The sequence below is a fragment of the Brevundimonas sp. genome, from assembly GCF_051858995.1.
Classification (GTDB): domain Bacteria; phylum Pseudomonadota; class Alphaproteobacteria; order Caulobacterales; family Caulobacteraceae; genus Brevundimonas.
Window position 1 is genome coordinate 271,806 of sequence record NZ_JBHYGN010000001.1, and the last position, 55,331, is coordinate 327,136.

Annotated in this window: 55 protein-coding genes (2 of these 55 cut by a window edge); 22 read left to right on the forward strand and 33 right to left on the reverse strand. The window is 68.2% G+C overall.

Annotated features, from left to right (window positions below; genetic code table 11):
• Window positions 1-946, forward strand: the 3' portion of a protein-coding gene (locus ACTIEF_RS01445; protein WP_439470403.1) for a methyl-accepting chemotaxis protein. Its footprint begins 536 nt before the window's first position; the window shows 946 of its 1,482 coding nt (coding positions 537-1,482); its start codon lies beyond the left edge, outside the window; the stop codon is at window positions 944-946.
• Window positions 947-1,017: 71 nt separating this feature from the next.
• On the opposite strand, the gene ahcY is transcribed toward ACTIEF_RS01445, so the two are convergent.
• Window positions 1,018-2,409, reverse strand: a complete 1,392-nt coding sequence (gene ahcY / locus ACTIEF_RS01450; protein WP_439470404.1) for an adenosylhomocysteinase — start codon at window positions 2,407-2,409, stop codon at window positions 1,018-1,020.
• A 173-nt stretch (window positions 2,410-2,582) separates the two neighbouring features.
• Here ahcY and ACTIEF_RS01455 point away from each other — a divergent pair, with 173 nt between their 5' ends.
• Together ACTIEF_RS01455 and bioB are read left to right on the forward strand one after the other, a co-directional pair.
• Window positions 2,583-3,494: an aspartyl protease family protein gene (locus ACTIEF_RS01455; protein WP_439470405.1), complete on the forward strand. Its 912-nt coding sequence runs from the start codon at window positions 2,583-2,585 to the stop codon at window positions 3,492-3,494.
• 39 nt (window positions 3,495-3,533) lie between these two features.
• Window positions 3,534-4,529 carry a biotin synthase BioB gene (gene bioB / locus ACTIEF_RS01460; RefSeq protein ID WP_439470406.1) on the forward strand — a complete coding sequence of 332 codons (996 nt, stop codon included), beginning with the start codon at window positions 3,534-3,536 and terminating at the stop codon, window positions 4,527-4,529.
• Window positions 4,530-4,588: 59 nt separating this feature from the next.
• On the opposite strand, the gene ACTIEF_RS01465 is transcribed toward bioB, so the two are convergent.
• Window positions 4,589-4,987 carry a hypothetical protein gene (locus ACTIEF_RS01465; RefSeq protein ID WP_439470407.1) on the reverse strand — a complete coding sequence of 133 codons (399 nt, stop codon included), beginning with the start codon at window positions 4,985-4,987 and terminating at the stop codon, window positions 4,589-4,591.
• Window positions 4,988-5,258: 271 nt separating this feature from the next.
• On the opposite strand from ACTIEF_RS01465, the gene dnaK reads away from it, so the two are divergent.
• The 3 genes from dnaK to dapB all read left to right on the forward strand — a co-directional run bounded on the left by dnaK (window position 5,259) and on the right by dapB (window position 9,304).
• Window positions 5,259-7,166: a molecular chaperone DnaK gene (gene dnaK, locus ACTIEF_RS01470; protein WP_439470408.1), complete on the forward strand. Its 1,908-nt coding sequence runs from the start codon at window positions 5,259-5,261 to the stop codon at window positions 7,164-7,166.
• A gap of 170 nt (window positions 7,167-7,336) precedes the next feature.
• Entirely contained in the window at window positions 7,337-8,524 is a 1,188-nt protein-coding gene (gene dnaJ / locus ACTIEF_RS01475; RefSeq protein ID WP_439470409.1) for a molecular chaperone DnaJ, read from the forward strand.
• A 30-nt stretch (window positions 8,525-8,554) separates the two neighbouring features.
• Window positions 8,555-9,304 carry a 4-hydroxy-tetrahydrodipicolinate reductase gene (dapB, locus tag ACTIEF_RS01480; protein WP_439470410.1) on the forward strand — a complete coding sequence of 250 codons (750 nt, stop codon included), beginning with the start codon at window positions 8,555-8,557 and terminating at the stop codon, window positions 9,302-9,304.
• Window positions 9,305-9,484: 180 nt separating this feature from the next.
• Here dapB and ACTIEF_RS01485 read toward each other — a convergent pair whose 3' ends face one another.
• The 3 genes from ACTIEF_RS01485 to coaBC form a co-directional block, all read right to left on the reverse strand.
• Entirely contained in the window at window positions 9,485-9,847 is a 363-nt protein-coding gene (locus ACTIEF_RS01485) for a hypothetical protein (RefSeq protein ID WP_439470411.1), read from the reverse strand.
• 82 nt (window positions 9,848-9,929) lie between these two features.
• A complete protein-coding gene (dut, locus tag ACTIEF_RS01490) occupies window positions 9,930-10,379 on the reverse strand; it encodes a dUTP diphosphatase (RefSeq protein ID WP_439470412.1) in 450 nt (149 codons plus the stop codon).
• Between the two features lie 19 nt (window positions 10,380-10,398).
• Complete coding sequence (gene coaBC / locus ACTIEF_RS01495; protein ID WP_439470413.1) at window positions 10,399-11,625, reverse strand: bifunctional phosphopantothenoylcysteine decarboxylase/phosphopantothenate--cysteine ligase CoaBC; 1,227 nt, start codon at window positions 11,623-11,625, stop codon at window positions 10,399-10,401.
• Window positions 11,626-11,747: 122 nt separating this feature from the next.
• Here coaBC and ACTIEF_RS01500 point away from each other — a divergent pair, with 122 nt between their 5' ends.
• Window positions 11,748-12,269: an S-type pyocin family protein gene (locus ACTIEF_RS01500; protein ID WP_439470414.1), complete on the forward strand. Its 522-nt coding sequence runs from the start codon at window positions 11,748-11,750 to the stop codon at window positions 12,267-12,269.
• A 15-nt stretch (window positions 12,270-12,284) separates the two neighbouring features.
• Here ACTIEF_RS01500 and ACTIEF_RS01505 read toward each other — a convergent pair whose 3' ends face one another.
• The 15 genes from ACTIEF_RS01505 to ACTIEF_RS01575 all read right to left on the reverse strand — a co-directional run bounded on the left by ACTIEF_RS01505 (window position 12,285) and on the right by ACTIEF_RS01575 (window position 28,701).
• Window positions 12,285-12,701, reverse strand: coding sequence for a helix-turn-helix domain-containing protein (locus ACTIEF_RS01505; RefSeq protein WP_439470415.1), 417 nt, complete (start codon window positions 12,699-12,701; stop codon window positions 12,285-12,287).
• Window positions 12,702-12,880: 179 nt separating this feature from the next.
• A complete protein-coding gene (gene lnt / locus ACTIEF_RS01510) occupies window positions 12,881-14,491 on the reverse strand; it encodes an apolipoprotein N-acyltransferase (protein ID WP_439470416.1) in 1,611 nt (536 codons plus the stop codon).
• The gene (gene ybeY / locus ACTIEF_RS01515; protein WP_439470417.1) at window positions 14,469-14,927 is read right to left on the reverse strand and encodes an rRNA maturation RNase YbeY; all 459 of its coding nucleotides are present in this window, start codon (window positions 14,925-14,927) and stop codon (window positions 14,469-14,471) included. Before ybeY ends, lnt begins: the two co-directional genes overlap by 23 nt.
• Window positions 14,924-15,913, reverse strand: coding sequence for a PhoH family protein (locus ACTIEF_RS01520; RefSeq protein ID WP_439470418.1), 990 nt, complete (start codon window positions 15,911-15,913; stop codon window positions 14,924-14,926). The genes ybeY and ACTIEF_RS01520 overlap by 4 nt, the downstream gene beginning before the upstream one ends.
• Entirely contained in the window at window positions 15,913-17,394 is a 1,482-nt protein-coding gene (gene miaB / locus ACTIEF_RS01525; RefSeq protein WP_439470419.1) for a tRNA (N6-isopentenyl adenosine(37)-C2)-methylthiotransferase MiaB, read from the reverse strand. Before miaB ends, ACTIEF_RS01520 begins: the two co-directional genes overlap by 1 nt.
• Window positions 17,395-17,436: 42 nt before the next feature.
• Window positions 17,437-17,916 carry a Fur family transcriptional regulator gene (locus tag ACTIEF_RS01530; RefSeq protein ID WP_439470420.1) on the reverse strand — a complete coding sequence of 160 codons (480 nt, stop codon included), beginning with the start codon at window positions 17,914-17,916 and terminating at the stop codon, window positions 17,437-17,439.
• Window positions 17,917-17,945: 29 nt separating this feature from the next.
• A complete protein-coding gene (locus ACTIEF_RS01535; RefSeq protein WP_439470421.1) occupies window positions 17,946-18,371 on the reverse strand; it encodes a GNAT family N-acetyltransferase in 426 nt (141 codons plus the stop codon).
• Window positions 18,368-19,042 (reverse strand): tRNA (adenosine(37)-N6)-threonylcarbamoyltransferase complex dimerization subunit type 1 TsaB, encoded by a 675-nt coding sequence (tsaB, locus tag ACTIEF_RS01540; protein WP_439470422.1) that lies wholly within the window; start codon window positions 19,040-19,042, stop codon window positions 18,368-18,370. Before tsaB ends, ACTIEF_RS01535 begins: the two co-directional genes overlap by 4 nt.
• 16 nt (window positions 19,043-19,058) lie before the next feature.
• Window positions 19,059-19,439, reverse strand: coding sequence for a helix-turn-helix domain-containing protein (locus tag ACTIEF_RS01545; protein ID WP_439470423.1), 381 nt, complete (start codon window positions 19,437-19,439; stop codon window positions 19,059-19,061).
• A 66-nt stretch (window positions 19,440-19,505) separates the two neighbouring features.
• The gene (locus tag ACTIEF_RS01550) at window positions 19,506-20,087 is read right to left on the reverse strand and encodes a helix-turn-helix transcriptional regulator (protein WP_439470424.1); all 582 of its coding nucleotides are present in this window, start codon (window positions 20,085-20,087) and stop codon (window positions 19,506-19,508) included.
• Between the two features lie 90 nt (window positions 20,088-20,177).
• Complete coding sequence (locus tag ACTIEF_RS01555; RefSeq protein WP_439470425.1) at window positions 20,178-20,735, reverse strand: NifU family protein; 558 nt, start codon at window positions 20,733-20,735, stop codon at window positions 20,178-20,180.
• Window positions 20,736-20,781: 46 nt separating this feature from the next.
• Window positions 20,782-21,252: a universal stress protein gene (locus ACTIEF_RS01560; RefSeq protein ID WP_439470426.1), complete on the reverse strand. Its 471-nt coding sequence runs from the start codon at window positions 21,250-21,252 to the stop codon at window positions 20,782-20,784.
• A 98-nt stretch (window positions 21,253-21,350) separates the two neighbouring features.
• Window positions 21,351-26,216, reverse strand: coding sequence for an NAD-glutamate dehydrogenase (locus ACTIEF_RS01565; RefSeq protein WP_439470427.1), 4,866 nt, complete (start codon window positions 26,214-26,216; stop codon window positions 21,351-21,353).
• Window positions 26,217-26,410: 194 nt separating this feature from the next.
• The gene (locus ACTIEF_RS01570) at window positions 26,411-27,256 is read right to left on the reverse strand and encodes an outer membrane protein (protein WP_439470428.1); all 846 of its coding nucleotides are present in this window, start codon (window positions 27,254-27,256) and stop codon (window positions 26,411-26,413) included.
• Window positions 27,257-27,558: 302 nt separating this feature from the next.
• On the reverse strand, window positions 27,559-28,701 hold the full coding sequence (locus ACTIEF_RS01575) for an AI-2E family transporter (RefSeq protein ID WP_439470429.1): 1,143 nt from the start codon (window positions 28,699-28,701) through the stop codon (window positions 27,559-27,561).
• 113 nt (window positions 28,702-28,814) lie between these two features.
• Between ACTIEF_RS01575 and ACTIEF_RS01580 the strand changes: the two genes are divergently transcribed.
• Window positions 28,815-30,389: a helicase HerA-like domain-containing protein gene (locus ACTIEF_RS01580; protein ID WP_439470430.1), complete on the forward strand. Its 1,575-nt coding sequence runs from the start codon at window positions 28,815-28,817 to the stop codon at window positions 30,387-30,389.
• A gap of 199 nt (window positions 30,390-30,588) precedes the next feature.
• Here ACTIEF_RS01580 and ACTIEF_RS01585 read toward each other — a convergent pair whose 3' ends face one another.
• Window positions 30,589-31,731 carry an MltA domain-containing protein gene (locus tag ACTIEF_RS01585; protein ID WP_439470431.1) on the reverse strand — a complete coding sequence of 381 codons (1,143 nt, stop codon included), beginning with the start codon at window positions 31,729-31,731 and terminating at the stop codon, window positions 30,589-30,591.
• A 2-nt stretch (window positions 31,732-31,733) separates the two neighbouring features.
• Window positions 31,734-32,369: a TIM44-related membrane protein TimA gene (gene timA / locus ACTIEF_RS01590; RefSeq protein WP_439470432.1), complete on the reverse strand. Its 636-nt coding sequence runs from the start codon at window positions 32,367-32,369 to the stop codon at window positions 31,734-31,736.
• Between the two features lie 186 nt (window positions 32,370-32,555).
• Here timA and secB point away from each other — a divergent pair, with 186 nt between their 5' ends.
• Entirely contained in the window at window positions 32,556-33,062 is a 507-nt protein-coding gene (secB, locus tag ACTIEF_RS01595) for a protein-export chaperone SecB (RefSeq protein ID WP_439470433.1), read from the forward strand.
• A gap of 67 nt (window positions 33,063-33,129) precedes the next feature.
• Here the strand turns inward: secB and dnaQ are convergent, their stop codons facing one another.
• The 5 genes from dnaQ to ACTIEF_RS01620 are packed head-to-tail and all read right to left on the reverse strand — an operon-like array spanning window position 33,130 to window position 36,789.
• Window positions 33,130-33,849, reverse strand: a complete 720-nt coding sequence (dnaQ, locus tag ACTIEF_RS01600; protein ID WP_439470434.1) for a DNA polymerase III subunit epsilon — start codon at window positions 33,847-33,849, stop codon at window positions 33,130-33,132.
• A 6-nt stretch (window positions 33,850-33,855) separates the two neighbouring features.
• Entirely contained in the window at window positions 33,856-34,497 is a 642-nt protein-coding gene (gene coaE / locus ACTIEF_RS01605; protein WP_439470435.1) for a dephospho-CoA kinase, read from the reverse strand.
• On the reverse strand, window positions 34,494-35,291 hold the full coding sequence (locus tag ACTIEF_RS01610; protein ID WP_439470436.1) for a shikimate dehydrogenase family protein: 798 nt from the start codon (window positions 35,289-35,291) through the stop codon (window positions 34,494-34,496). Before ACTIEF_RS01610 ends, coaE begins: the two co-directional genes overlap by 4 nt.
• Window positions 35,288-35,920: a Maf family protein gene (locus ACTIEF_RS01615; RefSeq protein WP_439470437.1), complete on the reverse strand. Its 633-nt coding sequence runs from the start codon at window positions 35,918-35,920 to the stop codon at window positions 35,288-35,290. Before ACTIEF_RS01615 ends, ACTIEF_RS01610 begins: the two co-directional genes overlap by 4 nt.
• Window positions 35,920-36,789 carry a pyruvate, water dikinase regulatory protein gene (locus ACTIEF_RS01620; RefSeq protein ID WP_439470438.1) on the reverse strand — a complete coding sequence of 290 codons (870 nt, stop codon included), beginning with the start codon at window positions 36,787-36,789 and terminating at the stop codon, window positions 35,920-35,922. The genes ACTIEF_RS01615 and ACTIEF_RS01620 overlap by 1 nt, the downstream gene beginning before the upstream one ends.
• Before the next feature lie 507 nt (window positions 36,790-37,296).
• On the opposite strand from ACTIEF_RS01620, the gene hemE reads away from it, so the two are divergent.
• The 4 genes from hemE (at window position 37,297) to rho (ending at window position 41,643) form a co-directional block, all read left to right on the forward strand.
• Window positions 37,297-38,343 (forward strand): uroporphyrinogen decarboxylase, encoded by a 1,047-nt coding sequence (gene hemE / locus ACTIEF_RS01625; protein ID WP_439470439.1) that lies wholly within the window; start codon window positions 37,297-37,299, stop codon window positions 38,341-38,343.
• An 8-nt stretch (window positions 38,344-38,351) separates the two neighbouring features.
• A complete protein-coding gene (gene hemH, locus ACTIEF_RS01630) occupies window positions 38,352-39,401 on the forward strand; it encodes a ferrochelatase (protein WP_439470440.1) in 1,050 nt (349 codons plus the stop codon).
• A complete protein-coding gene (locus ACTIEF_RS01635; RefSeq protein WP_439470441.1) occupies window positions 39,398-39,868 on the forward strand; it encodes a CopD family protein in 471 nt (156 codons plus the stop codon). The genes hemH and ACTIEF_RS01635 overlap by 4 nt, the downstream gene beginning before the upstream one ends.
• A 368-nt stretch (window positions 39,869-40,236) precedes the next feature.
• Window positions 40,237-41,643, forward strand: a complete 1,407-nt coding sequence (gene rho / locus ACTIEF_RS01640; RefSeq protein ID WP_439470442.1) for a transcription termination factor Rho — start codon at window positions 40,237-40,239, stop codon at window positions 41,641-41,643.
• A 59-nt stretch (window positions 41,644-41,702) separates the two neighbouring features.
• Here the strand turns inward: rho and ACTIEF_RS01645 are convergent, their stop codons facing one another.
• Complete coding sequence (locus ACTIEF_RS01645; RefSeq protein ID WP_439470443.1) at window positions 41,703-42,692, reverse strand: quinone oxidoreductase family protein; 990 nt, start codon at window positions 42,690-42,692, stop codon at window positions 41,703-41,705.
• 64 nt (window positions 42,693-42,756) lie between these two features.
• On the opposite strand from ACTIEF_RS01645, the gene ACTIEF_RS01650 reads away from it, so the two are divergent.
• From ACTIEF_RS01650 to ACTIEF_RS01685, 8 genes are all read left to right on the forward strand, one after another.
• On the forward strand, window positions 42,757-42,990 hold the full coding sequence (locus tag ACTIEF_RS01650; protein ID WP_439470444.1) for a DUF6489 family protein: 234 nt from the start codon (window positions 42,757-42,759) through the stop codon (window positions 42,988-42,990).
• A complete protein-coding gene (gene mnmE / locus ACTIEF_RS01655) occupies window positions 42,987-44,291 on the forward strand; it encodes a tRNA uridine-5-carboxymethylaminomethyl(34) synthesis GTPase MnmE (protein ID WP_439470445.1) in 1,305 nt (434 codons plus the stop codon). The genes ACTIEF_RS01650 and mnmE overlap by 4 nt, the downstream gene beginning before the upstream one ends.
• Before the next feature lie 158 nt (window positions 44,292-44,449).
• A complete protein-coding gene (gene mnmG, locus ACTIEF_RS01660; protein ID WP_439470658.1) occupies window positions 44,450-46,306 on the forward strand; it encodes a tRNA uridine-5-carboxymethylaminomethyl(34) synthesis enzyme MnmG in 1,857 nt (618 codons plus the stop codon).
• Window positions 46,307-46,359: 53 nt separating this feature from the next.
• The gene (gene rsmG / locus ACTIEF_RS01665; RefSeq protein WP_439470446.1) at window positions 46,360-46,932 is read left to right on the forward strand and encodes a 16S rRNA (guanine(527)-N(7))-methyltransferase RsmG; all 573 of its coding nucleotides are present in this window, start codon (window positions 46,360-46,362) and stop codon (window positions 46,930-46,932) included.
• Window positions 46,916-47,728 (forward strand): ParA family protein, encoded by an 813-nt coding sequence (locus tag ACTIEF_RS01670; protein ID WP_439470447.1) that lies wholly within the window; start codon window positions 46,916-46,918, stop codon window positions 47,726-47,728. Before rsmG ends, ACTIEF_RS01670 begins: the two co-directional genes overlap by 17 nt.
• Before the next feature lie 30 nt (window positions 47,729-47,758).
• Window positions 47,759-48,646 (forward strand): ParB/RepB/Spo0J family partition protein, encoded by an 888-nt coding sequence (locus ACTIEF_RS01675; RefSeq protein WP_439470448.1) that lies wholly within the window; start codon window positions 47,759-47,761, stop codon window positions 48,644-48,646.
• 6 nt (window positions 48,647-48,652) lie between these two features.
• The gene (locus tag ACTIEF_RS01680; protein ID WP_439470449.1) at window positions 48,653-49,276 is read left to right on the forward strand and encodes a class I SAM-dependent DNA methyltransferase; all 624 of its coding nucleotides are present in this window, start codon (window positions 48,653-48,655) and stop codon (window positions 49,274-49,276) included.
• Entirely contained in the window at window positions 49,273-49,458 is a 186-nt protein-coding gene (locus ACTIEF_RS01685) for a hypothetical protein (protein WP_439470450.1), read from the forward strand. Before ACTIEF_RS01680 ends, ACTIEF_RS01685 begins: the two co-directional genes overlap by 4 nt.
• 34 nt (window positions 49,459-49,492) lie before the next feature.
• On the opposite strand, the gene holA is transcribed toward ACTIEF_RS01685, so the two are convergent.
• The 4 genes from holA to ACTIEF_RS01705 form a co-directional block, all read right to left on the reverse strand.
• Window positions 49,493-50,545, reverse strand: coding sequence for a DNA polymerase III subunit delta (gene holA, locus ACTIEF_RS01690; RefSeq protein ID WP_439470451.1), 1,053 nt, complete (start codon window positions 50,543-50,545; stop codon window positions 49,493-49,495).
• The gene (gene lptE, locus ACTIEF_RS01695; RefSeq protein WP_439470452.1) at window positions 50,542-51,033 is read right to left on the reverse strand and encodes an LPS assembly lipoprotein LptE; all 492 of its coding nucleotides are present in this window, start codon (window positions 51,031-51,033) and stop codon (window positions 50,542-50,544) included. Before lptE ends, holA begins: the two co-directional genes overlap by 4 nt.
• Window positions 51,030-53,618: a leucine--tRNA ligase gene (gene leuS / locus ACTIEF_RS01700; protein WP_439470453.1), complete on the reverse strand. Its 2,589-nt coding sequence runs from the start codon at window positions 53,616-53,618 to the stop codon at window positions 51,030-51,032. Before leuS ends, lptE begins: the two co-directional genes overlap by 4 nt.
• 64 nt (window positions 53,619-53,682) lie before the next feature.
• Complete coding sequence (locus ACTIEF_RS01705; RefSeq protein WP_439470454.1) at window positions 53,683-54,135, reverse strand: DUF3576 domain-containing protein; 453 nt, start codon at window positions 54,133-54,135, stop codon at window positions 53,683-53,685.
• Window positions 54,136-54,470: 335 nt separating this feature from the next.
• Between ACTIEF_RS01705 and ACTIEF_RS01710 the strand changes: the two genes are divergently transcribed.
• Complete coding sequence (locus tag ACTIEF_RS01710; protein WP_439470455.1) at window positions 54,471-54,866, forward strand: NtrZ family periplasmic regulatory protein; 396 nt, start codon at window positions 54,471-54,473, stop codon at window positions 54,864-54,866.
• Between the two features lie 2 nt (window positions 54,867-54,868).
• Here ACTIEF_RS01710 and ACTIEF_RS01715 read toward each other — a convergent pair whose 3' ends face one another.
• Window positions 54,869-55,331 carry the 3' portion of a thiamine phosphate synthase gene (locus ACTIEF_RS01715; RefSeq protein ID WP_439470456.1) on the reverse strand. It continues 188 nt past the right edge of the window, so the window shows 463 of its 651 coding nt (coding positions 189-651); its start codon lies off the right edge, out of view; the stop codon is at window positions 54,869-54,871.

The following is a 55,331-nucleotide window of genomic DNA, read 5'->3' on the forward strand; positions in this document are numbered from 1 at the left end:
CCGTCAGTCGATGGTGGTCCAGCGTCTGGGCGACGCCCTGCACGCCTTGGCCGACAACGACCTGTCGGTCTCGCTGAACGGAGCCTTCCCGGAAGAATATCGCTCGCTGCAGGCCGATTTCCAGGCCGCCACCGGCGCCCTGCGCACCGCCATAGGGGCCATGGCCGACAGCGTCGGCAGCCTCGACGCCGGCGCGGGCGAACTGTCCATCGCGGCGGACGATCTGGCCGTGCGCACCGAGCGTCAGGCCGCCAGTCTGGAGCGGACCGTGGCCGACGCCGACGCCATCGCCCTGGCCGTCGCCAACACCGCCGACGGCGCCCGCCAGACCGCTCAGGCTCTGGTCTCGGCGCGGGCGGACGTTGAGGAAGGCGGCGAGATCGCCAACCAGACGGTCGCCGCCATCCATGCCATCGCGGAATCCTCGGGCGAGATCAGCCGCTTCACCAGCCTGATCGATGAAATCGCCTTCCAGACCAATTTGCTGGCGCTGAACGCCGGGGTCGAGGCGGCCCGGGCGGGCGAGGCCGGCCGCGGCTTCGCCGTCGTGGCCACCGAGGTGCGGGCCCTGGCCCAGCGCTCCTCGGACGCCTCGGGCGAAATCCGTCAGCTGATCGCCACCTCGTCGGCCCAGGTGTCGCGCGGGGTCGAGCTGATCACCCGCACCGGCGAGGCGCTGGACCGCATCCGCACCCGCGTCCTGTCCATCGACGCCCTGGCCGGCGGCATCGCCGAAGCGGCCCGCGAACAGGCCGATGGTCTGGATCGCGTGCGCCGGACCATGGGCGAGATGGACGACATCACACAGCAAAACGCCGCCATGACCGAAGAGGCCACAGCGGCGGCGCGCCAGCTGGCGCAGGAGGCCCAGAGCCTGAGCCGTCAGGTCGCCGCCTTCACGCTGACCCGCGAGACGACGGCGCCCCAGTACCGAATGGCCAGCTGATCAGAGCCGACCTCTCGCGACGCGGCCCGCGCTCAAGCAGCGAGCGACCGCGTCGCGAGCGTTAGCGCCCCTTAATAGCGGTAGTGTTCCGGCTTGAACGGGCCTTCGGTCGGGACCGAGATATAGTCGGCCTGTTCCTTGGACAGGGTCGTCAGCTTGGCGCCCAGCTTGGCCAGGTGGAGGAAGGCGACCTTCTCATCCAGGTGCTTGGGCAGGGTGTAGACCGAGTTCTCGTACTTGGCGGCGTTGGTCCACAGTTCGATCTGGGCCAGCGTCTGATTGGTGAAGGACGCCGACATCACGAACGAGGGGTGGCCCGTGGCGTTGCCCAGGTTCACCAGACGGCCTTCCGACAGCAGGATGATCTTCTTGCCGTCCGGGAATTCCACGTGGTGGACCTGCGGCTTGATCTCGTCCCACTTGAAGTTCTTCAGGCCCGCGACCTGAATCTCGCTGTCAAAGTGGCCGATGTTGCAGACGATGGCGTTGTTCTTCATCGCCCGCATGTTCTCAACGGTGATGACGTCCTTGTTGCCGGTGGCGGTGACGAAGATGTCGGCATCGGGCGCCGCGTCTTCCAGCGTCACCACCTCATAACCTTCCATCGCGGCCTGCAGGGCGCAGATCGGATCGACCTCGGTCACCTTCACCCGGGCGCCGCCCTGGCGCAGCGAGGCGGCCGAGCCCTTGCCCACGTCGCCGTAGCCGCAGACCACCGCGACCTTGCCCGACAGCATGACGTCGGTGCCGCGACGGATCGCATCGACCAGCGACTCCCGGCAGCCGTACAGGTTGTCGAACTTCGACTTGGTGACACTGTCGTTGACGTTGATGGCGGGGAACGGCAGTTCGCCGCGCTCGGCCATCTGGTACAGGCGGTGGACGCCCGTGGTGGTTTCTTCCGACACGCCGCCGATGGCGTCACGGATGGCCGAGTAGAAGCCGGGCTTCTCGGCGATGTAGCGCTTCATCACCGCGAACAGGGCTTCTTCTTCCTCGTTCTGCGGGTTCGACAGGACCGAGATGTCCTTCTCGGCCTTCGGACCGAGGACGCACAGCAGGGTGGCGTCGCCGCCGTCGTCGAGGATCAGGTTCGGATAGCCGCCGTCAGCCCATTCGAAGATCTTGTGGGCGTAGTCCCAGTACTCCAGCAGGGTCTCGCCCTTGGTGGCGAAGACCGGGGTGCCGTTGGCGGCGATGGCGGCCGCGGCGTGGTCCTGGGTCGAGAAGATGTTGCACGACGCCCAGCGGACCTCAGCGCCCAGAGCTTCCAGCGTCTGGATCAGCACGGCGGTCTGGATGGTCATGTGCAGGCTGCCGGCGATGCGGGCGCCCTTCAGCGGCTGCGAGGCGCCGTATTCGGCGCGCAGCGCCATCAGACCGGGCATTTCGGTCTCGGCGATGGCGATTTCCTTGTTGCCGTAATCGGCAAGCGAGATGTCGCGCACGATGTAGTCGGTCATGGATTCGGCTCCTTGGCCGCAAGCGAAGTTCTGTGGCGGACCCTATAGCCCCCCGAACAGCGACTAGACAACAAAGATATAAGGATATCCTTATATGCGGCGTCGGAGAGCGAACGGTGGTTGCAAGCCGCGCGAACACGGGTCTTCATCCGGGTCAGATCATCGGGACCCGAATGCTCGAGCGCCGTACGTTCATCACCGCCCTGGCGGCGACCGCCCTGACCGCTCCTCCCGCCGTCGCCCGGCAGGACAGTTTCGGCAGTGAAGACCTGCACCGGGGCCGCGCCACGGTGGCGGTCTTCATCAATGACCAGGGTCCGTTCCAGTTCATCATCGATACCGCCGCCAACAGTTCGGTGATCGCCGACGATCTGGTCGCGCCCCTGGGCCTGTCGCCCATCGGCCATATCGGCATGCACACCCTGGTCGGGCGCGAGGTGGTGCCGGCGGTGCGGGGGCGACGAGTGCGCAGCGGCGCGCTGGACGCCCGTGACGTCCGCTTCGCCGTCGGCAGCCGCGCGGCCATCGCCGGCCTGGACGGCCTGCTGGGCTGCGACCTGCTGGTCGACACCAAGGTGGTGCTGAACTTCCAGGGCGGCGTCCAGCGCACCCGCATCGTTCGCTCCAGCGCCCCGGCCCGGGGCATCCTGGACCGCCGGGATTCCGAAACCCCCTTCGTGGCGCGGGGCGAGCGGCAGTTCGGCAATCTGCTGGTCATCCCCGCCCGCATCGGCACGACACAGGCGCAGGCCATCATCGACTCCGGCGCCGAGGGCACCATCCTGAACCGGGCCGCGGCCGTGGCCGGTCGCGCGGTCCCTCTCAGATTAGCCGACGGCCAGACCCGCTGGCGCATCCAGAGCCCCACCGGCGAGGCGACGGCGGGCGAGCTGATGGTGCTGCCCATGCTGGATATCGCGGGAATGACCATCTCCGAGCTGCCGGTCGTGGTGGGTGATTTCCACACCTTCCGCATCGCCGGGCTCGGAGACCGGCCGGCCATGCTGGTGGGTCTGGATGTGTTCCGCCTGTTCGACGCGGTGCATATCGATCTGAAGCGGAGCGAATTCAGCGTACGCTCCTGAGGCTTTGCCCCCGCCGGGTGCGGGGTCTAGACACGCGTCATGACCCGTGACCTCGCCGCCCCCCGCCACGACTGGACGCTTGAAGAGGTGGAGGCCCTGTTCGCCCGCCCCTTCATGGAGCTGGTCTTCGACGCCGCCGCCGTGCACCGGACCTGGTTCGATCCGTCCGAGGTACAGAAGAGCCAGCTGCTGTCGATCAAGACCGGCGGCTGCGCCGAGAACTGCGGCTACTGCTCTCAGTCGGCCAGCTTCAAGACCGGGCTGAAGGCCGAGAAGCTGATGGAGACCTCCGCCGTCCTGGCCGAGGCCATGGCCGCCAAGGCGGGCGGCGCCTCGCGCTTCTGCATGGGCGCGGCCTGGCGCGAGCTGAAGGACCGTGACACGCCGAAGCTGGCGGCGATGATCTCGGGCGTGAAGGCGCTGGGTCTGGAGACCTGCGCGACGCTCGGCATGCTGACCGCCGATCAGGCGAAGCAGCTGAAGGCCGCGGGGCTGGATTATTATAATCACAACCTCGACACCGGCCCGGACTACTACGCCGAGGTGGTCACCACCCGCAGCTATCAGGACCGGCTGGAGACGCTGGAGCATGTCCGTGACGCAGGCATGAGCACCTGCTGCGGCGGCATCGTCGGCATGGGCGAGGCGCGGCGGGATCGCGCGGGCCTGCTGCACGCCCTGGCCACCCTGCCGATCCATCCCGACAGCCTGCCGGTCAATGCGCTGGTGCCGGTGACCGGCACCCCGCTGGGCGACCGGGTCAAGAAGGCGGGCGAGATCGATCCGATCGAGTTCGTCCGCACCGTCGCCGTGGCCCGTCTGGTCTGCCCCAAGGCCATGGTGCGCCTGTCCGCGGGCCGCGAGACCATGAGCCCGGAGATGCAGGCCCTGTGCTTCCTGGCCGGCGCCAACTCCATCTTCGTGGGCGGCAAGCTGCTGACCACTCCCAATCCCGAGCAGGACGAGGACGCCCGCCTGTTCGCCCTGCTGGACCTCAAGCCCATGCCGCTGGCGAGCGCTGAAGCCGCCGCCTGAAACGCGAACCGCCTCCCCGCGCGAGCCGGGAGGCGGTCGTTCGCTAACTGATTGAAAAATCAGCGCGTGTAGTAGTAGTCCGCGATCTGGCAGACGTTGATGCGCATGCGGGTCAGTTCCTGACCATTGGTGAAGCGCGCCTTGAAGTCATAGAGGCAGCCGCCGTTGCCGTCGTCGATGTTCATCGTGATGCTGGAGCCGTTAGCCAGGACGCTGGAGCCCAGCATGTCTTCCTGCCAGTCATCGACGCGCGAGTCCGAGGCGTAGAAATGGGTCATGGTCCAGCCGGTCTGGTTGTGGATGCGGACCCGGCGGTTCTGGCCGTCGCGCGACTGGACCACGATGGTGGCGACCGGTTCAGCGGCGATGCGCGGCTCGGCGGCGGTGGTCGCCGACGCGGTTCCGAAGGCGGCGACCAGAAGGGCCGCGCCGGCGATGATATTGATGGCCTTCTTCATATCCTGTCTCCCCGAGCCAGCCCCGGCTCCGATAACAATGTAATGCACCCAAAAGTCACTCTCGTCTCCTGACGGGGCCTGACGACTGAATCGCCCAAGGGTCTTGCAGGCGGGGGGGTGTTTCCCATATCGGCGTCAATCCCCGGAAAACCCCGCAAGTCGTGGGGCTTTCCAAAAACCACCAAACCCTGAAATCGGGGGCAGTCACGCGCGGCGCTTCGCTTTAAAAGGCCGCCGCACCGCCCGCTGAGATGGAGTGAAAGACTAGAGCATGGCCAAGATTATCGGCATCGACCTGGGCACGACCAACTCGTGCGTCGCCGTCATGGACGGCAAGAACCCCAAGGTCATCGAAAACGCGGAAGGCAACCGCACCACCCCGTCGATCGTCGCGATCCAGGATGGTGGCGAAGTGCTGGTGGGGCAGCCCGCCAAGCGTCAGGCCGTGACCAACCCGACCAACACCTTCTTCGCCATCAAGCGCCTGATCGGCCGCGCGTTCAGCGACCCGGTGGTCGCCAAGGACAAGGGCATGGTGCCCTATGACATCGTCAAGGGTCCGACCGGCGACGCCTGGGTCAAGGCGCACGGCAAGGACTACTCGCCGCAACAGATTTCGGCCTTCACCCTCGGCAAGATGAAGGAGGCCGCGGAGGCCTACCTCGGCGAGACCGTGACCCAGGCCGTCATCACCGTTCCCGCCTACTTCAACGACGCCCAGCGTCAGGCGACCAAGGACGCCGGCAAGATCGCCGGCCTGGAAGTCCTGCGCATCATCAACGAGCCGACCGCGGCCGCCCTGGCCTATGGTCTGGACAAGGCCGACGGCCAGAAGATCGCCGTCTACGACCTGGGCGGCGGCACCTTCGACGTCTCGATCCTGGAGATCGGCGACGGCGTGTTCGAGGTGAAGTCGACCAATGGCGACACCTTCCTGGGCGGTGAAGACTTCGACCTGCGTCTGGTCGACTATCTGGCCGACGAGTTCAAGAAGGAGCAGGGCGTCGATCTGCGGACCGACAAGCTGGCCCTGCAACGCCTGAAGGAAGAGGCTGAAAAGGCCAAGAAGGAGCTGTCCTCGACCACCCAGTACGAGGTCAACCTGCCGTTCATCACCATGAACGCCTCGGGCCCACTGCACCTGAACATCAAGCTGTCGCGCGCCAAGCTGGAAGCCCTGGTCGAAGACCTGGTCCAGCGCACCATCGAGCCCTGCGTGAAGGCGCTGAAGGATGCGGGCCTGAAGGCCTCGGACATCGACGAAGTGGTCCTGGTCGGCGGCATGACCCGCATGCCCAAGGTCCAGGAAGCCGTGAAGGCCTTCTTCGGCAAGGAGCCGCACAAGGGTGTGAACCCTGACGAGGTCGTGGCCCTGGGCGCCGCGGTTCAGGCCGGCGTGCTGCAAGGCGACGTCAAGGACGTGCTGCTGCTGGACGTGACCCCGCTGACCCTGGGCATCGAGACCCTGGGCAAGGTCTTCGACCCGCTGATCGAGCGCAACACCACCATCCCGACCAAGAAGTCCAAGATCTATTCGACCGCTGACGACAACCAGTCGGCCGTGACGATCCGAGTCTTCCAGGGCGAACGCCCGATGGCCGAGGACAACAAGCTGCTCGGCCAGTTCGACCTGATGGGCATTCCGCCCGCACCGCGCGGCATGCCGCAGATCGAGGTCACCTTCGACATCGACGCCAACGGCATCGTGCACGTCACGGCCCAGGAGAAGTCGACCGCCAAGGAGATGTCGATCCGGATCCAGGCCAACGGCGGCCTGTCGGACGCGGACATCGAGAAGATGGTCAAGGAAGCCGAGGCCAACGCCGCGGCCGACAAGGTCCGCAAGGAGATGGTCGAGGCCCAGAACTCGGCCGACGCCCTGATCCACTCGACCGAGAAGGCCCTGGCCGAACACGGCGACAAGGTCGGCGAGACCGAGAAAGCCGCCATCCAGACGGCCCTGGACGACCTGAAGGCGGCCAAGGACGGCTCGGATCCGGAAGCCATCCGCGAGAAGACCAACACCCTGGCCCAGGCCTCGATGAAGCTGGGCGAGGCCATGTACGCGGCCCAGAACAACGCCGACGCTTCGGCTTCGGACGAGAAGCCGGCCGACGATGGCGTGGTCGACGCCGAGTTCGAGGAAGTCTCGGACTCCGACGACAAGAAGAGCGCGTAAGCCACGGCTTCGTGTGAGCTGAACCAGACCCCGCTTGTCCTGCGACGGGCGGGGTCTTTTCATGAACTTGCATCACGGAATCGGGCGCCCATGTCAGCCCGGTGAGCCCTTTGACGACAATGCCGGCAACAGGCGTGCGAACAGGGCCAGAGTAAGAGGACGATCGCCGGATGGCGCGGGACTATTACGAGATTCTGGGGGTCGAACGGACCATCGACGCGGCGGGGCTGAAGTCGGCCTATCGCAAGCTGGCGATGCAGCACCACCCTGACCGCAACGGCGGTTCGGAAGAATCGATGGCGATCTTCAAGGAGATTTCCGAGGCCTACACCGTCCTCAGCGACGACCAGAAACGCGCCCACTATGACCGCTTCGGCCACGCGGGCGGGGCTGGCGGCGGCAATCCCTTCGGCGCCGGCGGCGGCCAGGGCTTCCACGACATCAACGACATCTTCTCCCAGGTCTTCGGCGACGCGTTCGGCGAGGCCTTCGGCGGCCGTCAGGGCGGCGGCGGACGGCAGGGCGGCCCGCGCCGCGGCTCGGACCTGCGCTACGACCTCGAGATCACCCTGGAGCAGGCCTACAAGGGCGCTGATGTCGAGATCGCGGTGCCGACGACCGCCACCTGCGAAACCTGCGAGGGCTCAGGCGCCAAGCCGGGCACCAAGCCGACCACCTGCACCACCTGCCAGGGCGCCGGACGCGTCCGCTCCGCCAACGGCTTCTTCCAGGTCGAGCGCACCTGCCCCCGCTGCGGCGGCAACGGCCAGATGATCGCCGAGCCGTGCGGGACCTGCCACGGCCATGGCCAGGTGCGGAAGAACCGCAAGCTGCAGCTCAAGGTCCCCGCCGGCGTGGACGACGGTTCGCGCATCCGCCTGTCGGGGGAGGGCGACGCCGGCCAGCGCGGCGGTCCGCGCGGCGATCTGTACGTCTTCCTGTCGGTGACCCCGCATGAGCTGTTCGAGCGGGACAATCTGGACCTGCTGGTCACCGTGCCGGTCCCCATGACCGTCGCGGCCCTGGGCGGCGAGATCGACGCCCCCTGCCTGGTGTCCGAGGCCTGCGACGGTCGCTGCCGCGCCGCCGTGGATGTCCCGGCGGGCTCGCAGACCGGCAAGACCGTCCGCATCAAGGGCAAGGGCATGCCGCACCTGAATGGCCGCCAGCGCGGTGATCTGGTGGTCGAACTATTCGTCGAGACCCCGACCGACCTGACCCCGCGTCAGAAGGAACTGCTGGAAGAGCTGGCCGCTTCGCTGGGCGAGACCCAGACCCCGCGCAACTCGTCCTTCGCGGGCAAGGCAAAGCGGTTCTGGGCCGACATCCTTGGCGACAGCAAGGAAACAGCCCAATAGGGTGGGATTTCCGTCCTTGGGGGAACTGATTTGAGCGCGATTTTCCACGCCGGCATCTCGGGCGCCCGCGGGCGCATGGGCCGGGCGGTCTCGACCGTTCTGGACGCCCGCGACGACGTGGTGGTCGCCGCCCGCTTCGACCGGGGCGAGACCCCGGACCTGTCCCTGTGCGACGTGGTGATCGACTTCTCGACCCCCGAAGCCTCCGTGGAACTTGCCCAGGCCTGCGCGGCGCGCGGCGGTCCGGCGCTGGTCATCGGCTCCACCGGCCTGACGCCGGAGCAGGACGCCGAGATCCTCAAGGCCGCCGAGACCGTGGCCATCGTGCGCAGCGGAAACTTCTCGCTGGGCGTCAACATCCTGATCGGCCTGGTCGAGCACGCCGCCCTGCGTCTGGACGCGCGCGACTGGGATATCGAGATCACCGAGGCCCATCACCGCCGCAAGGTCGACGCCCCCTCCGGCACCGCCCTGATGCTGGGCGAGGCCGCCGCCAGTGGACGCAACGAGGACCTCGACGACGTCCGCGCCGCCCCATGGGACGGCATCACCGGCGCCCGCGAAAGCGGCAAGATCGGCTTCTCATCTGTCCGCGCGGGCGGGATCATCGGCGAACACACCGTCCTGTTCGCCTCGGACGACGAGATGCTGACCCTCAGCCACTCGGCCATCGACCGCTCGCTGTTCGCGCGGGGCGCTGTCGCGGCAGCCGCCTGGGTCAGGAACCGCAAGCCGGGCCTGTACGACATGCAGGACGTGCTGGGTTTCAGACAAGCCTAACGGCTTGTCTGGGCCGCTTCGCGGCGCGCCAACACTCGGCTCGCGGAGCCTCGCTGCTCGAGCGCATTCGGATCATCACCGTCCGCCGGTTAGCCTGCGCGAAGCGCCAGGCCGCGTCGGGTCGGGAAGGCGGAGCCTTCTGACCACGGCCCAAGAAGAACGCGCTGAGCCCGTCAGGGCTCAGTGCGCGTGAGCCCGGCGTCCGTGCCCGCCGGTGAACAGCGACTTCACGAGGAAGAAGACCGCGATCACGATCGCATAGCCCAGGAACAGGGCCAGCACCGTCATCCAGAAAGCCAGGGTCAGCAGGGGCGGCAGGGCGAAGGGCGCGCCGTCCAGCATCGGGCGGATCACTCCGATCAGGATGTGCACGAAGGCGGCGCCCAGGGCGGTCGCCCACAGACGGCTCCAGGCGGGCATCAGAAGCGCCGCGATCACCGCGATCAGCAGGCCCATGACCTGGTTCACGCCGTCGAACCCGCCCTGGGCCAGACCGAACAGGCCGGACAGGAAGGCGGTGATTGAATCGATCAGGGATTCCATACCGGTCGTCTCCATCTGCATACGGCCAAGCCTGGCCGTCCGCAGGGTTAACGCCGATAAACCGGAATCGCTCCCGCAGACCTCAGCGGCCAGTGGAGCCGAAACCGCCCGCGCCGCGCGCCGTATCGTCCAGCGCCTCGACCTCGATCATTTCCGCCTGCTCATGCTTGGCAATAACAAGCTGGGCGATGCGTTCGCCGCGCTGGATCACGAACGGCTCCTGGCCGTGGTTGATCAGGATGACCCCGACCTCGCCACGATAGTCGCTGTCGACCGTGCCGGGCGAGTTCAAGCAGGTGATGCCATGCTTCAGCGCCAGACCCGAGCGGGGGCGCACCTGAGCCTCATAGCCCGGCTCCAGCGCGATCTTCAGACCGGTCTTCACCAGCGCCCGGGCGCCCGGCGCCAGCGTCAGCGGCTCGTCCGCCGAAACCGCCGCACGCAGGTCCATCCCCGCCGAGCCGGTGGTCTCATAGGCCGGCAGCGGCAGGCCCTCGGCATGCGGCAGGCGTTCGACGCGGACGGTCGTCATGGGCGCGGGTCTTTCTGGCTCAGGCCTTGAAGTGCTCGGCGATGCGGGCGGCGATCTTGCGGGCCACCTCGGTCTTGGACTGGCGCGGCCAGCTCTCGGCGCCGCCGTCTTTCGTGAACAGGGTGACGGTGTTGCCGTCGGCCCCAAAGACGTCGTCGGACACGTCATTGCCGACGATCCAGTCGCAGCCCTTGCGCGACAGCTTGGCGCGGGCGTTGCCCTCCAGATCCGACGTCTCTGCGGCGAAGCCCACGACCAGGGTCGGGCGCGATTTTCCGGGTTTGGAGACGCCGGCCAGGATGTCCGGGTTCTCGATCAGGGCCAGGGACGGCGGACCGCCGGGGGCCTTCTTGATCTTGCCCGAGGCGACGCCGTCCACGCGCCAGTCGGCGACCGCGGCGCTCATCACGGCGATGTCGGCGGGCAGATGTTTCTGGACCTCGGCCTGCATCTCGCGGGCGCTTTCAACCCAGACGCGGGTGACGCCGACGGGCGCGTCCAGCGCCACCGGGCCGGAGACCAGGGTCACCTCGGCGCCTAGCTCAGCCAGGGCGGTGGCGATCGCGTAGCCCTGTTTGCCGCTGGACCGGTTGGTCAGGCCGCGCACGGGGTCGATGGGCTCGAAGGTCGGACCGGCGGTGATCACCGCCCTGCGGCCGGTCAGCGGGCGACCGTCAGGACCGGCGAGCAGACCCTGAATGGCCGACAGGATGGCGGCGGGCTCGGCCATGCGACCCGGCCCGAACTCGCCACAGGCCATCTCCCCCTCATCCGGCCCGACGACGGCGACGCCATGGAAGCCGTCAAAGCCCTTGAGCCGCTCGACATTGGCCTGCACCGCCGGATGCAGCCACATGCGGACATTCATCGCGGGGGCCAGCAGCACCTTCTTGTCCGTGGCCAGCAGGGTGGTGGAGGCCAGATCATCGGCCAGACCGTTCGCCGCCTTGGCGATCAGGCCCGCGGTCGCCGGGGCCACCACCACCAGATCGGCCCAGCGCGAGAGCTCGATATGGCCCATGGCCGTCTCGTCCTCGGGCATGAACAGGGCCTGCCGCACCGGATGGCCGGTCAGGGCCGCCAGCGACATGGGGGTGACGAACTCGGCGCCCGCCGATGTGAGCACGCTCATCACCTCGGCGCCCGACTTCTTCAGCAGGCGCACCAGTTCCAGCGCCTTGTAGGCGGCGATGCCGCCGCCGACGATCAACAGGACCTTGCGTCCGGACAGCGATGCCGTGGTCATCCCGCTGATCTAGCGATGCGGCTCCCCGGCGTCGAGTGACGGTTCCACAAAAGAGAACATTGCAAGAACCGTTAACCTGTGGTTAGGCTTTGCTCCGATGGAGTTCAACGTAGGAGGGTGCGATGCGTTCAACAGCAGTCATCGCGGCCATCGGGGCCGTTGTGTTGGGATTGGCGGGTTGCGGGGACGGCGGTTCGGCGGTCGAGACGCGGGACCGGGCCGCGCAGGGGGCCGAGGCGGTGCTGACCTCCGCGGCCGCCACGCCCGTCGAGGCGGCGGAAGCGACGTCGGAAGCCAAGCCGGTGCTGACCGCCAACCGGCGCGAGACGGTCGACGCCAAGGTGACGCGCCTGTTCGAACGCAACGGAGCGGATTTCGGCGCACGCTCGGCCGAGGACTATCTGGCCAAGGTCGAGGCTTTCACCACCCGCCCGCCGGCGGACGCCGAGCGGGTCGAACGGCCCAATGGCGACGTCCTGCTCTACCAGGCCTCGACCAACACCTTCGCGGTCGTGTCCCGCGACGGCGTGCCCAAGACCATGTTCAAGCCGCGCGACGGCGCCGCCTACTGGGCTGGGCAGAAGGCCCGCGCGCCGACCTTTGGTCAGCGACGCTCATCGGGGGGTGAAGGCGGCGGCGGATAAGGCCGACGAAGACGATCAGTCTTCGTCGGTTTCCTTGCGGTCAGCCATGTCGCGGATCAACTCAAGCGCCAGCTTCTGCTGTCGGGTCGACAGCTGCGGCGCCAGGCGGCCGATCTCGATGGTGTAGCGCGTGGCCGGGAAGTCATGCTCGAAGGCGGCGTCACCCTCAGCCACGCCCGCCAGCTGGGCCCCGGTCAGACCTTCGAAGAAGTAGCCGATGTCCACCTTGAAGAAGCGGGCGATGTCCCACAGCTTCGAAGCCGAGATGCGGTTGGCGCCCTTCTCGTACTTCTGGATTTGCTGGAACGTCAGACCCAACGCACGACCGAGATCGCTTTGATTGTAGCCGAGCGCCAGTCTCTTCTCGCAGACACGCCGGCCGACGTGCCGGTCCACGGGATGAGGACCGTCCTCGCCCTTGCCTCTCGCCATCTTGATACGCCCTTTAAGTCGTCCATTCAGCAAAGCCTGAATGCGCCGTGAGCCGTCCTCTGTCACCAAAAAATGCACAATTCACGGCCAGTTGCAGAGGTTGTGCGCCCTTATTCCACCAGCTTTCCCGCCTCGCGGGAATCCCACCTTCCGAGTAGTGACCGAAGAGGGAATCCGTCTTACGGAACAATGGTCTTGGAACGAATCACCCGGCGCCACGGCGCGGCGACCAGGAGACCGCCCACAACCGCCAGCCAGAACAGAAGGTCGCCGATCCGTCCGTACAGGGTAATATCGGTGGGCTGGGGCAGGCGGGCGTCGATGACGCCGCTCTCGCCAGGGTCCAGTCGCTGGCCGTCGATGACCCTGCCCCAGGGATCGATCATGGCCGAGGTCCCGGTCGGCGTGGCCCGGACCACCGGCAGGCCGGTCTCGATGGCGCGGTAGCTGGCCAGGTTCAGGTGCTGCAGCGGTCCCGAGGTGCGGCCGAACCAGGCGTCATTGGAGATGTTGACGATCCAGCCTGGACGTCCGGTCGAACCGGGGGTGAAGCCCGGATAGAGGCTTTCGTAGCAGATCAGGGGCTGGGCGCGCGGCGCGCCGGGAATGTCGATGGGCGCCGGGCGCGGGCCAGGGCTGAAATCCAGCGGCATATGGGTCAGGGCGCGAACGCCCAGCGCGCCCATCAGCCCGCCCGCGGGCAGGAACTCACCGAACGGCACCAGCCTGTACTTGTCATAGACCGAGCCGATGCGCAGGCCATCGCCGCCCTCGTCGGTCAGGACGAACAGGCTGTTGAAATAGCGTCCACCCTCCGGGAGGGACGGATCAGCGACGCCGCGCCCGAGACCGAGGATCAGGCTCTGGCCCGGCTGGACCGCGCGGGCGATGGCGACGGCGTCGGGCGAACCCTGGGCGAAGACCTCATTGGCCGAGGCCGGCAGGGCGCCCTCGGGCCAGATGATCAGGTCCGGCTGGGCCGCGCCGGGTCGGGCGGTCAGGTTCACATAGCGGTCGACGATCCCCTGATAGGCCTCGGGCGTCCATTTCGACTCCTGGGCCACGTCGGCCTGGACGATACGCACCAGCGTCGGGGTCAGCTCCAGCCGGGCCGAGGACAGGCGCACCGCGCCCGAGACCATCAGCACGGCGAAGGTCACTGCGCCGAGGGCGGCGGTCACGATCCGCGCCTTGCGCGCGCCCTCACCGAGCAGGGGGCCGAAGGCGGCCGCCGCGGCCACGGTGACGAAGCTGAGGCCATAGACCCCGGCCACCGCCGCGAACTGCGACGCCGCCGAGCCCGCCTTCCAGCTGGCCCCCGCCGGGTTCCACGGGAAGCCGGTCAGCACATGGCCGCGCAGCCATTCCAGCAGGCAGAACAGGGCGGCGAAGAACAGCACCCGCGTCATCCCCGACGGCAGGAAGCGGCGATACAGGGCCGTGGCCGTGCCCCAGAACAGGCCCAGGCCGATCGGCAGGCCCGAGGCGGCGAAGGGCGCCATCCAGGCCTGGGCCGGATTGACCAGGAAGGCCTCGGCCACCCACCAGCAGGAAATGAAGAAATAGGCGAAGCCCGCCAGCCAGCCCATCCAGAAGGCGCCGCGCACCGTGGTGGAGCGCTCGGACAGGAACATCAGCAGGGCGTAGCCGAGCAGACCGGGCAGGATGCCGAAGGGCGGATGGGCCAGGGCGGCCGCGATACCGGCGGCCAGCGCCAGACCGATGCGGCCAAAGCGAAGGATCAGCCGCCCGCGCGGGCTGTCGGCGTCAAGCGTCGAGAGAATGCTCATCTGCCGTGTATGGGTCGGCCACGCCCAGACTGGCAAGGATGGATCGCTCCTCGGCCTCCATCTCCTCGGCCTCGGCGTCGTCCTCATGATCCCGGCCCAGCAGGTGCAGGACGCCGTGGACGGTCAGGTGCGACAGGTGATCGGACAGGGTCTTGCCCTGCTCCACCGCCTCGCGGGCGCAGACGCCATAGGCCAGGGTCAGGTCGCCCAGATGCGGAAACGCGCTTTCCGCCGCCGGGAAGGACAGGACATTGGTGGGCCGGTCACGGTCGCGGAAGCGGGCGTTGATCTCACGCACCGCCTCGTCGTCGGTCAGCAGGACGACGATGTCGCCCTCGATCGTCCCCAGCGCCGCCGTGGCCGCGCGGGTCACCACCGCCTCGACCTCGGGCAGAGCGGCGGACCAGGCCCCGTCCTCGACCTCGATCTCGATCACCGGCGCGGCTCTTCCAGATCCGGCGACGGGGCCGCGGCGTCGGCGTCATAGGCGCGCACGATCCGCTCGACCATGGCATGGCGCACCACGTCCTGAGCCTCGAACTTCAGCACTCCGACGCCCTGCACCCCGTCCAGAATACGCAGGGCGTGGGACAGGCCGGAATCGCGGCGGTTCAGAAGGTCGATCTGCGACGGGTCGCCGGTGACCACCATCCGGGCCCCCTCCCCCAGTCGGGTCAGGACCATCTTCATCTGCAGGCGCGTCAGGTTCTGCGCCTCATCGACGATAATGAAGGCGTGGGCCAGCGTCCGGCCGCGCATGAAGGCGATGGGGGCCGCCTCGATCTCCCCCTTGTCGCGGCGACGGCGGACGTCGTCGGGACCGAGGATGTCGTTCAGGGCCTCCCAGATGGGAGCCAGATAGGGATCGACCTTTTCGTTCAGGTCGCCGGGCAGGAAGCCGAGCTTTTCCCCCGCCTCGACCGCAGGGCGGGTGATGACCAGCCGGTCCACCTGTCCGCGCCGCAGCAGGGAGGCGCCGTAGGCGGCGGCGAGGAAGGTCTTGCCCGTGCCCGCCGGGCCGACGCCGAAGGTCAGTTCGCAGCGGGACAGCAGCTCCAGATAGCGGGCCTGCGCCGCCGTCTTGGGCGCGATGGCGCCGCGACGGCCGACCGGCAACGCCACGGCGTCGGGCGCGACAGAGCCCTGCCCCGCGCGCGGCTGGGCCACGGCGGCGCCGAGCGCCGTACGGACGTCGGCCTCGGTGATCTCGGCGCCGGTCTCGGCGCGGTCGGCCAGGGTCTCGATGACCCGCTTGGCCTGCGCCCGGTCGCGCGCCGAGCCGTTGATCGACACCCCGCCGCCGGGCGTCTCGACCAGCACCTTGAACCGGTCCTCGATCAGGGCGAGATGGCGACTGTTCGGACCGATGACGGCGCGCAGGGCCTCATCGCCCAGAGCCAGAAATTCACTCTCTCTCGCCACTAGGCCACTTTCCTTGGGTCGCTACCGCTCGCGTCGCGGACGCTCGCTGCTTGAGCGACATTTTGTTGATCGCTAGCGCTCGGCTCGCGGAGCCTCGCTGCTTGAGCGACGGATTGATCCACCAGACGACCGCTCAGCGACTTCAGGCCGCCGCTCTCGATCTTCACCGGAACGATCTGGCCGATCAGTTGATCCGCAACGCCTTCCACATAGACCGGCTGCAGCCAGGGCGAGCGGCCGGTGACGTGGCCGTCGAACTTGCCGGGACGTTCGAACAGGACCGGAATGGTCATGCCCGCCCGGCTCTCGTTGAAGGCCGTCTGCTGTTGGAACAGCAGGGTCTGCAGCGCCTGCAGCCGTTCGCGCGACACCTCCGCGGGCACCTGCGCCCCCATGGTCGAGGCGGGTGTGCCGGGGCGCGGCGAATACATGAAGGAGAAGGCCGAGGCGTAGGTTACGCGCCGGACCAGATCCATGGTGTCCTCGAAGTCCCGCTCAGTCTCGCCGGGGAAGCCGACGATGAAGTCGCCCGACATGGCCATGTCCGGGCGGGCCTCGCGGATGCGCTCGATCAGGTCGAAATACTTCTGACGCCCGTGCTTGCGGTTCATCAGGCGCAGGATGCGGTCCGAACCGGACTGCACCGGCAGGTGCAGCCAGGGCATCAGGACATCGAGGTCGCGGTGCGCCTGGATCAGGTCGTCCGACATGTCGTTCGGATGGCTGGTCGTGTAGCGAATGCGGTCCAGGCCGGGAATTTCGGCCAGCAGATAGGCCAGACGGGCCAGGGTGGACGGCTTCCCGTCCAGACCCTCGCCGTCATAGGCGTTGACGTTCTGGCCCAGCAGGGTGACCTCGCGCACGCCCTTGGCGGCCAGTTCGCGGGCCTCCTTGAGGACCGCCGCCACCGGGCGCGACCACTCGGCGCCGCGGGTGTAGGGCACCACGCAGAAGGTGCAGAACTTATCGCAACCCTCCTGCACGGTCAGGAAGGCGGTGAAGCCGTCCACGCCGCGTTCGGCCGGCAGGGCGTCGAACTTCTCGTCCGGGGCGAAGTCGGCGCCGATCCGCTCGCCGCGCGCGCGGGCGGTGCGGGTCAGCAGCTCGGGCAGCTGGTGATAGGCCTGCGGGCCGACCACGAGGTCTACCGCCGGCTGGCGCTTCATGATCTCCTCGCCCTCGGCCTGGGCGACGCAGCCGGCCACGGCGATGGTCATGGCCCCGCCCTTGGCGTCCTTCAGCTCGCGCATCTTGCCGAGCTCGGAATAGACCTTCTCGGCCGCCTTCTCGCGGATGTGGCAGGTGTTCAGGATGACGAAGTCAGCGCCCTCGGCCGTGTCCGTCTGGGCATAGCCGAGCGGGCGCAGCACATCGGCCATGCGCTCCGAGTCATAGACATTCATCTGGCAGCCGTAGGTCTTGATGAACAGGCGCTTGGGCGCGGCCTGCTTCCCCGACGGCGGGACGAGGGTATCGGTCATGGGCGGCTTTTACCGCCCGGCGCGATTTCGCGCCATCCCGCCCTAGCCGATATCGGCAGGGTCCACGCGGTGGGCGTTGCGCGTGAAGATCAGGCCCTCGCGGTTCGACGGCTCGGCGCCCTCGATGGGGGTGCCGTAGAGCTCGAGCTTGTGGCCGATCAGCTTGAAGCCGAGGCGTTCGGCGATCTCCGTCTTCAGGCGCTCGATCTCGGCGTCGAAGAATTCGATGACCTCGCCCGACTTGGTGTCGATCAGGTGATCGTGGTGATCGTCGCCCGCCTCTTCATAGCGGCTGCGGCCATCACCGAAGTCGTGTTTCTCGACCACGCCGGCTTCCTCGAACAGGCGCACGGTGCGGTAGACGGTGGCGATGGAGATGTGCGGGTCGATGGCCGAGGCGCGGCGGTACAGCTCCTCGACATCCGGGTGGTCCGCGGCGGCGGAGAGCACCCGCGCGATCACGCGACGTTGCTCGGTCATGCGCATGCCGCGCTCGGCGCAGAGTTTTTCAATCCGGTCCATGGGACGTGAGAATAGGCGGCGTCGGCGGCCTAGGGAAGCCGCGCCGACAAGTTCAGAGTGAAAAGAAGAGCCGCGACACGCGAACCGTCCGGACGCGAATAATAGCCAGGGCGGCGACCGGTCTCGACGAAGCCCGCGCGGAGATAGAGCCGCCGCGCCGGGGCGTTGTCCTCGGCCACTTCCAGGAAGACCTGATCGGCTCCGCGCGCGCTGGCGCCGGCGGCGCCGTCGGCGACCAGCCGGGCCCCCTGCCCTCGCCCGCGCGCCTCGGGCCGGACCGCCAGGGTCAGGATCTCGGCCTCGTCGGCGATGGCGCGCATCAGGATGAAGCCGTCGGGGCTCTCGACCGCGAAGACGCCGAACTGGTCCAGCAGGCCAGCGAAGGCGGCGGCGGTCCAGGGCGCGTCAAAGGCCGTGGCGTGCAGGGCCGCCAGACGGTGCGCCTGATCGGTCATGCCGGAGCCTGAACGCGGGGCTGGCCCGGGAGGCGGCTGGGCGGGGTGGCGTCCGGAGCCCGCAGGTACAGCGGCTTGGGCGGCGAGGTCTCCGGATCCAGCCGGGCGGCCAGACGAGCGATGGCCTCGGGCGCGGGGCCGGGCAGATCGTGGGCGACCGCATGGGACGCGGTTTCGGCGAACAGGGCGGCGCCCGATCCGATCAGGGCCGCGCCGGGCGGCAGGGCCGCGATGCGCTCCGCCGCCTGTTCCAGCGACAGGGGCTCGGGCGGGCCATTCGCCACGCCGTCGCGCCAGAAGCGGGCGTAGACCTGACCCCGCCGCGCGTCGATCAGGGCGGCGACGTCACGCGCGTCCGCCGAGGCGGCCAGGGCGTCGAGGGTCGAGACACCGACCACCGGACGGCCCAGCGCCGCGCCCAGTCCCTGGGCGAAGGCCAGCCCGACCCGCAGGCCAGTGAAGGAGCCCGGTCCCACGGTCACGGCGATCCGGTCGATGGGGTCAAAGCCTCCGGCCTCGGCCACCGCGTCGCGCGCCAGTCCGCCCAGTCGCTCCGAATGGCCCTTGGTCATGGCCTCCGACCTCAGGCCGAGCATCCGCGTGGTCTCCCCGACCTCGAACACCCCGGCGGTGCACAGACCCAGCGCCGTATCGATGACCAGCACCCTCACGACGCGGCTCCCGCGGTCAGGGCTCGGGGGCCAGGGCCGCCACGACGCGCGCGACCGCCTGCCTCAGCCCCCGATCGGCGATGCGCGGAAAGGCGTTGGCCACGGTGCGGCCGTCGATGGTCGCGCCCAGCGCCCGCAGCGCATCCGCCTCGCCCGCCGCGACGCCCTCCACCGGCGGGAAGAAGGCCTCGACCGAGGCGCCCAGCACCACGGCCACCCGATGCAGCCGCGAGGCTGAGATGCGGTTCAGACCGGTCTCGTATTTCTGCACCTGCTGGAAGCTGACCCCGATCCGCTGCGCCAGCGCCGCCTGAGACAGGCCCAGCGCCGAGCGGCGCAGGCCGATGCGCGCCCCAACATAGGCGTCGATGTGATCCGGGGCGGCGGTGCGGGCCATGGCGCGTCTCCTGTTCGATACGGAACAGTTTCATCGACGCGCTCTGGTTGCAATCAAAAAGTTTCATTACTGATCCAGCCGGGCGATCACGGCGGAGACGGATCGCGTTTCAGCGCGAGGGATTCGCTCTTCGGCGGACAGGCCGCCGGGCCCGCCGCGCACCACCAACAGGTCGCCCTCGGCCCGCTCGTACAGGCGCACCAGACGGCGGCCGTCAGCCATGTCGATGACACAGCCCTGATCGCGGCGCGGCCAGCGACCGGGGGCGTACTCCAGCGTCACGCCCGAGGCGGCCCAGGGGGCCAGGTCGTCGCTGGACAGTTGCAGGCGCAGGGTCTCGGCGAAGGGCGCGTCGGCGAAGGCGCGGGCGCGGCTTTCGACGCCGGAGGCGATGGAGGGCTCGGAAGCAGGCGCCCCCAGATGCAGGGCCAGCGCCTCGGGGGTGGCGTCGACGGCGCCGGTCAGGCGGCGCTGGACGTCGGGGCGGAACAGGCCGGGGCGCTTGCCCGCCTCATAAAGGCCCCAGCCCTGGCTGGTCATGCCGACACGGGCGCCCGCCTCGGCCTGGCTCAGGCCACGCGCGCGGCGCAGGGCCGCGAGGGCCTCGCCGAGACGTCGGGCGTCGTGATCGCTTTCAAACCGGGGCATCGCAACAGCATGCCGAAGAGTGTCGCGTGTGACGAGAAGTAAAACTGTTTTGTCGCCTTGTAGGTAGCGACGAGGCCGAGAATGCCCGGTCTAGAGGACCTGCTCGACGCGGGTCACCTCGGGCACATAGTGCTTCATCATCTGCTCGACCCCGGACTTGAGAGTCGCCGAGGACGACGGACAGCCGGCGCAGGCGCCGCGCATGCGCAGGGACAGGACCCCGGTCTCCTCGTCAAAGGCGTCGAACAGGATGTCGCCGCCGTCCTGCGCCACGGCGGGACGGATGCGGCTGTCGAGCAGTTGCTTGATCTCGGCGACGATCTCGGTGTCCTCGCCGTCCGGATCGGCGCTGTTGAAGACGCCGCCGCGCATCAGGGGCGCGCCCGAGACGAAATGATCCATGATGGCCGCCAGGATGGGGGCCTTCATCTGGTTCCACTCCAGACCCTGGGCGTCGCGGGTGACCGAGACATAGTCGTAGCCGAAGAAGACCGAGGTCACGCCGTCGAGCGCGAACAGGGCCTCGGCCAGCGGCGAGGCGGCGGCCTCTTCCGCATTGACGAAGTCACGCGGGTCCTCGGACACATCCCGTCCCGGCAGGAACTTCAGGACGTTGGGGTTCGGCGTCGGTTCGGTCTGGATGAACATGGGGCGTAAGTGCGCCCTGAGGGGCCAGCGTTCAAGGGCGCTGGCGTCACGCCAGGTCCTCGACGTCCTTCTCGGTCAGTTCGCCGGGGACGATGGTGACCGGCAGCTTGCGGCCGGTGAAGGCGGCGCCCTGTTTGACCACGGCGGCGACCAGGGGGCCGGGGCCGCGACCGCCGCCGCCCGCCGCCAGCACCAGAATCTTGATGTCCGGATCTTCGCCGACGACCTTGCGGATGGCGGCCTGCGGCTCGCCACGCTCGATCAGCAGGATGGGGGTGGAGCCCGAACGCTCCGCCGCCTCTCCCGCCCACTTGTTCAGCGTGGCCTCGGCCTCGGCGCGGGTCTGGCGTTCGATCTCCTCGCGCACCCCGGCCCAGTGGGCGTCCGAGGCGGCGGGGGGAATGACGCGCAACAGGACGACATGCCCGCCCGTCGAGCGGGCCCGGCGCGACGCATAGCGCAGGGCGCCCTCGAACTCGGGGCTGTCGTCGACGACGACGAGAAACTTCCTGGGCATCGTTCGCCCTCCCTCAGCCCGACGACGCTAGCAGATCACCCGCCCAACCGCGAAACGCCCCCGGCAACCGGGAGCGTTCCGCGCTCGAGAAGCGCCCATCAGCGCGCTGACGAAGCGATCTCGCGGATCGACGCATTGGCGATGGTCAGCTTGGCGAAGGTCCAGCCCGAGCCCGAGGTCTCGATCTCGTCCACCGAGGCGCGGACGCCCTCGACGGTGGCCGAACGCGGCCCGATCCAGTCGTCGACGGCCTTCTCCGCCGCCGCCTCGCTGGCGCCGACCGAGACGTTCGAGGCCTTGGCCACGGCGCGGGTCAGAGCCATCTGCTCGCCCATCAGGTCCTCGATCATCCGACGCACGGCCAGACGGTCGAAATGATCCACGGACGGGACAGCGCCCGCCGCCGCGCGCAGGCGGTCGAAGTCGAAGGCCGCGCCGACCTGGTGGTAGAGCATGGCCATGGCCGGTTCCGGCCAGCCCGCTTCACGGGCCAGATCGCCGATGTCGGCGGTGGCGACCAGCGGACGCAGCATGGCGAAGTCGCGGGCCATCTCTTCCGAGGCGCCCAGGCCGATGAATTTCTGGACCCGGGCCTCCAGACGACCTTCCTCAAAGCGGCTGAGGACCGAACCCCCGGCGGCGCGCAGGGCGTCGGCGGCGGGACGGTAGGCGGCGATCAGGCCGTCCACGGTCGCGCCCTCGCGGGTCGCCCGACGGGCCAGCCAGAAGGTCTGGCGGCGCAGGACCGTCGAGATTTCCGTATAGAGCGCCGTCTGGGCGTCCGCCGGAATCTTGCCGTCGAGAGCCGAGACCGCATCCCAGGCCTCGTCAAGGCGGAAGATCTGGCGGGCCGCCTCGAAGGCGATGACCATGGCCCCGGTGTCGCACTGGGCCGACAGGCGCAGGCGTTCCGGGAAGGTCGCGCCGCACATGTTGACGATCTCATTCGACAGGATGGTCGAGATGATCTCGCGCTTCAGGCGGTGGCGCTGCATGTCGGCTTCGAATTTCGCCAGCGGACCGGGGAAGTAGCGGACCAGCGTCTGCTTGAAGAAGGCGTCGTCGGGCGCGCCCGAGGCGACGATCTCGTCGAACAGCTCCAGCTTGGAATAGGCGGTCAGGACGGCCAGTTCAGGACGGCTGAGCGGCAGGCCCGAGGCCTTCATCTCGGCCAGACGCAGGTCGTCCGGCAGACCCTCGACCTTGCGGTCCAGCTTCCCCTTCGAGCCCAGCCACTGCATGAAGCGCTGCTGGGAATCCAGGGCGGCGGCGCCCTCGGCCTGCTGCAGGGTCAGGGCCAGGGTCTGATCGTAGTTGTGGACCAGCACCTTCAGCCCGACTTCCTCGGTCATCGAGGCCAGCAGGGCGTTGCGGTCTTCCTGTTTCAACGCGCCCGAGGCGATGGCCGCCCCGGTCAGGATCTTGATGTTGACCTCATGGTCGGAGCTGTCCACGCCCGCCGAGTTGTCGATGGCGTCGGTGTTGATCCGGCCGCCGTTGCGGGCGAAGGCGATGCGACCGGCCTGGGTCAGGCCCAGGTTGGCGCCCTCGCCGATGACCTTGGCGCGGACCTCGGCGCCATCGACGCGGATGGCGTCATTAGCCTTGTCCCCGACCTGGGCGTCGGTCTCGTTCGGCGCCTTGATGTAGGTGCCGATGCCGCCGAAGTAGAGCAGCTCGGCCGGGGCCTTGAGGATGGCCTTCATAAGGGCCGCCGGATCGAGGGCGGTTTCCTGGATGTCCAGCGCGGCGCGGATTTCCGGGCTCAGCTCGATCGACTTGGCCGAGCGCGAGAAGACGCCGCCGCCCGCCGAAATCTTGGACGTGTCGTAGTCCTGCCAGGACGAGCGCGGCAGTTTGAACATCCGGTCGCGCTCGACCCACGAGGTCGCGGGATCAGGCGTCGGGTCGATGAAGATGTCGCGGTGGTCGAAGGCGGCGACCAGCTTGATGGCTTTCGACAGCAGCATGCCGTTGCCGAAGACGTCGCCCGACATGTCGCCGACGCCGACGACGGTGAAGGGCTCGGACTGGATGTCCTTGCCTTCCTCGCGGAAGTGCCGCTTCACGGCCTCCCAGGCGCCGCGGGCGGTGATGCCCATGACCTTGTGGTCGTAGCCGACCGAACCGCCGGAGGCGAAGGCGTCATCCAGCCAGAAGCCGTAGGAGGCCGAGACGCCGTTGGCGATGTCGGAGAAGGTCGCCGTGCCCTTGTCGGCGGCCACGACCAGATAGGGGTCGTCGCCTTCCCAGCGCACCACGGCGGCGGGCGGAACCACCGCGCCGTCCTTGGCGATGTTGTCGGTCACGTCGAGCAGACCGGACAGGAAGGTTTTGTACGAGCGGATGGCCTCGGCCTGCTGGGCGTCGCGGTCGCCCCCGGCGCGGACGATGCCCTGCAGGTATTTCGGGAAGAAGCCGCCCTTGGAGCCGACCGGCACGATGACGGCGTTCTTGACCTGCTGGGCCTTCACCAGACCCAGGACCTCAGTGCGGAAGTCGTCACGACGGTCCGACCAGCGCAGGCCGCCGCGGGCGACCGGGCCGAAGCGCAGGTGCACGCCCTCGACATACGGCGCCCAGACGAAGATCTCGCGGAACGGCTTGGGCAGGGGCAGGTCGACCAGTTCGCGCGAGGCGATCTTGATAGAGATGTAAGGCTTGGACTGACCGTCCGCGCCGACCTGATAATAGTTGGTCCGCTTGATCGCCTGGACCAGCAGCGACAGGCGACGCAGGGCCTTGTCGTGGTCGAGGCTCTTCACGTCCTGGAGCAGGTCGTTGATGTGGTTGACCAGATCGGTGACCGTCGCCTCGCGAGCCTTGGCGTCGCCGCCGGCGACCGGGCTGAATTTGGCGTCGAACAGGGCCAGGATGGCGCGGGCCACCGCGGGATAGTCGCGCAGCGCCTCTTCCTGAACCGCCTGCGACGGATCGAGGCCGGTCTGCTGGCGATAGCGGGCGAGGGTGCGGATCAGCGCCGCCTCTCGCCAATCGACGCCCAGCTCGAGCACCAGGCGGTTGAAGCCGTCGCTCTCGGTGCGGCCGTTCCAGACGGCGGCGAAGGCGGCCTCGAACGGGTCGCGCACGGTGTTGAAGTTCAGATCGCCGCCGCGCGGGTCTTCCATCAGGAATTCGTGGACGTGGATCTCCGGATCCCCGGCGGGCTTCAGGGCGTAGCCCCATTCCTCCAGCGTCTTCAGACCCATGTCCGCCAGGATCGGCAGGACGTCGGACAGCGGCACGGCCGAGCCCCGACGGTACAGCTTGAAGCGGAAGTTCAGCGGGCCGTCGCGCTCGGTGCGGAAGGCGCGCACGGCGACCGGTTCGCCGGTCCCGACCTTGCCCGAGGCGTTCAGGGTGTCAATGGCCTGGTAGTCGAGCACGGCCTCGCGGGCGTCATAGCGGTCGCGATAGGCGGCGCCGAAGGCGTCGGCCCAGCGGGCGCTGACCGGTCCGACCGAGACTTCCTCGACGTCGGCGGCGCGCAGGGCGCTTTCGAACCGGTCGATCCAGCTGCGGCCCGCTTCGGCGACCTCAGCGTCCAGCGCGGCCTGATCCGGACACGGATGATCACCCGGGGTCACGCCGATGATGTAGTGGATGCGGACCAGCGGCTGGTCCGACAGCTGGGGATACCAGGCCGAGATGCGGCCGCCCCAGGCGCGGGCCAGGATGGCGCCGATCCGTTCACGGACCGAGGCGTCGAAACGCTCGCGCGGGATGAAGGCCAGAACCGAGACAAAGCGGTCGAACGGGTCCTTGCGGGTGAAGGTCTTGATGCGCGGGCGGTCGTGCAGGTGCAGGATGCCCAGGGCGATCTCAAGCAGCTCGTCCTCGGTGATCTGGAAGAGCTCGTCGCGCGGATAGTTGTCGAGGATGTTCTTCAACCGCTTGTAGCTGTGCGTGCCCTCCAGCTTGCCCGCGCGCTCCAGCGCATTGGCCACCTTGCGGCGGATCAGCGGCACTTCCGACGCGGCCTTGTCATAGGCTTCGGCGGTGAACAGGCCGACGAAGCGGGTCTCGCCCGATGGACGGCCGTCGGCGCCGAAACGCTTCACCCCGATATAGTCCATGTAGGACCGGCGATGGACGCGCGAACGGGCGTTGGCCTTGGCCACCGTCACCGGATCGGACAGATCCAGCTGACGCTTCATCTGCTTGGTCAGGACCGCCGGCTCCGAAGCGCGGCGCAGCACGGTGCGTTCCGGATCAACCAGAACGCCGAGACCCTCGCCCGACTGGGACAGGGGGGCCTCGGCTTCATAGCCGCCGTCCTTGGCCCGCGGATAGTCGTAGTCGCGCGCGCCGAGGAAGACGAAATGGTCCGCCGCCAGCCAGCGCAGGAAGGCGAGGTTCTCGGCCAGGACCTCGGGATCGACGCCTGGAGGCGAGCTTTCCAGATGGGCGATCGACTGGCCGATCAGCTCATGCATGGCGCCGTGGGCGGTCACCGCCGCGCGGACGTCGGCCAGGGTCTGGGCCAGAGCCTCGCCGAGCGCGTCGCGGCGCTCCTGCGGCAGGGCGTCCAGCACCACGAGGATGACCGAGGTCCGACCCTGCGGCCCCTCGACGATGGGGTGGTACATGGACCGGACGGTGACGCCGGCCTCGGCCAGTTCACCCATGACGCTGTCGACGAGGAAGGGTTTGTCGTTCTGGACAATGGTCAGGACGTCATAACCGGTGCCGACGCCGCGCGCGCCGGTGTGCGGGCCGACGCTGATGCGGGCGGGATCGGCAGGATCGCGGTCAAGCACCGTCTTCCACACGGCGGCCAGCAGGGCGGCCAGATCGGCGCCGTCCAGTTCCGGGGTCTCGTCGGCGGCGTAGTCCTCGAGGACCTGGGCCAGATAGGCCTTCTCCGCCGCGCCCGGCGGATGACCGGCCGCGGCGGCATAGTTCGCCTCCAGCGCCTCCAGGGTGATCGCCTGAGGGACGGTGGGGGCGGTGGCGCCGGTCATGGACAGGTCTCGTATGGCGCGGCCCGATGGGCCGCCGGTTTCAGAAAGCAGACTAGGCCGCTGGCGCATAAGGGCAAGGGTCCGGTCTGCCCGGGGTCCTAGGCCAGCCCGGCGATGGCGGGAACCCCCAAAAACCCCGGCGCCGGTCCCGTTAGCGGTACCGGCGCCGATTATCAGCGATCAGTCAGAGCAGATCAGAAGCGGACGTTCATCCCGATCCGGACGGCGTGCAGCTCCATCTCGTCATTGCTGCGCATGATGTCCGTGCCCGTGGTGTTGGGCGCCAGGATGAAAGGGTTGGTCGCCGGGGTCGTGCCCGTGTTGCCAGCGCGAACGACGTAATCGCCCGGCGTCAGCGAGGTGTAGAGGTATTCTCCGGTCACCGAGAGGTTCGGGGCCAGACGCCATTCCAGACCGGCGCCGGCCTGCCAGCCGTCGGCCTTGTCGTCATCTTCCCGGACCACGAAGCTGTTGGCGGTGTTGGTGGTCTGGAAGCTGTTCTCGATCCCGGCATAGGCGGCGCCCCCGGTGATATAGACCAGGGCCGGACCGGCGGCGTAACCGAGGCGGGCGCGCAGGGCCGCCATGTCGTTCACCTGACGCTTGAAGACATAGCTGGCCGGGGTGCTGCTGAAGCCGGTGACGGTGTCGTCGACGTCCACGGCGCTCCATTCACCCACGACGCCCGCGACGAACGAGCCGAACTGCCAGTCATAGCCGGCGCGGATCGAGCCCTCGACGCCGGTGTTGTCGCCGTTACAGCCATCCGGGGCCTGATTGGTCGAGGCGCTGCCCGAGCAGAAGCCCGGGGCAAAGGCATTGGCGTTGGCGGGGGGCGCGGTGGTGACCGTCTCTCCGAACACGCCGTCCAGATTGCGGTCGAAGATCAGGGTCTCGTCTTCCTGTTCCTTGTTGTCGATCCCGCCCCCGTAGATGCCGATATAGGGGCCGCTCCAGTCAGGAGCCGACTGGGCGAGGGCCGGCGCGGCGACACCGGCCATGAGGAGGGACAGGGCGGTGGCGGAGAGAAGGGTTTTCATCGGCTGGTCTTTCAGGTTCGAAACTGTTCGGCCCCACCGACGGAGGGCTGAACGGTGCGGACGACCCGCTGTTCCGGGCGCGATTTCAGATCGCGGATGATCTGTGGCCGGAAAGTCGCGGCGGCCAAGTCCTTGTCCTGAAACGACAAGGCCGCCGAACTTGCGTTCGGCGGCCTGCTTCGGATCGGCGCCCAGGAGGGGGGAGGGTTGGCGCCGATCTCTTCAACCGCGGGCTTTGGGGGGAGGGGGCCCGCGGCGACAGGGGGGAGATAGGCGCCGGTTGTGGCCAATCAAGGGCGCCGTCAAGTCTTCGGCGTATCGGGCGTGTGGCGCGTTGACGCGGCCTTTGTCCGGCCTTTGGCCTTGGGCGCGGCCGTCTCCGCTTCGGCATAGGGTTCGCCGTCGCCGGACAGGAGGATGGCCATCCAGCGCGAGCCCTTGAACTCGGCCAGAATCGCCATGGCCATCACCGCCAGCGGGGTCGACAGGAACATGCCGACCACGCCCCAGACCTTGCCCCAGAAGGCCAGGGCCAGCAGCACCACCACCGGATCGATGTTCTGGTTGTCGCCCTGCATGCGCGGCTGGATGAAGTTGCCGCTTATGAACAGGATCGCCTGCAGCCCGCCCAGCAGGACAGCCGCCTGCCAGTAGCTCTCGAACTGGACCAGGGCGAACAGGGGCGGGACCAGACCCGCCACCGCGCCGCCCAGCACGGGGATGAAGCCGACGATGAAGATGACGAAGGTCCAGAACTCGGCGTTCTGGAGCCCGACGGCCCGCATCAGGATCCAGGCGGCGGCGCAGATCATCACCCCGGTGACGGTCTGGACCCACAGATAGCCCTCGACCCCGCCGCGCACGCGCTGGAACACCTCCAGCGCCTCGGCCCGGGACGTGCGGTCCGGGAACATGTTGACCAGCTTGCGCCGGAAGCCGTTCTGCGAGGCGAGCAGGAAGCCGAGGTAGATCATGACGAAGATCGACCCGGTCACCACGCCCTGGGCCTGGCCGGCGATGGTCATCAGATACCCCCGCACGTCGATCTGGGCGATCAGGTCGGTGGTGGTGGGCGGATTGGTGACGCCGACCAGGGCTGAGGCGTCGCGCAGGATTTGATCGAGGCGAGGGCCGATATTGGCCGAAACGCCCGAGGCGTCGCTGAAGAAGCCGTAGGCCCCATTCACGATGAAGGCGATGGAGGCGAAGAAGCCCACCACCACGACCAGAAGGGCCGCCACGCCCGCCAGATGGCCCGGCAGGTTCAGCCTATGCTCGATGGTCCGCTTCACCCCGTCGATCATGATCAGCAGGAAGATCGCCATGGCCAGCGGCGTCAGGATGTCGGCCATCCAGTAGACGGCGGCGCCCACCCCCACGACGGCGAGCGCCACCAGCGCATTGCGGGCCACGGCGGAGGTCGGAACGGCGATCGGCGGTTTCATGGGCATATGGTCAAGGTCTCGTCAGGCCGCGTCAATCATTCCTGTGAGCGGGCGCTCTTGAACAGCGGCGCTGACGGGTGGAGCATGAGCGCGCCCCCCACTGCGGAGTTCCCATGTCCGATACCGGCGTCTTCCTCGGTCAATCGCCCGACAAGCCCGAAATCCTGCTCTATGGCCGCGCCAACCGACACGGGGTGGTGGCGGGGGCCACCGGCACCGGCAAGACGGTGACCCTGCAGATCATGGCCCAGGGCTTCTCGGACGCGGGCGTCCCGGTCTTCTGCGCCGATGTGAAGGGCGACCTGAGCGGCATCTGCATGCCCGGCGCGCCGAACGAGAAACTGCTGGCCCGCGCCCAGTCGATGGGGCTGACGCTCGATCCCAAGGCCGCCCCGACCGTCTTCTGGGACCTGTACGGCCAGAAAGGACATCCGATCCGCACCACCGTCAGCGAGATCGGGCCGCTGCTGCTGGCCCGGATGCTGAACCTGAACGATGTGCAGGAGGGCGTGCTGTCGGTGGTGTTCCACGTCGCCGACAAGGAAGGCCTGCTGCTGCTCGACCTCGACGACCTGCGCGCCATGCTGGTCTATGTGGGCGAGAACGCCGAGCGGATCGGGCGCGAGGTGGGGAACGTCGCCCCGGCCAGCATCGCCGCCATCCAGCGCTCCCTTCTGCAGCTCGAGCAACAGGGCGGCGACGCCTTCTTTGGCGAACCAGCCCTGCGGCTGGAGGACATGCTGCGCACCGGTCTGGATGGCAGGGGGCAGGTCAATGTGCTGGACGCGACGAAGCTGATGAACAGCCCGCGCCTGTACGCCGCCTTCCTTCTGTGGCTGCTGTCCGAGCTGTTCGAGCAACTGCCCGAGGTCGGCGATCCGGAGAAGCCGCGTCTGGTCTTCTTCTTCGACGAGGCCCACCTGCTGTTCAACGACACCCCGCCCGCCCTGCGCGAGAAGGTCGAACAGGTGGTGCGCCTGATCCGCTCCAAGGGCGTCGGCGTCTATTTCGTCACCCAGAATCCGGCGGACATTCCCGACAGCGTGCTGGCCCAGCTGGGCAACCGCATCCAGCACGCCCTGCGCGCCTATACCCCGTCCGAGCGGAAGGGGCTGAAGGCCGCGTCGGAAAGCTTCCGGCCCAACCCCGCCTTCGACACCGCCGAATGCATCCAGGGTCTGGGCGTGGGCGAGGCCCTGGTCTCGACGCTCGACGAGAAGGGGGCGCCCAATATCGTGGGCCGCACCGCGATCCGCCCGCCGGCCTCGCGACTGGGGCCCGCGACCGACGCTGAACGGACGCAGGTCATGGCCGCCAGCCCCGTCCGAGGCCTGTACGACACGGTGGTGGACCGGGAGTCCGCCGAGGAAATCCTCGCCGCCCGCCGGGGCGAGGCCGATCAGGCCGCCGCTGACGCCAAACTGGCGGAGGCGAAAGCCAAGGCGGACGCCGCGGCGGCGAAGGACGCCGAGAAAGCCGCCGCCGCCCGTGAGAAGGAACAGGCGCGGATGCAGGCCCGCTACGAGCGCGAGGCCGCCCGGTCCCGGGCTCCGGCCCGCGCCCCGGCCCGTCGCTCGACACGGGAGACGCCGATTGAAGCAGCGACCAAGTCGGTGCTGCGCACGGCGGGGAGTACGCTCACGCGGGAGCTGCTGCGGGGTCTGCTGGGCGGGCTGAAGCGGCGGTGAGTTCTCTTTCCTCTCCCGATGGGAGAGGGCTTGAGCCTCCAAGAGCGTAGCGATTGGACAGGCGAAAGGATGAGGGTCGTTCGTCCGCATTCGGCGATGAGCCGCGTCGCTGTTCCGGGCGGCGGCTAAGGCCGAATGAAACAGCCGACCCGCATCCGACCGGGCTCCGCCCGGCCACCTTCTCCCATCGGGAGAAGGATTATCTGACCGGAACCAGCCGCCACATCCGCAAGGGGTGGCGGACGGCCCCCGCTTCCGCGCCCGCCGCATCGCCCCGGCCCATGTAGAGGTCGGCGCGGACGGGCCCACGAATGGCCGAACCGGTGTCCAAGGCCACGACCAGTCCCTGATAGCTGCCGCGCGCGCCCGCCAGATTGCCGCCGTCGGCGCTGATCCAGACCAGATCGCCATAGCGCCAGTGGGCCGGATCGACCGCGATGGCGCGGCGGGCTGGCAGGGGGACGCCTGCCGCTCCGGCGGGATCGCCGCCATCGTCCGGGTCCAGCCTGAAGAAGATGTAGCGCGGGTTCAGCGCCATCACCTCCCGCGCCTCCTCGCCGCGATGGGCGGCCAGCCAGGCGCGGATCGCGTCGCCCGAGGTGCCGTTGCGCGGCAGCAGGCCCTGATCGGCCATGGGCCGGGCGATGCCGACGAAGGTCTGGCCGTTGTCAGCGGCATAGGCGGCGCGCGCCTTGGCCCCATCCTCGAAGGTCAGGTAGCCCGACCCCTGGATCTGCATAAAGAACAGGTCCTCGGCCCGCATCCAGGCGAGGGTCTCGGTCGGCGGCGCGGCCTCGATCTCGGCGCGGGGCGGCAGGGTCTGGCCTCGCCGCCAGCCCGCGGGGGCGGCCAGAACCGGCATGTCGAAATCGGCCGTCTGCGTCCGACTGGCCGGATATTCGGGCGCGAAATAGGAGGTCAGCAGGCCCGGTCCGCCGTCGGCGGTCTCGGCGGCCACGACGGTGAAGCCGGTCTCGAAGAAGGCCCGGGCCATGGACGGGGTCACCGGACGCGAGGTCATGCGGATCTGCAGGGCCCGGTCGCACTGGGTGCGGGCGGCGGCGTCGCGCGAGATACGGCAGCCATCGGCCCAGGCGTTGAAGGCGGCCAGATGATCCTCGTCGTCCCAGCCGGGCAGGGTCGAGGGATTCACGCCGCGCGGCGGCTCTGGCCGGGGCTCCGGCGGGCGGGGTTCTAGAGGACGCGGCGCCGGTTCGGACGGGCCGGGAACCGGTCGGGGCGTGGGCGAGACCGGCGGCCGGGTGGCGCAGGCCGCCAACAGGGCCAGCAGCAGCGCGGCCGCTGCGCTTCCGATCCGCCCGGCGGCGCGGCCGCGGACCATGATCAGGCCGCGGCGGCTTCGGTGCGGGCCAGGACCCAGTTGGGATCGCTGGCGCCCAGGGTACGTTCGAAGGTCCAGACCTCGGCGACGCGACGTTCATCGACTTCTTCCTCAGCCGCCGGATCGGCGGCCTTGGTGCGGTGGCGCAGTTCGGCCAGGAAGCGGACCTTGGCGATGGCGCGGTTCTCTTCCGCCGTCGCCAGCTCCAGATCGGCGCGGGCCGGATGGACGAATTCGACCGTCTGGGTTTCGCCGCGGGCCTCGCGGGCGGCGATCCCGGCGTCGAACGAGGCCATGACCTTGGCGGTCAGCAGCGGCTTGAGCGTGTCGCGGTCACCGGCGGCGTAGGCGCGGACGATGGTCTCGTGGGCCTGACGGGCGCCTTCCAGGAAGCGAACTGGATCAAAGGCCGGATCACGCGCCTTCAGACCGGCGATGGAGGCCAGGGTCACGGCGTCCAGCACGTTCGGACGATTGGCGCCGGCCTCGCCCTGCGCCGGGGTGGCGACGGGAGGCTGGGCCCGGGCGTCTTCCTCGGGCTGGCGACCGACCTTCTTGCCCAGCACATTGTAGAGCTGGAACAGGACAAAGGCCGCAATGACGGCGAAGATGACGATCTGGACCGAAACCGGGGGCACGGGACATCCTTGACTGGCGTCGGGAGGAACGACGCGGAATACGACGATTAGGGGCTGATATAAGGCCGCGCAAGGCGAAGCGCCGCCCCCGTTGGGCGAGCGTCGTTGCCGCAGGGGGCCGCGCATGGTAGTCGCCCCGCCTTCCGGGCGCATGCCCGACCCACATTCCAGACAGAACTTCCACCCATGACCGACGCCGCTCCGCCCGCCGACGCCAACCCCGCCGCGATCGACGGCCAGCCGCAGGGCCCGGGTTTCCGGATCGTCGCCCAGTATGTGAAGGACCTGTCGTTCGAGAACCCCAAGGCGCCGGACAGCCTGCGCCTCGACGGCAAGCCCTCGATCGACATGGGCGTCGAGATGAACGCCGCCGGTCGTCAGGACGGCCTGTTCGAGGTTGAACTGCGCCTGTCGATCAAGGCCTCGACCGAGAGCCTGGCCGTGTTCCACGTCGAGCTGGTCTACGGCGGCCTGTTCGCCCTGGCCGGCGTGTCGGAGCAGGACATCGAGCCCATGCTGCTGATCGAATGCCCGCGCTACCTGTTCCCGTTCGCCCGGGAGATCATCGCCCGCGCGACCTCGGACGGTGGCTTCTATCCGCCCTTCATGCTGGACCCGATCGACTTCGCGACCATCTACATGTCGCGCCAGGCCCAGATCGCCCGCGGCCCGGCCGACACCGGCCAGGCGTAAGACACCCTGTCTCCCCCGATGACGGAGCCCGCTTCGTCGCGCGTTAGGACAAAAGAAAAGGCGTCCGTCAGGCGGCGGGCGCCTTTTCCAATTCCAGGCCGTACCCTTCCCAGAGGGTGTGGTCCTTCAGCGTCGCCAGCAGGAAGGCGGCGTGGGCGGCGCGCTCAGCCTCGGTCGAGCGAGGCGCGAGGGGATGCGGGCGCGCGCCATAGGCGGTGGCGATGACCGGGCCGGCCGCGGCGGTCACCTTGGCCGATGACAGATCCAGCCGCCGTTCCTTGCCGCCGCGCAGCTCCAGATACACTTCGGCAAGCAGACGGGCGTCGATCAGGGCGCCGTGGAAGGTCCGGTCGGCCAGGCTGACCTTGAAGCGTTTGCACAGGGCGTCCAGCGAGTTGGGCATGCCCGGAAACTTCTTCTGGGCCAGTTGCAGGGTGTCGATCCAGCGATCCGCCGGGATCAGAGGATGGGCGATCCGCGCATATTCGAAGTCGATGAAGTTCCGGTCGAACTGGGCGTTATGGGCGATCACCGGCGCGTCGCCGATGAAATCCGACAGCTCCTGGACGATCTCCGCGAATTTCGGCGCGTCCTTGACCTTGTCGTCGGTGATGCCGTGCACCCGGATGGCGTCCGGCGGGATCAGCCGCTCGGGATTCACCAGCGTATGATAAGTCCGCCCGGTCGGCAGCAGGTCCATGATCTCGATACAGCCGACCTCGATCAGCCGATCTCCGGTCTTCGGGTCAAAGCCGGTGGTTTCCGTATCCAGAACGATCTCGCGCATGGCCCCTTAATGGGCGCGTTCGACGTCTTTCGGAAGACCACGACCGGGCGGCGTCCAGCCTTCGGCCAGAACCATCCCCACGATTTCGGCCACCTGGGCGCGGGCGACGTCCAGACCCTGGCCGGTCTCCACCACGAAATCGGCGCGGCGGCGTTTCTCGGCGTCCGGCATCTGGCGCGACAGGATGGCCTCGAACCGTTCGCGGGTCATGCCGCGCCGGGCCAGAACCCGCTCGGCCTGCACTTCCGGCGGGGCGCTGACCACCACCACCGCATCCACGGCGGCGTCTCCGCCCGTCTCGAACAGCAGGGGGATATCCAGCACCGCCAGCTTCACACCCCGTTCGCGGGCCGCGATCAGGTCGTCGGCCCGGCCCTGCGCCACCAGCGGATGGACGATGGCTTCCAGTCTTTTGAACGCCTGATCGTCACGGCCCAGCGCCTCGGCCAGCCGGGTGCGATCCACGGCGCCGTCCATGACCACGCCGGGGAAGGCCGCGCCAATGGGGCCGACCGCGGCGCCGCCGGAGGCATAGAGCCGATGAACCGCCTCATCGGCGTTCCAGATCAGGGCGCCGTGCTCGGCGAACATGGCCGTCGTCGTCGACTTGCCCATGCCGATGGAGCCGGTGAGGCCGAGCAGGATCATGCGGTCTCTCCCAGCCGGGCGAGGGCGGCTGCGCGAACATCCACGGGCGGCGGCGCAAAGCCGAACAGGGCCTCGAACGACGGGCGAGCCTGACCGATCAGCATGGCCAGACCATCCACCGTCGTCAGCCCGCGCGCCAGACCGGCGGCGAGGAAGGGGGTGATCAGGGGCTTGTAGGTCATGTCCATCAGGACGGCGTCGTCGCGCAGGGCGGCGATATCGATCTCGGGCCGGACGCTGAGGGCGTTGACGATCAGGGCGGCGTCGCGGACGGCGTCGGGATCGGCGACCGAGCAGCCCAGTTCGACCGACAGGGTTTCGGCGCGTTCGCGCGTCCGGTTCAGAACCGCGACCTCGGCCCCGGCGGCCTTCAGCGCCACGACGGCGGCCCGAGCCGCCCCGCCCGCGCCCAGCACGACGACCGATGCGCCCTTGGCGTCGAAGGCGGGCGCCTGTTCGGACAGGGCCAGCATCAGGCCCTGGCCGTCAGTGCTGTCGGCGGACAGGCGGCCATCCTCGAAGACCAGAAGATTCGCCGAGCCGCAGGTGCGGGCCGTCGGGCTGACGACATCAGCCGCCGCCAGCGCCTGTTCCTTGAACGGAGCGGTGACGTTCAGACCCCTCAGATTGCCCGCCCGCCCTGAGGCGATCAGGTCCGCGAACCCGGCCTCATCCTGCGGCCCGAAGGCTTCATAGGCGGCATCCAGCGCCGCCGCCTCGATCCACAGGCCATGGAGGAGGGGACTGAGTGAATGGCTGATCGGCTGTCCGGCGACCCCGGCGCGGATCGTCATGCGGTCAGGATCCCGGCCCGGCGCAACTCGGCCAGAACCGGCCACAGGGGCATGCCTAGGACGGTGAAATAGTCGCCGTCGATGCGGTCGAACAGTTGGGAGCCCATGCCCTCCAGCTTGTAGGCGCCGACGCTGGACAGCAGGCCCTCGCCCTCGCGCGCCAGATAGGCGTCGAGGAAGGCGTTGGAGAAGTCGCGCACCTGCATGGCGGCGGTGTCCACGCCGGACCAGACGATCTGGCCGTTGTGCGCCAGGGCGGCGCCGGAATGCAGATGGTGGGCCTTGCCCCGCATGTCCGACAGGCGGGCGCGGGCTTCGTCCAGACTTTTCGCCTTGGAGATCAGGCCGCCGTCGAAGGCCAGGGTCTGGTCGGCGCCCAGCACCCAGGCGTCGCCGTCGGGGCGCGAGACCGCCAGAGCCTTCACCCGGGCCAGTTCCACCGCCAGCCCGGCAGCGTCTGCGGGATCATGCACGGCCTTGACCGCGTCTTCGTCCACGTCGGCGACCTGTACGGTGAAGGGTACGCCCGCATTCTCGAGCATGGCCCGGCGGGCGGCGCTCTTCGAGGCGAGGATCAGGCGTTCCCCGCGCTCATGTAGCCCGCCGGGCGTTAGCGCATGATCTGTCACTACCAGCCGGCTCCCATCCGCTTGGTGCGGCGCTCGTTCAGGACATTGATGATGGCCGCGGCGGTTTCCTCGACCGAACGGCGGGTCACGTCGATGACCGGCCAGCCCCGGCGTTCGAAGGCCCGGCGCGCCTTGACCGTCTCCTCGCGCACGGCGTCGTGGTCGATATAGGCCGAGGCGTGGTTGGCGTTCAGCCCGTCCAGACGGTTGCGGCGGATCTGTACCAGACGGTCCGGCGAGACGGTCAGGCCGATGACCAGCGGATTCTTCAGCTGGACCAGGCGCTCGCCATCTTCCTGTCCGGGCACCAGGGGCACATTGGCGGCGCGGATGCCGCGGTGGGCCAGATAGATGCAGGTCGGGGTCTTTGACGTACGGCTGACCCCGCACAGGACCACATCGGCGGTCTCGAGCTGTTCGGTAGCGCCCTGGCCGTCATCATGGGCCATGGCGAAGTCGAGTGCGGCGATCCGGTCGAAATATTCCGAGCTCAGGGCGTGCTGGGCGCCGACGCGCGGGGCCAAGGCCGCGCCGAGATAGCGGGACAGGACGGTTTCCAGCGGATCCAGGGCCGCGATCTGGGGCATGTCGAGCTTGCGGCAGCCTTCCTCCAGTTGTTCACGCAGGTCCCGGTCGACGAGGGTGTGCAAAACCACGCCCGGCGCGGCGGCGATCTCGTCCAGCACCCGCTCCATCTGCCGGTCCGAGCGGACCAGGGCGTAGATGTGCTCGATTGGGATAACACCGTCGAAGCGGGCCACCACGGCCTTGGCCATGGCGTTCAGCGTCTCGCCGGTCGAGTCCGAGACCAGATGGACGTGGAAATAGGTGGCGAGGCGTGAGGCGCCGGCGGGACGGCCCGGGTTCATCGCGAAAGACTCATCGGGATAACGACCCCGCGAACGGGGACTCCTGTGGACGAGGCGGGGCGCCGTTCGGTTCACGACCGGGCGCCGATCTCTATAGCCGCCCCCGTCGAGGGTCGCGAGCGGGGATGAAGGTGGATCGGCGCCGCAGGTTTCTCCCCGGTCATCCACCGACACGGGGAGAGGCGACGGCGGCTTGTGGAGGAACCCTGATCGCCGGGATCGGCGCCCAGACCCGACCGTCCCCCAAACGCCCGGAATCCCCCGATGTTAAGGTCTTGTTAATAGTTATCCCCGGTATCGACAGGTCGGACCGGGTCTGTCGATCGCCCTGTGACTGAATCCGGACAACCCGTCCGAAGACGGCCGATTTGACCGGCTTGTCCCCGTCATCCCCGGCCCAATCCACTTCTTTCCATCCTTTTCAAATTTGAATGTTTGGGAAGGGAAGGGGTGCGACACCGGCCTGGGCTTGAGCCTGTCCCCGCCCCCCGGTAAGCCGACGATCAAATGACGACCCAGCCTGACACCCCCCTGTTCCTGAAAGCCCTTGCCGGAGAGACGACGTCTCGTCCGCCGGTCTGGTTCATGCGTCAGGCCGGGCGATACCTGCCGGAATACCGGGCGCTGCGGGCGACGACGCCGGGCTTTATCGAGTTTTGTCACGATCCTGAGAAGGCCGCCGAGGCGACGCTTCAGCCGATGCGCCGTTTCGGCTTTGACGCGGCGATCGTGTTCGCCGACATCCTGCTGATCCCTCGGGCTCTGGGGCAGGACGTGTGGTTCGAGGCGGGGGAGGGACCCCGGCTGGGCGAGATGCCTTCGGTCGAGGCCATGCGGGACAAGGCCGAGGGGGCAGGGGAGAGCCTCAAGTCCATCGGTCAGACCCTGAGCCTCGTCCGTGAACAGCTGGACCCCTCCAAGGCCCTGATCGGCTTTGCGGGCGCGCCGTGGACGGTGGCGACCTATATGCTGGACGGCGTGGCCCGGACCATCGGCAAGGGTGAGCGGGCGCAGGCCCGGACCTATGCCTATGCCGAGCCGGAGAAGGTCGCGGCGGTGCTGGACGTTCTGGTCGAGGCGACGGCCCATTATCTGAAGATGCAGGCCGACGCCGGGGCGCAGACGCTGAAGATCTTTGAGAGCTGGGCCGAGGGCCTGCCGGACGATCTGTTCGAGAGCCTGGTCCTGCAGCCGCACATCAAGCTGGTGAAGCGGGTGCGCGAACTGGGCGTGACCACGCCCCTGATCGGCTTCCCGAGGGGCTCGGCGGCGCTGGCCGAACGTTATGCGCGTGAGGTCGAGGTGCAGGGCGTGGCGCTGGACACCGCCTGTCCCATGCCAGTCGGTCAGGCCGTGCAGAAGATCAAGACCATCCAGGGCGCGCTGGATCCGCTGCTGCTGCGCGCCGGCGGGCCGCTGCTGGATAAGCGGGTCGATCAACTGCTCGAGGCCTGGGGGCAGGGTCCGTGGATCTTCAACCTCGGTCATGGGATCATGCCGGACGTGCCGATCGCGCATGTCGAGCAGGTGCTGAAACGGATCGGCGCGCAGTGATGGAAGAAATGGGGACCGGTTTGAAAGGCCGTCGCATCGCCGTTGTCCTGTTCAATCTGGGTGGGCCGGACGATCAGGCCTCGGTGAAGCCCTTCCTGTTCAACCTGTTCAATGACCCGGCCATCATCGGTCTGCCGGGCCTGTTCCGGACGCCGCTGGCGAAGCTGATCTCCAGTCGCCGCGAGACGAGCGCCCAGGCCAACTACGCCCTGATGGGCGGCGGCTCGCCCCTGCTGCCCGAGACGCGGAAACAGGCGGATGCGCTGGAAGCCGCGCTCGGCGCCCGCCTGCCGGACGATGAGGTGAAGACCTTCATCGCCATGCGCTACTGGCATCCGCTGACGGAGGAGACCGCGGCGGACGTGGCGGTGTTCGGGCCGGACGAGATCGTGCTGCTGCCGCTCTATCCGCAGTTCTCGACCACCACGAGCGAGAGCTCGCTGAAGCGCTGGAACGAGGTCTATGCGGGATCGGGCGTCAGCCGCACTGTCTGCTGCTGGCCCGAGGCGCCGGGCTGGATCGAGGCGCAGGCCGAACTGGTGAAGGGCAAGCTTGCGGAAGCGGGCGACAGGCCGGTCCGCGTCCTGTTCTCGGCTCACGGCATCCCCGAGGTGCTGGTCGCGAAGAAGGGCGATCCCTATCAGGAGCAGATCGAAAGCACCTGCGCCGCCATCGCCGCCCAGGCCGGTCTGACCGACTGGGTGGTCTGCTACCAGAGCCGGGTCGGGCCGATGAAATGGCTGGGCCCCTCGACGGTCGAGGCCATCGAACAGGCGGCGAAGGACGGCGTCGGGGCGGTTGTCGCCCCCATCGCCTTCGTCTCCGAACACGTTGAGACCCTGGTCGAGCTGGACATCGAATACGGCGAGCTGGCCCACGGCTTGGGCGTTTCGCCCTATCTGCGGGTCCCCGCCGTCGGTGTAACGGCGGCCTTCATCAATGAGCTGGCCGAGGCGGCGGTCGGGGCGCTTGCGCGAACCGGCGTCGCGCCGCACGGTCCCGGCTGTCGCGCGGACTGGAAGGCCTGCCCGCGCACCTGCGAGCGGAGAGCGGCGTGAACACCTATGACGTGGTCCGGGGCCTGCACATCCTGGCGGTGATCGCCTGGATGGCCGGAATGCTCTTCCTGCCGCGCCTGTTCGCCTATGACGCCGAGCAGAACGCCAGGGCCGAGCCGCTGAAGTCCGAGATGCAGGGCCTGCTGCGCGTCTGGCAGACCCGCCTGCTGCGCATCATCATCAACCCGGCGATGATCCTGGCCTTCCTCTTCGGCGCCTGGCTGTTCTGGCTGCGCAGCGGGGGGGGGGCGGACTGGAGTTTCGCCCACCAGCCGTGGATGGTGACCAAGCTGGTCGGCGTCTTCCTGCTGGCCGGCTGGCACGGCTTCCTGGCCGGGCAGCGCAAGAAGATCGCTGCCGGGACCTCGAAATACTCCGGCAAGTTCTGGCGCATGACCAACGAGATCCCATTCGTCCTGGCCATCATCATGGTGCTGTCGGTGACGACGGAGTGGACGCTGGGGTAGAGCCCCTTCCCCTCGAGGGGGAAGGGGTTGGGGATGGGGTGACGGCGCGCTCTCAAGGTGAAGAGCGCGAGAGGCGGTGACACCTCACGGGCTGGTCCTGAAATGCACTGCATCCACCCCCACCCAACCCTCCCCCCTCGAGGGGGAGGGCTAAGGCCGCGCTTGACCTGACCCCCGGAACCATGGTTTCGCTGGTCGCGAACCGGTCTTGGCCCTCTGCCGGACGGTCCCTCTCTCCTCGCGATGCCTGCCGGATCGACCCTGCGGGACCCCATCGCACCTCCTGCCGGCCGCAAGGCCAACATCGCCAGCCGGACCCGACCTCGCGCCGCGAGCGTCCGGGCGTGCACGCCAAGAAGTAGACTCCCATGACCGACGTCCGCGACACCGATCCGACCTCGCCCGAGACCGAAACCCTCGACGAAACCTCCAACGAGGTCTCCGCCGCCGATCTGCCGATGGTCGATCAGGAGGCCGATGAGGACGAGGACGGCGAACCCATCGTCCCGAACGGCCGCATCACCCTTGCCGAGCTGAACGCCAAGACGCCGGAAGATCTGGTCGCCTTCGCCGAGGGCCTCGAGGTCGAGAACGCCTCGAACCTGCGCAAGCAGGACCTGCTGTTCGCCATCCTCAAGGCCCTGGCCGAGGAAGAGGTCGAGATCATCGCCGACGGCGTGCTGGAAATCCTGCCGGACGGCTTCGGCTTCCTGCGCAGCCCGGACGCCAACTATCTTCCGGGCCCGGACGATATCTATGTCTCGCCGTCGCAGATCCGCCGCTTCGGCCTGCGCTCGGGCGACACCATCCACGGCGCGGTCCGCGGCCCGCGCGAGGGCGAGCGCTACTTCGCCCTGCTGAAGGTCGACACCATCAATCTCGAAGACCCCGAGATGGTGAAGACCAAGGTCCTGTTCGACAACCTGACCCCGCTCTATCCCGAAGAGCGGATTCACATGGAGATCCAAGACCCGACCCTGAAGGACCGCTCGGGCCGGGTCATCGACATCGTCGCCCCGCTCGGCAAGGGCCAGCGCTGCCTGATCGTCGCCCCGCCGCGCGTCGGCAAGACGGTCATGCTGCAGAACATCGCCAAGTCGATCGAACGCAACCACCCGGAAGTCTTCCTGATCGTCCTGCTGATCGACGAACGTCCGGAAGAAGTGACCGACATGCAGCGCACGGTGAAGGGCGAGGTCATCGCCTCGACCTTCGACGAGCCGGCCACGCGCCACGTCGCCGTCGCCGAAATGGTGATCGAAAAGGCCAAGCGTCTGGTCGAGCACAAGAAGGACGTCGTGATCCTGCTGGACTCGATCACGCGTCTGGGCCGCGCCTACAACGCCACCGTCCCGTCGTCGGGCAAGGTGCTGACCGGCGGTGTCGACGCCAACGCCCTGCAACGCCCGAAGCGCTTCTTCGGCGCCGCGCGGAACGTGGAGCAGGGGGGCTCGCTGACCATCATCGCCACCGCCCTGATCGACACGGGCTCGCGCATGGACGAGGTGATCTTCGAAGAGTTCAAGGGCACCGGTAACTCGGAAATCGTGCTGGACCGCAAGGTCGCCGACAAACGCATCTTCCCGGCCATCGACGTGCTCAAATCCGGCACCCGCAAGGAAGACCTCATCACCCCGAAGGACCAACTGGCCAAGACCTATGTCCTGCGCCGCATCCTCAACCCGATGGGCCCGCAGGACGCCATCGAGTTCCTGCTCGACAAGCTGCGCCAGTCCAAGAACAACGCCGACTTCTTCCAGTCGATGAACACCTGACCGGCGACCGCCGGACGGAGAAGAAGGAGGCCCCGGAGCGATCCGGGGCCTTTTCTGTTTCAGGGGATCAGCAGGGTCGACCCGGTCGTCTTGCGACCGGCCAGGGCCTCATGCGCCTCGCGCACTTTCGTCAGCGGGAAGGTCTGGCCGATCTCGACCTTGACCGCGCCGGAGCGGATGACCGCGAACAGGGCGGCGGCGCTGGTGTCCAGTTCCTCAACCGTGGCGACATAGTCGAACAGGGTCGGCCGGGTGACATAGAGCGAGCCGCCGCGCGATAGGCGAAGCGGATCGAACGGCGGGACCGGACCCGACGCATTGCCGAACAGGATCAGGGTGCCGCGCCGCTTCAGGCTCGCCAGGGACGCCTCGAAAGTGTCCTTGCCGACGGAGTCAAAGGCGACGGCGACGCCACGACCCTCGGTGATGTCCTTCACGCGGGCAGCCACGTCTTCGTGATCATAGAGAATGGCATGGTCGCTGCCGTGAGCCTTGGCCAGTTCGGCCTTGGCCTCCGATCCGACCGTGCCGATCACCGTTGCGCCCAGAGATTTCGCCCATTGGCCGAGGATCAGGCCGACCCCGCCGGCGGCGGCGTGGAGCAGAACCTCGTCGCCCTGTTTCACGTGAAACGCGCGGTTGACCAGAAACTCGGCGGTCATCCCCTTGAGCATGACGGCAGCCGCGACCTCCAGACTGATGTCGTCCGGCACGGAGACGGCGGTGCTCTCGGGCATCAGATGGAATTGGCTGTAGGCGCCGACCGGGGCGGTGGCGGTGGCCACGCGGTCACCGACCTTGAACCGGGTGACGCCCTCGCCGACCGCCTCGACCACCCCGGCGGATTCCTTGCCGAGGCCGGACGGGAGGGGCAAGGGATAGAGGCCGGTGCGCTGATAGATGTCGATGAAGTTCAGACCGACCGCGACGTTGCGGATCAGGATCTCACCGGGCCCGGGCGAGGGAACGGGGACCTCGACCAGATCCAGAACCTCCGATCCTCCGTGGCGTTCGAAACGGACGGCGGTCTGGGTCGAGGGGAGGGACATCAGGGCGGTTCCTTTGGGTGGCCGACTTGGCCTAAGACTAGGCCTCTGAGATTGGAGCGGCCGCATGAAAATCAACGTCGAGATCGACTGCACCCCCGCCGAGGCGCGCGCCTTTCTGGGCCTGCCCGACGTGACGCCGCTGAACGACGCCATGGTCGCCGAGATGCAGAAGCGGATGGAGGCCAATGTCGCCGCCATGCAGCCCGAAGAGCTGATGAAGACTTGGACCAGCTTCGGCCTGCAGGCGCAGGACCAGTTCCGTCGGATGATGGAAGGGGCGGTGGGCTCCGCCAAGTGATCGACACCGTCTTCGCCCTCGCCACCCCGCCTGGCCGCGGCGCGATCGCCATTGTGCGGCTTAGCGGTCCGGACACGGACGCGGCCCTGACCGGTCTGGGCGCCGGAGGCCTGAAGGCGCGGATGGCCTCGCTGCGGACCCTGACCCATAAGGGCCAAGTGATCGACCAGGCGCTGGTGCTGCGCTTCCCCGGACCCAATTCCTACACTGGCGAGGACTGCGCCGAACTGCATCTGCACGGTGGTCGGGCAGTCGTCGAGGCCGCGTCCAAGGCGCTGATGGCGCTAGGTCTGCGGCCGGCTGATCCCGGCGAGTTCACCCGCCGGGCGTTCGAGAACGGGCGGATGGATCTGGCCCAGGCCGAGGCCGTGGCCGATCTGATTGACGCCGAGACGACGGCGCAGGCTTCACAGGCGTTGGGCCAGCTGGATGGCGCGCTGGGCGCGGCCTACGCCGGTTTCCGCCGGGACCTGCTGAAGGCCCTGGCGCTGGTCGAGGCCGAGATCGACTTTCCCGATGAAGAGGTGCCGGACAACCTGGCGCGCACTGCGGGACCGGTTCTGGACGGGCTGATCGCTGATCTGAAAGCCGCCCTGGCCGACGCCGGGCGCGGCGAGCGGGTGCGGGAAGGCTATCGCATCGTCCTGATCGGCGAGACCAACGCCGGCAAGTCATCCCTGTTCAACGCTCTGGTCGCGCGCGAGGCGGCCATCGTCACCCCCATCGCCGGCACCACCCGCGATGTGCTGGACGCCGACCTGATCATCGGCGGCTATGCGGTGACCCTGTCCGACACGGCGGGTCTTCGCGACAGCGACGATCCGGTCGAAGCCGAGGGCGTCCGTCGCGCGCGGGTTCGGGCCGAACAGGCCGAGCTGCGTCTTTGGGTCCGGGCGCCCGGCGATGTGGACGGGGTGGCGGCGGAGTATGCCCGAGCGGACGATCTGGTCGTGCTGACCAAGGCCGACCTCGGGGCCGCGTCCGTAAACGGCCGCGAGGCCCTGGTCGTCAGCACAACGACGGGGGAGGGGATGGCGGCTCTCCACGACTGGATCGCCGCCCGTCTGGCGCGCGATCTGTCCGGCGCCGACTTCCCGGCCGTCACCCGTGAACGCCACCGCCGTCGTCTGGAGGAGGCCTTGGTCTCGGTCGAGGCAGGCCGCCGTGCGCTCGATCTGGCGCCGGAGATGGCAGGCGATGACCTGCGTCGGGCCGCTGAGGCGTTGGCCCGGGTGACCGGCGCCATCGGGGTTGAGGACATTCTCGGCGAGGTCTTCTCTACGTTCTGCATCGGGAAGTAGGTGGTGAGCGAGGAGTGTTAGTGAGCAACGGGGTGAGCGGAGTATGGTGTTTCACGTGAAACAGATGGTCTTCTCCACAGGCCCACTTCTTGCTCACCAGCTCTTTTCACCCTGTGGAGCCGGTGGAAATTTCGCGCCGTTTCGACTATGTCCCGGCGATGAAATCCTTTGATGTCATCGTCATCGGCGGCGGACACGCCGGGTGCGAGGCTGCGGCCGCCTCGGCACGCAACGGCGCGCGCACCCTGCTGCTGACCCAGAAACTTGAGACCATCGGCGAGATGTCGTGCAACCCGGCCATCGGCGGTCTGGGCAAGGGCCATCTGGTGCGCGAGATCGACGCCCTGGACGGGGTGATGGGCCGGCTGGGCGATGTGTCCGGCATTCAGTTCCGCCTGCTGAACCGCTCCAAGGGGGCGGCGGTGCAGGGGCCGCGCAGCCAGATCGACCGCCGCCTCTATCGCGAGGCCATGCAGGCCGAACTGGCCCAGACCCCGAACTTGGAGCTGATGGCGGGCACGGCCGAGCGGCTGATCCTGGACGGGACCCGCGTCACCGGCGTCGTCACCGGAGATGGGGTTGAACTGTCGGCGGGCGCGGTCGTGCTGACGACGGGCACCTTCCTGAACGGCGTCATTCACAAAGGCGACGAACGGACTCCGGCGGGCCGTCACGGCGAGGCGCCGTCGACGGGCCTGGCCGCCGACCTTTATGGCGCCGGCCTGCAGATGGGCCGTCTGAAGACCGGGACCCCGGCGCGTCTCGACGGCCGGACCATCGCCTGGCATCGGCTGGACGCCCAGGCGGCGGACGAGGACCCGGTCCCGTTCAGCTTCCTGACTGACCGGATCACCGTGCCCCAGATCACCTGCGGCGTGACCCACACCACGGAAGAGACCCACCGGATCATCGCCGAGAATATCGGCGAAAGCGCCGTCTATGGTGGTCACCTGTCTGGGCGTGGCCCGCGCTACTGCCCCTCCATCGAGGACAAGGTGGTGCGGTTCGCCGACAAGACCTCGCACCAGATCTTCCTCGAGCCCGAGGGGCTGGACGATCCGACCGTCTATCCGAACGGCATTTCGACCTCCGTATCAGATGGGACCCAGCTGGCCTTCCTGCGGACGATTCCGGGTCTGGAGCAGGTCGAGGTGTTCCGCTTCGGCTATGCGATCGAATACGACTATGTCGATCCGCGTGAACTGAGCCCCGCGCTGGAAGTGAAGAAGCGCCCAGGCCTGTATCTGGCGGGCCAGATCAACGGTACGACCGGCTATGAGGAGGCGGGCGCGCAGGGCCTCTTGGCCGGGCTGAACGCCGCGCGCGCCGCAGCCGGCTCCGACCCGATCGTCTTCGGACGTGACCAGGCCTATATAGGGGTGATGGTCGATGACCTGGTCACCAAGGGGGTCACCGAGCCCTACCGGATGTTCACAAGCCGGGCCGAGTATCGCCTGACCCTGCGGGCCGACAACGCCGACCAACGGCTGACCCCGCTGGGTATCGCGGCGGGTGTCGTGGGCGCGCGTCGGGCCGAAGCCTATGCCGCCAAGGCCGCTGAACTGGCCGCCGCCAACGCTGTTTCACGTGAAACGCTGTTCACGCCCAAGGAAGCGGGCGAGCTGGGGATGAAGGTCAATGCCGACGGTCAGCGCCGGTCGATCCGCGATCTGTTGTCCTTCCCGGGTGTGACGCTGAACACCTTCCTGCCGGTCCGGCCGGACATCGCCGATTGGTCGCGTCAGGTGCGCGAGCAGATCGAGATTGATGCGGGCTATGCGGGCTATCTGGACCGCCAGGCCGCCGATGCCGAAGCGCTGCGCCGGGAAGAGGCCTTGGCCCTGCCGGTCGATCTCGACTACGCGGGCATTGGCGGGCTGTCGAACGAGGTCCGCGAGAAGCTGAACCGGGTCCAGCCCCGGACCCTGGGGCAGGCGGGCCGCATAGAGGGTATGACCCCCGGAGCCCTGACGGCCCTGCTGTCACACGTGAAGAAGGTGAAGGCGGAAGCGTGAGTACCTATGATGCCGCCGCCTTTCAGGCGGAGTTCAACGCGACCCCGGCCCAGATGGGCGATCTGGAACGGTTCGTCGTCCGGCTGACCGAGGCCAATGCGGTGATGAATCTGATCGGGCCGGATACCCTGCCGGATGTCTGGAGCCGCCACTTTCGCGATTCCGCCCAACTGCTCGACATGGCGTCCGAGGCGAAGAGCTGGGCAGACCTTGGCGCGGGCGCTGGCTTCCCGGGTGTTGTGCTCGCGATCATGCTCAAGACGGATCCCAAGAGCCACGTCTGGCTGATCGACAGTCTGGGCAAACGGTGCCGATTCCTGCAGGAGGTGGTCGACGCCCTGTCCCTTCGGGCGACGGTGATCAATGGCCGGGCCGAGGACAATGCGGTGACGGTTCACGTCGTGACGGCCCGGGCCGTCGCGCCGATGGAAAAGCTGTTGGGCTATGCACAGCCTTATCTACAGCGCGGCGCCCAGGGATTGTTCCTGAAGGGTGAAAAGGCCGAGGTTGAGGTGGCAGAGGCCCGCAAGGTCTGGCAATTCAAGAGCGACCTCACCGTCTCGCGCAGCGATCCGCGCGGCCGCATTGTATCTGTTCGGGGCATCAGCCGTGTCAAAAACTGGTAAGACCCGCGTCCTCGCCGTTTCCAATCAGAAGGGCGGGGTGGGCAAAACGACCACCGCGATCAACCTCGGCACGGCCCTGGCCGCCATTGGCGAAAAGGTGCTGATCGTCGATATGGACCCGCAGGGCAATGCCTCCACGGGTCTGGGTGTTCCACGTGAAACACGGCGGGTGACCATCTACGACGTCGTGGTGGACAATCGCTCGGTCGATGACGCCGCCGTCCAGACGACCGTCCCCGGCCTCTTCATCATTCCGGCTGATGCCGACATGTCGGGCGTGGAAATCGAGTTGAGTCAGGCGGATCGCCGCTCGTTCCGTCTGCGCGACGCTCTGGCGGGGCAGGGGCGTGATGGGCAGACCCGGTATGACTACGTCCTGATCGACTGCCCGCCGTCCCTGAACCTGCTGACGCTGAACGCGATGGCTGCAGCCGACGCCGTGCTGGTGCCGCTGCAGTGCGAGTTCTTCGCGCTGGAGGGCCTTACCCAGCTGATGAAGACCGTGGACATGGTGCGCCAGAGCCTTAACCCGGCTCTGGAAATCCAGGGTCTGGTCCTGACGATGTATGATCGCCGCAGCGCCCTGTCGGGGCAGGTGGCCAATGATGTGCGCAACCACTTCGGCGACAAGGTCTATGACAGCGTCATTCCGCGCAATGTGCGGGTGGCCGAGGCGCCGTCATTCGGCAAGCCCGCCCTGATCTACGATCTGAAATGCGCGGGCAGCCAAGCCTATCTGAAACTGGCGCGTGAGGTGGTGGCGCGCGAGCGCAAACGCCTGAAGCAGGCCGCCTGAAGACCAAATTAGAAGAACGGAATCAGCATCTTGAGCGAACGTCAGCGCGGCCTGGGCCGGGGATTGTCAGCCCTTCTGGGAGAACAGGCGGCGGAGGCCGTGCCGGTTGACGGTTCGCCGGCGCCCGCGGGCGTGCGCATCGTCCCGATCGAGAGCCTGAAGCCGAACCCGGACCAGCCGCGCAAGATCTTCACCCCGGAAATCCTTGAGGAGCTGGCCGCCTCGATCCGCGACAAGGGCGTGTTGCAGCCGATCCTCGTCCGCCCGCAGCCCGGCGAAGACGGGATGTGGCAGATCATCGCCGGTGAACGCCGCTGGCGCGCCTCGCAGATGGCCCGTCTGGCCCAGGTGCCGGTCGTGGTGCGCGAGATGGACGACGTCGAGGTGTTCGAGGTCGCCATCATCGAGAACGTCCAGCGCGCCGATCTGAATCCGCTGGAAGAGGCCGACGCCTACCGCATGTTGATGGAACGCTTCGGGCGGACGCAAGATGCAGTGGCCGGTATCGTCGGCAAGAGCCGCAGCCACGTCGCCAACACCCTGCGTCTGCTGCAACTGCCCGAAGAGGTGCTGTGGTATGTGCGGCAGGGCAAGATGAGCGCCGGCCACGCCCGCGCCCTGGTCAATGCGCCGAACGCCCCGGCCCTGGCCGACCAGATCGTCAACGACGGCCTGAACGTGCGTCAGGCCGAGGCCCTGGCCCGTCGGGATCAGCAAGGGCCGAAGCCGGAGAAGGCGCGAGCGGGCCGTTCGGACGGCGAAGGCTCGGCCGACGTCGCCGCGCTGGAGCAGGATCTGGCCGACGCCCTGGGCCTCAAGGTCCAGCTGGCGGACAAGGGCGGCAAGGGCGAGATCACCATCCGCTACGGCACGCTGGAACAGCTGGACGACCTCTGCCGCCGCCTGATGCGGGGCTGAGAGGCCATGGCGGGGCCGGCGGACGAGGTCATCGATCTCTACAGCCGCCGGGCCGCCGACTGGGACGCGGATCGCGGACGCGATCTGACGACCGAGAAGCCCTGGTTGGACGCCTTTGTGGCCCATGTTCCGATGGGCGGGCAGGTCCTGGATCTCGGCTGTGGCTCCGGTGAGCCCGTCGCGCGCTATCTGATCGAACAGGGCAGGGCGGTGACCGGCGTAGACAGCTCTGCCGGCGCTGTCAGCCTGTGCCGCGAACGGTTTCCGGACCACGACTGGATCGTTGGGGACATGCGCGGGCTGGATCTGGGCCGCGCTTTCGACGGCCTGATCGCCTGGCACAGCAGCTTCCATCTGACCCGCGACGATCAGAGGGCCCTGTTCGGCGTTTTCGCGCGCCATCTCCGCCCCGGCGGGGTGCTCATGTTCACCTCAGGCGATCAGGACGGTGAGATCGTGGGCCAGTGGCGGGGAGAGCCCTTGTTTCACGCCAGCCTGTCTTCGGCGGAGTACCGCCAGCGGCTGGAGGAGACCGGGTTCGAGATTCTCGACCACGTCGTAGGCGACTATGGGCGCGGCGGCGTGACGGTCTGGCTCGCGCGGCTCGGGGATGGCAGGATGGGCGAATGACCGACAAGCCCGTCAATCCGACCGCCGAAGCGATGAAGAAGGCGCTGGCCGCCAAGAAGGCCGGCGCCGCCGCGCCCTCCAGCGGCGGCTTCAAGCCCGCCCAGCACGCCGAAAAGGCCATGGCCCATCAGAGTAGCGCGGCCAACAAGCCCGCCTTCCGCAAGGCGTCGAAGCGGGGCTGATCCGCTTCAAGTAGCGCAACGCGCGATAGGCGAATTAAAGCCCCAGCCGTCGCGCCCGGGCTGAGATCTCGAGGATCAGGCGTTCGGCGATCAGCTGGTCGGGCGAGCCCGTGGTCTTGGTGGCGATGTCGGCGGCGTTGACGCTGTCCAGCACCTTGTCGAGGTCGTCCAGACGCCAGTTGCGGGCCTGACGCAGCATCTCCGCCTCCTGCTTCCAGAACACCCCCGCGGCCTTGGCGGCCTCCTTGGCATTGGCTCCGTTCGCCTGAAGAATATTGATTCTCCTCAGCTTTCCGAGGTGGATCGAGGCTTGTCTCACGGCCATGACAGGGCTCTCGCCCTCGGCGAAGGCGCGGCGCAGGCCGCTTTGGGCCGGACCGGGGCGACCGCCGAAGGCCTGTAGCGCCGCATCCTGCAGGGAGGCGTCGGGCTCGACCCCCAGATGCAGCTCCAGCTCGGGCGTATCGATGCTGCGGCCGCTGCCGGGGCCGATGTAGAGGATCAGCCGCTCGATCTCCTGCCGCATCAGGCCGCGTTCGCGGGGCAGGCGGGCGACGAAGCGGTCCAGGGCGTCCGAGGTCAGGCCGACCTTGTCCGCCGCCAGCGCCTCGCGCGTCATCCGGGCCACGTCGCCGGTCTCGTCCTCATAGCAGGCGATGCCCACGGCGGCCTTGTCGGCCTCGGCGGCCTTGCGCAGGGCGGAGTCGCGGCCCAGCGCCCCGGCCTCGATGACCAGCATGCAGTCGGGATTGAAGTCGCCCGCCGCGTGGCTCTTCAGCGCCGCGGCCAGCATCTTGTCGATCGACGCCTTCTCGTTCGACAGCCGCACGCGCACCAGACGACGCCCGCCGATCATGCTCAGCGCCGTCAGGGCCTCGTCCAGCCGGGTTTCATCACCGTCGATGTCGCTGTCCGTCAGGACCGTGACGTTGAAGGGGTCGTTCAGGTCGGGGGTGATCGCCTTGCACAGGATCTCGGCCCGCTCGGCCACGCCGGAACGGTCCTTGCCGTGGATCACGGCGGCCCGGACGCCCTTGTCCGGGGTCTTCAGAAAGCGATCGACCTCGGGCCGTTTCGCCAGGATCACGGGTTGGACAGGGTCCGGAGGAGGTCGAGCCGGATCAGGCGGGCCAGTTCGGCCGCGGCGCGCTCTTCGCCATCCTGCTGGGCGGCGATGGCGGCGTAGGGCTGGTCGGCGGCGGCGTAGGTGGTGGTGACCGTCTCGGTTCCGGTGATCGGCGTGGCGCCGCCGGTCGCCGGCGTCAGCGTCCAGGTCCCCTTCACCGTCAGCTCATAGCGGGTGGCGGTGTCGTCGATCCGGCGACCCAGCGGGCGGCGCGACTGCTCGATGGTGGTCTCCAGCCGCCACAGAGGCGGCTGGGCGCCGTCGCGGCCCAGCGTGTCCTCGAGCTGCTCGCGCACCCGATAGCCCAGACGGTCGTTCTGGGTGGTCACGGCGATGCGCGACAGGGAGGTCCCCGCCGCGCTGTCGCCGTAAAGGGGCGTGAAACCGCAGGCCGAAAGTCCCGTCAACGAGACAAGCGACAGGGCGAGGACGGCGAGACGGGTTTTCATCCGGCGACCACCACGTTGACGATGCGGTCCTTGACCACGACGATCTTCTTCACGGTCAGACCCTCCAGTCGCGCCTGAACGTCCGGATCGGCCATGACGAGGGCCTCGACCTCCGCCGGCTCCAGTCCCCGGGCGACGCGGATTTCGCCGCGGCGCTTGCCGTTGACCTGGATGGGCAGGACGACCTCGTCATCGGCCGCCAGCGCCGGATCATACTCCGGCCAAGGCGCGTCCAGGATCATCCCCTCTTCGCCCAGTCGCGTCCAGCCTTCCTCGGCCAGGTGCGGGGTAAAGGGGGCGACCAGACGCAGCAGGGCCGACAGGGCCTGACGACGGGCGTCGCCGCCAGCCTTCGGGTGATCCCGCACGGTGGCGACGAAGGCGTAGAGCTTGGCGATGGCCGAGTTGAAGCGGAAGCCGGTGATGCCTTCCGACACCGCCTTGATGGCCTTGTGGGTCTCGCGCAGCAGGGAGGCGTTGGCGTCGGCTTCGCCGGCGAAGGCGGGGTCATAGCCGTCGACCTCGGCCCAGACGCGCTGGACAAAGCGGCTGGCGCCCTCGACGCCGCCGGGGGTCCATTGCACGTCGCGCTCGGGCGGGCTGTCCGACAGGACGAACAGGCGACCGGCATCGACGCCGTAGGTGTCGACGATCTCCTGCGGAGCAACCACATTCTTCTTGGACTTCGACATCTTCTCGATGTCGCCGATGGTCAGCATTTCGCCGGTCGACAGCTGACGCGCCGAACGCTTGCCGTTGTCATTGGTCAGATCGACGTCGGTCGGCTCGACCCAGGCGCCGTCGGCGCGGCGGTAGGTCTCATGGACCACCATCCCCTGGGTGAACAGTCCGGCGAAGGGCTCCTTGACCGTCATCAGGCCCGCATCGCTGAGAGCGCGGCTGATGAAGCGGGCGTAGAGCAGGTGCAGGACCGCGTGCTCGACGCCGCCGATGTACTGATCGACCGGCAGCCAGTGGTCGGCGGCGCTGCGCGAGATCGGCTCGGCCGCGGTCGGATCGGTGAAGCGGGCGAAATACCAGCTGGAGTCCACGAAGGTGTCCAGGGTGTCCGTCTCGCGGGTCGCGTCACCGTGACACGTCGGGCATTTGACGTGCTTCCAGGTCGGATGACGATCCAGCGGATTGCCCGGCTTATCGAAGGTGACGTCCTTCGGCAGCTCGACCGGCAGCTGGTCGGCGGGGACCACGCCGCACTTGTCGCAGTGGATCACGGGGATGGGACATCCCCAGTAGCGCTGACGGCTGACGCCCCAGTCGCGCAGGCGATAGATGGTCGCGCCCTTGCCCTGATCAGCAGCTTCCAGACGGCGGATGGCCTCGGCCTTGGCGGCCTCGACGTCCAGACCGTTCAGGAAGTCCGAATGGAAGATGGCGCCAGGGCCGGTGTAGGCCTCGTCGCCGACCGAGAAATCGTCGCCCGCGCCCTCAGGTCTCACCACCGGGATAACCGGCAGCTCGTACTTTGTGGCGAATTCGAAATCGCGCTGGTCGTGGGCCGGACAGCCGAAGATGGCGCCCGACCCGTAGGTTGACAGGACGAAATTGGCCGCCCAGACCGGCACGGTGCGCGACGGATCGAACGGGTGCTGGACGCGGACGCCCAGATCGACGCCCAGCTTCTCGGCTTTCTCGATATCGGCCTCGCTGGTGCCAGAGCGGGCGCAGGCCTCGATGAAGGCCTGAACCTCGGGGCGATGCTCGGCGATGGCCTTGGTCAGCGGGTGATCCGCCGACAGGGCCAGGAAGCTGGCCCCGAACAGGGTGTCCGGCCGGGTGGTGTAGACCTCGATCGGATCGCGGGCGTGGTTCGGCCCGCCTTCCGGCGACGTCGGCAGGAAGTCAGGCGCCTCGGTGATCGACCACCACAGGGTCGCGCCCCGGCTCTTGCCGATCCAGTTCTCCTGCATCAGGCGAACCTTCTCGGGCCAGCGGCCTTCCAGCTCCTTCAGGCCTTCGATCAGGTCGTCGGCGTAGTCGGTGATGCGCAGGAACCACTGGTTCAGCTTGCGCTTCTCTACAGGTGCGCCAGAGCGCCAGCCGCGGCCGTCGACCACCTGCTCATTGGCCAGGACGGTGTTGTCGACCGGATCCCAGTTGACCACCGAATCCTTGCGATAGACCAGGCCGCGCTTCAGCAATTCCAGGAACCAGGCCTGCTGCTTGCCGTAGTAGGCCGGGTCGCAGGTGGCGAACTCGCGGCTCCAGTCCAGCGACAGGCCCAGCAGCTTCAGCTGGTCGCGCATGTTGGCGATGTTGGACCAGGTCCAGTCGCCCGGATGAATGCCGCGCTCGATGGCCGCGTTCTCGGCGGGGAGGCCGAAGGCGTCCCAGCCCATGGGGTGCAGGACTTCAAAGCCCTGGGCCCGCTTGGAGCGGGCCACCACGTCGCCCATCACATAGTTGCGGGCGTGGCCCATGTGGATGTTCCCCGACGGATAGGGGAACATCTCCAGCACATAGTATTTCGGCTTTCCGGTCCCCTCGGTGGGGGTGCGGAAGGCGTCGGCGGCCGCCCAGCGGGCCTGCTGGCGGGGTTCGGCGGTCTTGGGCTCGTATCGGGCCACGGGAATCCTTGAGGCGTCGCTCCTTAAGGGCGCGCCTTGAGGAGGCTGTGGTCGTGAAGGGTGGTTAGCCGGCGTTCTGCAGGTTGAGCTGGCGCGCCTTGGTCAGGATGGCGTTTTCCAGATCGGTTTCGGTCTGGGCCGCGACCGGGGCGGCGATCCACTGGCCGTCGGCGCCCCGCACTTCCTTGGTCACCGTGACGTTCAGCGCGTCGGCGCGAAGGCGGGTGTCGAGGATGAAGACGGTCGCCTTGAAACGCTCGTTCGGCGTTTGCGGGTCGGTGTACCAGTCATAATTGATCACGCCGCCCCACGGATCGGCGTTGGCCAGCGGCATGAAGGCGAAGGTGTCGAGGGTCGCGCGCCACAGGTAGGCGTTGACGCCGATGCCGGTCTGGGCCGCGTTGCGGGCGGCGGTGTCGGACCCGCCGAACCCCGGAACCTTGGGCAGCGAGCTGCATGCGCCCAGCATCAGACCGGAAGCGATCAGGGCGACCGCTGCGCCGCGAACCAGCACCATAGAGAGTCTCCATTCGAACGGACGCGCGCCGGACCCTTCCAACGCACGCGCCGGACCGCCCTAACGCGGGTCGGAACCGAAGCGAGGCTCTATAACACGGCGAAAAGGGGCGATGACAAGGCGAAGACGTTTCAGGCGGCGCCGGATCGTGTCGAAGCCGGGGCGCGAGGGTGGCGAGAGCCGCCGTGGCCGTGACGCTCGCGCCACAGGAGTCTGATTGAGTCGCCGGAACCGGCGAGGAGCGTCGCCGTTCCGTTGACCGGGCTGGCCTGCGGTGTCTACTTGCAGGCAATGGATCGCGCCGGGACCCCCGTCGTGACGCTGAAGGGCAGGACATGCGCACAAGCGCCGTCATCGCTGGACTGGTCGCGGGGCTCGCCCTCGTCGCCGCCGCTGACGCCGCCGCGGCTCAGACCGCGACATCGCGGGGCCGTGCGCCTGCCGTTTCCCTGAGCGAAGCCAACGCCGCCCGCGCCGCCGCGCCCGCCGGTCAGAGCCGCCTGCGCTTCACTGAACGCGGTCGCTGGGGTCTGGACCTGAACATGAGCCAGCCGGTCGGTCGCGAGGACAGCCTCGGCGACGTCGAGGCGGGCGCCTACTATCGCGTCAACCCGCGCCTGCGCGTCGGCGCCGCCGCCGGTCTGGCGGAAACCGAACGCGATCCGGCCCGCGCGCCGCAGACCGAGCGTCCGACGGCCCGTTTCCGTCTGGAATCGATCTTCCGCTTCTGATCTCAGGGCCCGATGGCCGCGCGGATCGACCCGACCCCCGCAATTCCGTACGCGCCCGAACCCTCGAGTTCCGGCGCGTTTTTCGCATCCACGCCGCCCAGGGCGTAGATCGGCAGGTCCAGTTCGCGGGTCAGGGCGGTCAGCCGAGGCAGGCCCAGCGGCAGGCTGGACGCCGACGCCCCGCCCGCCGGGAACACCGGCGATACGATCAGGGCGTCCAATCCGGTCAGTGTGGGCGCCGGCGTCCGGGCGTGGAAGGCGGCGGTGATCCGCCAGTTCGGTTGTCGCTCAGCGATCCCGGCGGCTTCAGAGATCGCCCTTTCCGGTAGGTGGAGGCCGTCCGCCCCCACCTCGTGGGCCAGGTCCTCGTCCAATCCGATCAGCAGCAGGCCATCCCGCTTGGCCGTGGCGTCGCGCAGACGCAGTGCGGTGTCGCGGGCGTCCGGCGCGCCGAAATGGCGATAG

What these genes read in the sequence shown, in the direction of transcription:
- hemE (WP_439470439.1), top strand. Translation starts at nt 37,297, where the DNA reads ATGACGACCCAGCCTGACACCCCCCTGTTCCTGAAAGCCCTTGCCGGA.
- ACTIEF_RS01555 (WP_439470425.1), bottom strand. Translation starts at nt 20,735, where the DNA reads ATGTTCATCCAGACCGAACCGACGCCGAACCCCAACGTCCTGAAGTTC.
- ahcY (WP_439470404.1), bottom strand. Translation starts at nt 2,409, where the DNA reads ATGACCGACTACATCGTGCGCGACATCTCGCTTGCCGATTACGGCAAC.
- dnaJ (WP_439470409.1), top strand. Translation starts at nt 7,337, where the DNA reads ATGGCGCGGGACTATTACGAGATTCTGGGGGTCGAACGGACCATCGAC.
- secB (WP_439470433.1), top strand. Translation starts at nt 32,556, where the DNA reads ATGACCGACGCCGCTCCGCCCGCCGACGCCAACCCCGCCGCGATCGAC.
- coaE (WP_439470435.1), bottom strand. Translation starts at nt 34,497, where the DNA reads ATGATCCTGCTCGGCCTCACCGGCTCCATCGGCATGGGCAAGTCGACG.
- ACTIEF_RS01705 (WP_439470454.1), bottom strand. Translation starts at nt 54,135, where the DNA reads ATGGTGCTGGTTCGCGGCGCAGCGGTCGCCCTGATCGCTTCCGGTCTG.
- ACTIEF_RS01550 (WP_439470424.1), bottom strand. Translation starts at nt 20,087, where the DNA reads ATGCCCCGGTTTGAAAGCGATCACGACGCCCGACGTCTCGGCGAGGCC.
- bioB (WP_439470406.1), top strand. Translation starts at nt 3,534, where the DNA reads ATGACCCGTGACCTCGCCGCCCCCCGCCACGACTGGACGCTTGAAGAG.
- ACTIEF_RS01485 (WP_439470411.1), bottom strand. Translation starts at nt 9,847, where the DNA reads ATGGAATCCCTGATCGATTCAATCACCGCCTTCCTGTCCGGCCTGTTC.
- ACTIEF_RS01505 (WP_439470415.1), bottom strand. Translation starts at nt 12,701, where the DNA reads ATGGCGAGAGGCAAGGGCGAGGACGGTCCTCATCCCGTGGACCGGCAC.
- dnaQ (WP_439470434.1), bottom strand. Translation starts at nt 33,849, where the DNA reads ATGCGCGAGATCGTTCTGGATACGGAAACCACCGGCTTTGACCCGAAG.
- ACTIEF_RS01680 (WP_439470449.1), top strand. Translation starts at nt 48,653, where the DNA reads ATGGCGGGGCCGGCGGACGAGGTCATCGATCTCTACAGCCGCCGGGCC.
- ACTIEF_RS01610 (WP_439470436.1), bottom strand. Translation starts at nt 35,291, where the DNA reads ATGACGATCCGCGCCGGGGTCGCCGGACAGCCGATCAGCCATTCACTC.
- ACTIEF_RS01645 (WP_439470443.1), bottom strand. Translation starts at nt 42,692, where the DNA reads ATGTCCCTCCCCTCGACCCAGACCGCCGTCCGTTTCGAACGCCACGGA.
- ACTIEF_RS01565 (WP_439470427.1), bottom strand. Translation starts at nt 26,216, where the DNA reads ATGACCGGCGCCACCGCCCCCACCGTCCCTCAGGCGATCACCCTGGAG.
- mnmG (WP_439470658.1), top strand. Translation starts at nt 44,450, where the DNA reads ATGAAATCCTTTGATGTCATCGTCATCGGCGGCGGACACGCCGGGTGC.
- ACTIEF_RS01685 (WP_439470450.1), top strand. Translation starts at nt 49,273, where the DNA reads ATGACCGACAAGCCCGTCAATCCGACCGCCGAAGCGATGAAGAAGGCG.
- ACTIEF_RS01620 (WP_439470438.1), bottom strand. Translation starts at nt 36,789, where the DNA reads ATGAACCCGGGCCGTCCCGCCGGCGCCTCACGCCTCGCCACCTATTTC.
- ACTIEF_RS01585 (WP_439470431.1), bottom strand. Translation starts at nt 31,731, where the DNA reads ATGGTCCGCGGCCGCGCCGCCGGGCGGATCGGAAGCGCAGCGGCCGCG.
- dut (WP_439470412.1), bottom strand. Translation starts at nt 10,379, where the DNA reads ATGACGACCGTCCGCGTCGAACGCCTGCCGCATGCCGAGGGCCTGCCG.
- ACTIEF_RS01570 (WP_439470428.1), bottom strand. Translation starts at nt 27,256, where the DNA reads ATGAAAACCCTTCTCTCCGCCACCGCCCTGTCCCTCCTCATGGCCGGT.
- ACTIEF_RS01500 (WP_439470414.1), top strand. Translation starts at nt 11,748, where the DNA reads ATGCGTTCAACAGCAGTCATCGCGGCCATCGGGGCCGTTGTGTTGGGA.
- lptE (WP_439470452.1), bottom strand. Translation starts at nt 51,033, where the DNA reads ATGAAAACCCGTCTCGCCGTCCTCGCCCTGTCGCTTGTCTCGTTGACG.
- ACTIEF_RS01560 (WP_439470426.1), bottom strand. Translation starts at nt 21,252, where the DNA reads ATGCCCAGGAAGTTTCTCGTCGTCGTCGACGACAGCCCCGAGTTCGAG.
- hemH (WP_439470440.1), top strand. Translation starts at nt 38,352, where the DNA reads ATGGGGACCGGTTTGAAAGGCCGTCGCATCGCCGTTGTCCTGTTCAAT.
- coaBC (WP_439470413.1), bottom strand. Translation starts at nt 11,625, where the DNA reads ATGACCACGGCATCGCTGTCCGGACGCAAGGTCCTGTTGATCGTCGGC.
- miaB (WP_439470419.1), bottom strand. Translation starts at nt 17,394, where the DNA reads ATGACCGATACCCTCGTCCCGCCGTCGGGGAAGCAGGCCGCGCCCAAG.
- ACTIEF_RS01545 (WP_439470423.1), bottom strand. Translation starts at nt 19,439, where the DNA reads ATGGCCCGCACCGCCGCCCCGGATCACATCGACGCCTATGTTGGGGCG.
- ACTIEF_RS01530 (WP_439470420.1), bottom strand. Translation starts at nt 17,916, where the DNA reads ATGGACCGGATTGAAAAACTCTGCGCCGAGCGCGGCATGCGCATGACC.
- ACTIEF_RS01580 (WP_439470430.1), top strand. Translation starts at nt 28,815, where the DNA reads ATGTCCGATACCGGCGTCTTCCTCGGTCAATCGCCCGACAAGCCCGAA.
- lnt (WP_439470416.1), bottom strand. Translation starts at nt 14,491, where the DNA reads ATGAGCATTCTCTCGACGCTTGACGCCGACAGCCCGCGCGGGCGGCTG.
- ACTIEF_RS01535 (WP_439470421.1), bottom strand. Translation starts at nt 18,371, where the DNA reads ATGACCGATCAGGCGCACCGTCTGGCGGCCCTGCACGCCACGGCCTTT.
- ACTIEF_RS01465 (WP_439470407.1), bottom strand. Translation starts at nt 4,987, where the DNA reads ATGAAGAAGGCCATCAATATCATCGCCGGCGCGGCCCTTCTGGTCGCC.
- rho (WP_439470442.1), top strand. Translation starts at nt 40,237, where the DNA reads ATGACCGACGTCCGCGACACCGATCCGACCTCGCCCGAGACCGAAACC.
- ACTIEF_RS01575 (WP_439470429.1), bottom strand. Translation starts at nt 28,701, where the DNA reads ATGAAACCGCCGATCGCCGTTCCGACCTCCGCCGTGGCCCGCAATGCG.
- rsmG (WP_439470446.1), top strand. Translation starts at nt 46,360, where the DNA reads ATGGGCGATCTGGAACGGTTCGTCGTCCGGCTGACCGAGGCCAATGCG.
- ACTIEF_RS01710 (WP_439470455.1), top strand. Translation starts at nt 54,471, where the DNA reads ATGCGCACAAGCGCCGTCATCGCTGGACTGGTCGCGGGGCTCGCCCTC.
- ACTIEF_RS01455 (WP_439470405.1), top strand. Translation starts at nt 2,583, where the DNA reads ATGCTCGAGCGCCGTACGTTCATCACCGCCCTGGCGGCGACCGCCCTG.
- dnaK (WP_439470408.1), top strand. Translation starts at nt 5,259, where the DNA reads ATGGCCAAGATTATCGGCATCGACCTGGGCACGACCAACTCGTGCGTC.
- ACTIEF_RS01650 (WP_439470444.1), top strand. Translation starts at nt 42,757, where the DNA reads ATGAAAATCAACGTCGAGATCGACTGCACCCCCGCCGAGGCGCGCGCC.